This is a genomic window from Clostridium beijerinckii HUN142, assembly GCF_000621745.1.
GTDB lineage: Bacteria > Bacillota > Clostridia > Clostridiales > Clostridiaceae > Clostridium > Clostridium beijerinckii_A.
In genome coordinates, this window is sequence record NZ_JHXK01000028.1 from 1 (window position 1) to 57,671 (window position 57,671).

The window sequence follows — 57,671 nt, forward strand, 5'->3', positions numbered from 1 at the left end:
TTCTTAGGAAGTACACCTTTTCTCTTTATATATTCAGTTAAACTTGGCAAATCTCTTGTTTTGTATTTAGATAGTGAATTTAAGGCTATACTCATCAAATAGTGCTTTACATATGGATTTTGAAATCTTTCTATAATCGCATCTGCAAATTCTACTAATTCTTCATGAGGTAAATCTAAAGTTTCTATGATTTCATCATATATTACATCATGAACATATTTTCCTATAACTTCATGATCAACAGATTCTCCTACAGTTTCTAATCCATAAAGATATGCTACTGGAACCATTGCTGTATGAGGTCCATTTAAAATTCTAACTTTTCTTGTTCTATATGGTGTCATATCATCTACAACTTTTACATTAAGTCCTGCTTTTTCTATTGGTAATTCATCTTTTATAGATTGAGGACCTTCTATCACCCATAGATGGAATATCTCACCTACATCTACAAGGTTATCATCATATCCAAGTTCTGCTCTAACTTCATCAATTGTGTCTCTTGGATATCCTGGAACTATTCTATCAACTAAGCTACAGCAAAAAGTATTAGCATTGTTTATCCAATCCATAAAATCTTGTCCTAAATTCCATATTTCTGCATACTTTAATACTATTTCTTTAAGTTTTTCACCATTTCTATCAATAAGCTCACATGGGATTATTATAAAACCTTTACTATCGTCACCATTAAATGCATTAAATCTATGATATAAAAATGCAGTTAACTTACCTGGATAACTTTTTTGACATCCTCCATTTAAAGTATCGTTTTCATCAAATGCAATCCCTGCTTCTGTTGTATTTGACACTATAAATCTCAATTCTGGATTTTCTGCAACTTTTAAATATTCATTATAATCTCTATAAGGATTAATTCCTCTGCTTATGCTATTTATTACTTTATGTGTCTTTGATGCTTGCCCATTTTGCACACCTTGTAAATATAAAGTGTATAAACAATCTTGATCATTAAGCATATCCACAAGACCACTTTCTAGCGGCTGAACAACTACGACACTTCCGTTAAAATCTGCTTCATCATTCATCTTATCTATTTGCCAATCAACAAAAGCTCTTAAAAAGTTACCTTCTCCAAATTGCAATACTTTTTCCGGATATGTTTTAAACTCTTTATATAATTCCTTATTTAATTTCACGGCTATTCCTCCTAAATTTTAACTTCAGTTATATCATTGTATGAAAATAAGCAGTTTACTTATTTTCATACATGTAAAATTACATATTAAAGTATTTATCTGCGTTATTATAACTAATATCAGATACAATCTGTCCTAGGTGTTCCATGTCATTAGGTAATTCACCATTTTCTACCCATTCACCAATTACGTTGCAAAGTATTCTTCTAAAATATTCATGTCTTGTGTAGGACAAGAAGCTTCTAGAATCTGTTAGCATTCCAACAAACGTACTTAACATTCCTAAATTAGCTAAAGTTCTAATTTGATCTTGCATACCGATCTTGTGATCGTTAAACCACCAAGCTGATCCAAATTGTATTTTTCCTTTGATTCCATCTCCTTGGAAACATCCAAGTAGAGTACCTATTGTTGAGTTATCATTTGGATTTAAGCTATATATAATTGTCTTTGGCAATGCGTCTTCACTATTTAGTGAATCTAATAATCTTGATAATGGAATTGCAACTTCTGTATCATTTAATGAATCAAATCCAGTATCTGGTCCTAATTTTTCGAACATTTTTGAATTATTATCTCTAACGCAATTCATATGGAATTGCATAACCCATCCTAAATCATGATATAACTTTCCAAAAAACTTTAATAAATATACTCTTAATTTATTTTCATCTTCAAATGAAACTTGTCCATTCTTAAGTACATTAGCAAATATTTCTCTAACCTCTTCTATAGAAGCATTTCCTACCGGAACGAAATCTAATGCATTATCTGATACTCTGCATCCAACTTCATGAAAGAATTCAACTCTCTTTTTTAACGCTTCTAAATATTCATCAAAGTTTGCAATTTTTGAGCCTACAACTTCTTCCAGTTTCCCAAACCATTCTTTGAATGTTTCTTTATTAACTCCTAATGCTTTATCAGGCCTAAATGCTGGTAACACTTTAACATCAAAACTTTTATCTTCTTTTATTGCTAAATGATATTCTAAAGAATCTATAGGATCATCTGTTGTACATATCACTTTTACATTTGATTTCTTAATAAGATTTCTTACTGTGAACTCATCGCTATTTAACATCTTATTAACTTTTTCCCAAATAGCAGGTGCACTTTTTTCATTTAAAACTTCATCAATTCCAAAGAATCTCTTAAGCTCTAAGTGTGTCCAATGATAAAGCGGATTCCCGATAGCAAATGATATAGTCTTCGCCCAAGCCAAGAACTTTTCATAATCACTTCCATCTCCTGTAATATATTTTTCATCTATGCCCAAAGTTCTCATTTGTCTCCATTTATAATGATCACCATAAAGCCATACTTGAGTTATATTCTCAAACTTTTTATCATCCAATATTTCCTTTGGATTAATGTGGCAATGATAATCGATAATTGGCATTTTCCCTGAATAATCATGATATAATTTTTCAGACACTTCGTTGCTTAATAAAAAATTTTCATCCATAAACTTTTTCATATCAAATCCTCTTTCCTTTTTTGTTCACGTGAACAAAAATACGTGCAAATTACTGTTCACGTGAACATTTTGTTGTATCTACTTGATAACTTTATTATAATATCATATTTCAAATAACGCAACACTTTTTTGTGAACGTTAACAACTTTTTTTAATAATTAGTGAATTTCACCACTAATTATTAAAATTGATTATTAAAGTTCCTTTACTGATTTTCTTACTACAAGTTGAGATTGTATATAAACTTTTTCTTTATCTACTTCCTTGTTTTTTATAATATTTAATAAGTTTCTTCCACCATATTCGCTCATAGCTAAAGAATCCTTTCTTACGCTTGTCAATGGAGGAGTTACATAGTTACAAAAATTACTATCATCAAATCCTATAATTGAAATATCCTCTGGAACTTTTAACCCAGTTTCAACTATTGCTTTCATAGCGCCAACCCCTATATCATCATTAGCACAAAAGACTGCTGTTGGTCTATTTTCTAATTCAAGTAACTTTTTCATATTCTCATATCCGCTTTTCAAATCATATCTGCCACTTAAAATATATTCCTCATTGATAGGAATATTATTATCCTCTAACGCTCTTATATATCCTCTTTTTCTATATACTGTCGATTCAAATTCCTTATTTCCTTGTAATAATGCTATTTTTCGATGATTGTTCTCTATAAAATAAGTAACAGCATCATAAACTCCTTTTGTATCATCTGACATTATATTTACTATTCCTTCATTTTCAATATATCTATTTATAACTACAGTTGGTATATTTTTTTCTAGAATAGTTTGTATGAATTCATCGTCATTTTTGCTTTGGCTTACAACAATTATTCCATCAAAATTTCTATTATCAATTAAATGAGAGTACTGATAATCATCTATACCTCTTATAACCAAATTATATTCTTTATCTATGACATTGTTGACTCCTCTTATTATTTCGTGAAAGAATGTATCTGATGTACCTTCGCTAATTGATGAAAAAAACACTCCTATAACGTATGATTTTAACAAAACAAGACTCTTAGCACTATAATTGGGTACATAATTTAATTCTTTTGCTAAAGCTATAATTTTAACTTTGGTTTCTTCATTAATATATGGACTATTGTTAAGCGCTCTAGACACTGTTGTATGAGAAACATTAGCCAATTTTGCAATATCCTTTATAGTGACACTCATATTTTTACACTCCTTATTAAGTAAATCTTTTTCACCATATACGATAATCACAGTATATAAAAAATCTTAATTTACTTCTAGTAATATTTTAATAATTAAAATTTATTTTTGCAACCTATAACGATTCTAACTGTTTTTCCTCACTTTATCAATGTTATATCTAATCTTTATTATTTAGTTGTTTTCACAATAATCTTCAATAGTTTGAGCAACTATTTTTGCTTGTACTACTGCTTCTACTACAGTTTTAGCACCGGTAACAACATCACCCGATGCAAATGTACCTCTTTTAGTTGTATTTCCGTTATCGTCGGTTATTAACAATCCCCATTTATTAGTATTTAATTTTGTTGTATTTGAAACTATATTAGTTCTAGGAGTTTGACTTACAGCTATAATTATTGAATCACATTCGAAAAATTCTTCTTTTTCTTTAATAACTTTGTTTTGAACTTTTCCATCTGCCTCTACTACATTCTCAGTATTAACTAACTTTACTCCCTCTTCTGTTATTTCTAATGGTAATTTAAATAATTCAAAATTAATTTTATCTTCCTCAGCTTCTTTTATTTCTTGCTTTGTTGCAGACATTTGGTCAAAGCCTTTTCTATATATTATTGTCACATCTTCAACGCCATTTCTTTTTGCACTTCTTGCAGCATCCATAGCTACATTACCTGCTCCAATAACAGCCACTTTATTACCTAACTTATAGTTTTCTGGTGATTTTAGATAATCAATAGCAAAATGTACATTTCCTAAAGTTTCACCTTTAATATTTAATGTTTTTGGATTCCATACTCCTGTACCAATAAACACTGCTTTATAACCATCCTCAAATAGTCTATCTAATGTTATTACAGGACCAATCAGAGTATTAGGCCTAACTTTTACACCAAGTTCCATTAATCTTTCTTCAATAGAATCTATTAGTTTTTTAGGTAATCTATATTCTGGTATTCCATACCTTAGCACTCCACCTATTTTCTCATGCGCATCAAAAATAGTAATATTATATCCTTTCTTAGCTAGTATAAATGCAATAGTAATTCCTGCTGGGCCACCACCAATTATAGCAACTCTATCTTTCTTTTTAGAAACAGTTTTAAACCTAGTTTCTTCTATATATTTTTGGGATATTTCCTGCTCTATATCATGAAATCGTATTGGTTCTCCTTTAATCCCTCTTATACAATTTCCCTTGCATTGATCTTCATGAATGCATACTAATGAACATACTGCTGAAAGCGGATTATTTTCAAATAATATTTCTCCTGCTTCCTCAATTTTGCCTTCCTTATACATATTTATAATATCAGGTATAGGTGTTTCGACTGGACAATTAACCTTACAAGCTGGTTTTTTACACAACAAACATCTATTAGCTTCGCCAATCAAATTATCATTATTTTTCATATTTATATTCCTCCTTATCATCATTTGTATATAAAGTATACTAACTTAATTTAGTATTTATTTCAATGATATATATCAAAAAATATGCTATACTTTTTACCATAAAAGATAGCATATTTCATTTATTTTGTATCCATATTTCTTTACATTATATAAAGCCTTGCTTAAATATGAAGTTTATATTTATTATATTATCTTTTATACAAGTATAAAATTCCGTTTTTAGGACTGTATACTAGCTTGCCCGTAAAACCTCTTTTCTTCAATTCTTTTTGAATGCTATACATAAAAAAGCCATGTGTAACGATTAAAACATTTTCCGAGCCTTCTTTTTGGGCTTCATTTAATAATAAATCAACAAATTTCTCAGCTTTCTCTCTTGTAATAGTCTTATTTTCTTGTTGAGATTTATGATTGAAATACCAAGCTATTCTCCCACTAATCGCCCAAAACCAATATGGAAGCTTTAGGTTACTCGTAAATATTGGGTCAATAATAGTTTCTCTAATTAGATCATTTTGAATTATATCATCTTTATATACATGTTGAGCTGTGGTTATCGCTCTTATAAGCGTACTAGAATAACACTTATCCCAATTTATTCCCATAAGGTCAACATCTTTTATAATAACACCACTTATATTATAATTTTCTTCCCAATTTTTAAATTCTTTTGATGTCATAAAAAAACTTTTACGGTAATCAACTTTAAAATGTCTAATAAGACCAACCTTCATAAAAATCCCTCTTGTCTTTTATTATTCATTTAAGAATTATAATTATTTAGGCATTAATTTGCTTAATAATTTCAATTAACATATTCACTCTATTAAATGGAGTTATAAAATATAACCCATCAGCAATATTTTTAAGTTTCTTTCCGATCTCTACAGTAATGCTTACACCAATTCTTTGAGCCTCTTCTTTGCTCATATTTTCCGAAAACAATTTTACATATTTATCTGGTATAGTTACTCCAGGAAGCTCATTGTTTAAGAACATAGCGTTTCTATAACTTACAACCGGAAGTAATCCTGCTAAAATCTTTACATTAGTCCTTTCTTTAATCATTTTCAAGAACTCTATAGCATTGTCATCATAGATAGGTTGTGTTAAAAAAAATTTTGCGCCTTTTTCTATCTTCTTCATCATTCTATTATATTCTACTTCTTTATTTAAAACATTCAAATTCAAAGCACCGCCTACACAAATACTATCTTCTTTGAATATTTCTTCATTCATGCTTTCTATTAATTCTATTAACCTAAATGAATTTAAATTAAATACACTTTTTGTTTCAACTTTACTAGCATCAGATATAGGGTCACCAGTAATTGCAAGGATATTTCTTATATTTTCAATATGAGATCCTATTAGACTTGACCTTATTGCATTAGTATTTTTATCTCTACAACAAACATGAGGCATAGCTTCAATTCCTATTTCTCTCTTGATTTTAGATGATATAATAGTCGAATCTGCCCTAACCTTCGACATTGGTGAATCCGGAATTGTTACTAAATCAATATTGTTTTCTTTACATATCTTAGCTCCATCTATAATTCTTGATATATCGGTATCAATTGGTGCCGATAATTCTATAGCTACAACAAATTCACCATTTTCAAGCTTATCTTTAAAAGTATTCTTAGCCTTTTTCTCAAAACTTTTAACTTTTGGCTCAGCCTTAGTATTAGTATTGACTACTTTAGAATTCTCATTAACTATTTTGGTTAGTTGTTTAATATAGCTTGGATTTGTTCCACAACATCCCCCTATAATAGAAACTCCAAAAGACCTTATTTCATTAACCTTTCTTGCAAAATATAACGGATTGTTTGGATAAACTGTTCTTTCGTGAATTATCTCTGGATAACCCGCATTAGGCAGCACCGAAACAATTTCATTTTCTATATTAATTTTTTTAACCATTTCCAATATATGTGCTGGGCCAGAACCACAGTTGAACCCAAATGCATCTATATATTTTGTATTCCGTACTTCTTTAATCAATTTAGCTGCACTTAACCCATCTCTTGTAAATCCATCTGGCTTAACAGCAAACTGAGTAAGTATGAAACTATCAATGTTCTTATACTTAATATATTCACTTATTTTTTTCAGGTAATTATAGTTACTAAAAGTTTCGAATATAAAAATATCTATCCCATTTTCTAAAAAGCAATCAACTATGTATTTATATTCTTCTAAAACTTCATCGCTAAATTCATCTAAATTATCTGCTTTAATAGGTCCAATACTTGCGCCTATTAAAACAGAAGTATTTCTTGTTACTTCTTTAGCTAAGTTTATTCCTGATTTAATTATGTCCATTAATGTTTCTAACGATACTCCAAGATCATATGTATTAGCAGAAAAAGTATTTGTTCTAATTAGTTTAGCCCCTGCTTCAATATACTCTTTATGTATTCTTTTTATAGTTTCTTTATCATTTAAGTTACCAAATTCACAATATGATACATCATTACCTGTTACTTCTGAATAATATGTTCCCATTGCCCCATCACATATTAGTATATTACTTTTTAATAGCTCTTTTATCATTTTTAATCTCCCCAAATCCTTGTTAATAATACTTACTAGTAAGTATACTATATTTTTTTATTCTAGTCCTCCTTTTTAATACGATTTTCCTATTGCTAAATTTATATTTGTAGCTAACCCACAAATATAAAGTGTATGTTAAAATAAAAAGTAGATCTATCTTCCATGCCATGCATCTAGATAAATCTACTTTTAAATAACTTACTAATTTTTAACCGCCTTATTAACCGTATCTTCTTGAGTTTTCGGTACCTCTATGGTTTTATTCGGATCCTCTGGAATCTTTCCTGACGTAGGATTATTTACAATAGTTCCGTTATCTGGACCTATGTTAATAGTATTGTCATCCTTTGTAGGAGTTGTCACAGGTGTATTTCCCTTACTATCATTTTGCGCAGGAACCTCTGGCTGTAAGTTTAACACTCCATCATCCTTTTGATCTTTTTTAGTGTTATCTATAGCTTTCCCTGAGCCCATATTAGGTAATGAATCGTCAGCCGCTCCATTTATTGTAGGCTTATCTACAGTTGTTTTTTCAGGTTTTGAATCTGAATTTAAATTTGAATTTGAATTAGTAGCCGGAGTAACGACATCATTATTTTTTTCGTCTTTTGCATCCCACTGAGTTACATTTTCTTTATCTTTTATACTTGCAGTAATTTCTTTTACTGGTGCTACGTCTATTTTATTCTTTGTATTCTCATCTACCACTAGAGATGCTTCATATCTTCCTAAGCTTATTCCTTTTGTCTTGGCTTCATCAACATCATCCTTATCACCCTTAACATAAGTAACCTTTTCTGTATTAAAAGTAGATTGAATAACGTCCTTTATATCTTTCTCATAAGCACTGTTATCTTCATTTTTTACAAATGCAAATCCAACCAGTACTTCCCTATTAGTATCTAAATATTTTTTTTCTATAAGTTTTTCTTTTATTTTTTGTACTCCTTCATCAAGAGATATACCTTTAACATCAGTAAAATCTATATTCTTTCCATCATTGTTTACACCTTCAACACTAATAATCTTCAATTTACTATCAGCTTCTATTTGTATACTAGGATTAATATCTAGACTAACAACTGCATACGCTGCATCAGATTTCATGGTATGAAAGAAGGTGAATACTATTAAAAACAACGCTGCAATTGCTCCAATTGACTTAATAAAGTTATTATACCTATAAGTCCCACCATTACTAGCCTTAACGACATCATCTTCAAAATAAAATATTTTTTGCCCTATTTCCATGCCTTTCTTAGGCACAATCTTTTCCATTATGCCATTATCATTTAAAGCTATAGCATAACTTTTTTTAATTTCCATTATTATTCCCCTATTCATTCTTTTCACCTACTTTCTGATCCAATTTTTTAAAGCACTGAGATTCTTGTCAATTATTATTACAACAGAAATTATAAATTTTTTACTTCTTTTTATTACCTTTTCTGTAACCGAGAACTTTAGAACAATCTTTTTGATTGGTAATCTTTTCTTTAAATACATAAAAGATAAAAATTCTTCATCCTTTGATATTTCTTCTGATAAATTAATTGCATTCTTTCTCGTTGCTTGTTGTTTGGGAGCTTCATTCACCAAATCTTCCAAAGTAAAACCAAACGAACTTATTTCATTCTTTAAAGTAGTTATCTCTTCTAGCAACATACTATTATCTTCTTTAGGCTCAAAATATTCATCTCTAAAATCCAAACCTTTGTCCACTAATTCGTCCAAAGATGAATGATTATGCTTATTTTCACCTTTTAAGTAATTCTTTATTCTACTTCCAATTACCAATTTTGCAAAAGATAAAAAATGTCCCTTTTCGTTATCATATCTTTCAATTGCCTCATGAAAACCAAGTAATCCCACACTAAGTTCTTCATCATTTTCGCAAGATACATAGCGACCTGTCACATCTGAAATACTTTTTATTATAAAAGGCATATGATTTTCAATAAGTTCATTTATACTTGTGTTCTTATCAACATTTAAATCTATTAAAACACATTCGAGCATGACATACGCTCCCTTCTCCGGTCATTATTATATACAAAAAAAATTATAAGTTTTGGTACTTTTTATTAAACAAATGTAAAACTTTAATTTCTAGGCTTAATTTAACATTTCATAAAAATACTTTTGTAAAATCTAAACTGATACTTACTATTATATCATGTATTAAATTTATTTTTAACATTGTTAATTGAAAAATCTATTTATAGAACTTTTTTCTCTTAACAATACAATTCATAGTAGTTTTTTATTAATTCAGTAAAAGGTATTATATATATTAATGTTATTAAATCAAAAATTTAATTTCATACTTCTATTTAAACAAAAAAGGAGCTTAGAGACCGGCGAAGGACACTCTAAGCTCCACATTAGCACTTTACGTACCAACTGCTTATTTAGAATAACATAAATAATTAAAAACTTCAACCCAAATGATAAAATTTATTTATATATAAGTTCTATTTAATAAAATTCATAAATATTAGCATTACTGCAAGTGCCGTTACTATTAGATAGAAATTAAAGTTTGATGAATAATCTTTCTTAGGACTCATATATGTTAAATTCAAATTGAAATATATCTACTAACACATTCCCCCATTACCACCACTATTATTATCTCCACCACAAGCATTCATATTATTAGAGTTAGGTTTCACATTTTTATTTGTGTACTTTTTCATATACTCAATAACTCTTGATTGCAATTTGTTTAAACTGTCCAAATATTCATGGTTATCAGGATCTAATTCTACAGCTTTTTTCAAATAAGTAAGCCCACTATCGAACCACCCCTTTTGAACAGATATAAAACCTTGAAGATAATTCCATTCTGCTGAATTCGCATTATTTATTAGGTTCAATTTTGCTTCAGCCTCCGAAAAGTTTTTATCATCAACTAGATCACGAATTTCTTTATATAAATTGCCATTGATAATGAGTTCATATGCCGCACTAAGCGCTAAAACTTTTTGTTTGGTTGTTTCATTTTGATTTTGTGTATATTCTTCTAAAATATTCTTAAATTTATTTTTTATTTCTTCTTCAGAAGCTGTTTTTTCAACACCTAAAACCTCGTATGGATCCAATTTAACTACACCTCTTTATTCTATCTTCTATTCCACTATTAAATATATTTAATAAAAATAGGTAATATTCTTAGATGTGTTTAATTTGATTTAAAATAGCTTAATAGATTTTATTAATTCACTACAAATAATACTTCTTTAAAATTACAGCTCTTATGCTTTCATACTTTATATCCGAAGGTAATTCCTTTTTCAATACATTTATCTTATCGTATCCGCTCTTTTGACAAGCATCTCCAATTAACTTTTCATCTTCTTCATTGTAAAACTCCTCCAAGTTTATATAGAATATATTTTCTCCAAACTCCTTTATATAATCTGTTACATATCCTAGTATAGTTGAAATTGAGAGTTCTAATTTTTGAGATACTTCATGTATATTTACATTCTGCTTAAGCATATCTATAGAAATCTGATCATTTTCTCTGGTTTCTCCATCAATTATAACCTTTTTTCTTTTTCTTTCAATCCACTCCACTCTTATGCCATTTTCTAATAAATATTCATTTACTATATTTATTATCTTTTCACCATACGAACTTATTTTTTTAGGTCCTATTCCTGTTATATCTTTTAATTCATCTAGAGTACTTGGATATCTTCCGCTTATTTCTTTTAGAGTATTTATTGTCAGTGTTGCTTGTGGCAATGTTCTTTCCTTTTTAGCAAATTCTTTTCTTGCATTATCTAATCTCTTGTATAATTCTAAATCTGTTTTAACTTCTAGTTTAGATTCTTCATCTTTATTTACACTCTTTTGTGCCTCTAATGAAACTTCATCACGATCAGGTACCTTAATTTCATGTTCTTCTACAAAATTTCGTATTGCATCTTCAAATACTTTTCCGTATTTATTGTATTTAACTTCCCCAACTCCAGAAATTTTAAGCATTTCATATTTTGTTATTGGATAATTTACAGTCATTTCTTTTAATGTAACATCGCCGAATATTATATATGGCGGAACATTGTTTTCCTTTGCCAGTTCTTGTCTTAAATCTCTAAGAATTTCAAAAAGTTCATTATCTTCACTAGCTTTCTTTTCTACTCTAAACTCTTTTAATTGAACTTTTTCTTGAGATGTTAATACTTTTCTTGATCTGTCATTTAAACTCAATACTGGATATGTACCTTCAACCACATTAATATATCCATGGGAAATTAATGTATTAATAAGGTTTTTGAGATCTTCTGCTGAATATTCTTTCATTAATCCATAAGTGGAAAGCTCATTAAAATGAAATTGAATAACTTTTTTATTTTTAGATCCTCTAAGTACATCTACAAGCATCCCAATTCCAAATTTAACTTTCATTCTATATATGCACGAAAGAACTTTCTGTGCTTCTATCGTCTTATCAACAAATTCCCCTTCGCTCAAACAGTTACTGCAATTATCGCATTGACCATTGTATACTTCTCCAAAATACTCCAAAACATATTTTCTATAGCAATAATTACTATATACAAAATCCATCATTTGTTGAAGCTTTCTATATTGATTATTTTTCCTTTCTACATCTTCTATTGAGTTCTCTATTAAATACTTTTGGACCTGAACATCTTGAGGCGAAAATAATAATACGCATTCACTCTTTTCTCCATCTCTTCCTGCTCTTCCAATCTCTTGATAGTAACTTTCAATATTTCTTGGCATATTATAGTGTACAACATATCTTATATTAGGTTTATCTATACCCATTCCAAAAGCATTGGTTGCTATCATAATATCAGCTCTATCATATATAAAATTTTCTTGATTTTCTTTTCTAGTATTTTCAGATAATCCTGCATGGTAACAAGTCACGTTATATCCTTTAGCTTGTAAAGATTCATATAAGTTATTAACTTCTTTCCTAGTCGCAGCATATATAATGCCTGAAACTTCTTTATTATTTTCTATGTATTTATATAAATATTCTTTTTTGTTACCACTTTTAATCACGTTTATAAATAAATTTTCTCTATCAAAACCTGTTATAAAGACTCTTGGATTATTCAATTTAAGAAGATTTACTATATCTTCTCTTACTTCCTGTGATGCGGTTGCAGTAAATGCTGTTATTATAGGCCTCTTTTGAAGTAAGCTTATAAAATACGATATTTTCCTATAACTTCCTCTAAAATCATGTCCCCATTGAGAAATACAATGAGCTTCATCTACAGCTATTTGAGAAATATTACATTTAGAAATAACGCTCAAAAACTCAAAAGATTCTAATCTTTCAGGTGCTATATAAAGAATCTTTATTTCATTATTTTCAAGATTGTTTATTACTTCTTTTTCTTCTATAGCACTCAATGTACTATTTATTAAAGCACCTTTAATCCCCATATCTTTTAGCGTATCTACTTGATCTTTCATTAGGGATATTAGAGGAGAAATTACTATTGTTATTCCTTCTAGCATCAGTGCTGGTATCTGATAGCAAATTGACTTTCCTCCTCCAGTTGGCATTATAGCAAGTACATCTTCTCCATTTATTATTTTGCTTATTATGTCTTCTTGCCCTTTTCTAAATGACTTATATCCATAATATTTCTCTAAATAATTTAAAGCTACATTATTCATTTAATAATACTCCTTAGATTAATACTTCTATTTAAATAAGGTAGCCAAAATTGATTTAAAAACCACTTTTAACTACCTTCCATATTACTTAGCTAAAATTTCTATTCCAGTCTCAGTTATTAACACTGTATGTTCCCACTGAGCTGACAACTTATCATCAGCTGTATAAATAGTCCATTCATTTTCTTCATCAACAAAAACATCATAAGTTCCTTGATTAACCATTGGTTCCACAGTGAGAATCATTCCAGGAACAAGCAACATACCAGTTCCTTTCTCCCCTATATGAGGAACAAATGGATCTTCATGAAATTCATTACCTATTCCATGTCCACCTAATGCTCTTACTATTGTATATCCATTTTTATGAGCATGTTCCTGACATGCTGCTCCTATATCTCCTAAGAACCCCCAAGGTTTTATAGCTTCAATCCCTTTTACCATGCATTCTCTGGCTACTTCTACTAATCTTTTAGCTTCTTCACCAACATTGCCAATCATAAACATTCTAGATGCATCTGAATAATATCCATCCAAAATCGTAGAAACATCTACATTTATAATATCTCCATCTTTGACTATAATATTTTCATCTGGAATTCCATGACATACTTCATTATTTATTGATGTACATACACTCTTTGGGAAGCCTTCAAAGTTCAATGGGGCTGGGATTGCTCCATGTTCTATTGTATAATCATATACTAATTTATCTATGTCAGCCGTGCTCATTCCTGCTTTAATTTTACTTGCAACTAAATCTAACACCCCATCATTAATCTTCGCACTTCTTTTAATTCCTTCTATATCCTTTTGGTTTTTTATAATATTTCTTGGTGGGACTATATGACCTTTTCTTCTAAAACTTTCAATTTTCTCATCAAATTCTAAATGACATTTTTTATATTTTAAACCACTACCACACCAACATTTTTCATTTCTATCTAAAATCATTATTTTTATAACACCTCTTTATAATATATTATCTCTTATTAATATTTTAGTTTTTTGTCGCCAAATATTCAGCTATATATATAATACACCTAAACTAATTTAAATGATCATCTATATTCTATTCTTTATCAAAATTTCGATATTTTAAACTTAACTTTCTTCAAGTAATATGCTAATTATTGCTTTATAAGACAATAAGCTTGCCATTAATATACTTGCTATTTCCTATATTTAATAAGATCATATGTTCAATATCTATAATACCACTTAATATTATTTCTGTTAACATGCTTTAGAAATTTCTATATTATCTCTACATTTTATTTATATAAACTATCAAAATAAAAATAAAAAAATTTACATATGGCATTTTACGTGGTCGCTTTTAACTGCTTACCTAAATATTTAAAAATAATATTTTGTAATATTAATAACGACTTAAACTTTATACTATCCGATGAACAATATGATTATTTCAATTTCTCATTATCATCTTTGTAACTTTCTGAATATATTAATTATTTTAAAATTCATTATAATATAATCTTATATCAACATACTTACTTTTTTGCTTTTTCAGCTTTAATAATTTTACCTTTTATCGTTATATTTTTTAATTCCTCTATAACTCTTTTTCCTTTTCCATTTAATATATCAACATATGATACTGAATCTTGAACATCTATGATTCCAATGTCTTCAGATTCAATACCATCTATTTTACAAATAGCACCAACTATATCTCCGGCACGGATTTTCTTTTTTTTACCTCCATTTAAATAAATTTTTGTTATATTGTTATTTATAGCTTTTGATTTTTCTTCTTTTCTTTTAGGTTTACTTTTAAGTGTTTTGATTGCTTCATCTTTTTCCTTTTCAACTATTTTTCTCTCAGGCAAATTATAGACAGGAATTTTGAATCCAATAAACTCTTCAATTTCACTTAAAAGCTTATCTTTTTCATTAACACAGAAGCTTATTGCCTTCCCTTTTTCCCCTGCTCTTCCTGTTCTCCCTATTCTATGTACATATGCTTCCTTCTCTACAGGAAGATCATAATTTATTACATGAGTAATTCCTTTAACATCAATTCCTCTTGAAGCTAGATCTGTGGACACAAGTATTCTGAAATCGCCCGATCTAAACCCATCCATAATGCTTAATCTTTCTTTTTGAAGCATTCCTCCATGTATTCTATTTACCGAGTACCCCTTAGATTTTAACCATTGAAAAACTGTGTCTACATTCTCTTTAGTTTTTGCAAATATAACTACTGTTTCAGGTTTCTCAGTTATTAAAATATCATTTAGTTTTTCTATCTTCTCTTCATAATTAGTATAATATAAATTATGATCTATATTTTCGTTAATAAGTTTTTGATTATTAATGCTTATATCCACAGGCTTATTCAGGTATTTATCACATAATATCTTTATTTCCTCTGGTATTGTTGCTGAAAATAACATAGTAACTTTTTTCTTTGGAAGTCTTCTAATAATTCCTTCAACTTGCCCGATAAATCCCATATTAAGCATTTCATCAGCCTCATCTATAACAAAATATTTAATTTGAGATAAATTAAGACTTCCTCTATCTATATGATCTAGAATTCTCCCTGGAGTTCCAACCACTACGTGCGTCTTCTGTTTCAATTTTCTCTCCTGTTCTGAGATAGGTTCTTTACCAAAAATCGAAACAGATTTTATTCTTTTAAACCTTCCTATATTAGTTATATCTTCGCTTACTTGAACAGCGAGTTCTCTCGTCGGTGTTAATACTAAAATTTGTGGAATATTTTCATTCCAATCTACTTTCTCACATAAAGGAATCCCAAAAGCTGCCGTCTTTCCACTTCCTGTTTGTGATTTAACTATGATATCTTTATTCAAAAGTATCTCTGGTATAACTTTTTCTTGAACTTCTGATGGATTTTTATACCCGAGTCCCTCGATTGATTTTAGGATTTCATCACTTATTTTAAATTTAGTGAATTCATTATTCATATATTAAATTTTCACCTCAATTATTTTATTAAATTATATTAATTAGAAATTATATAAATCTTTCTTATTATACCATTCTTATCTATCTTTCAAACACTATTTGTTTGTTTATTTTTTCATTGTTTTAATGCAATTTATACTTTCAATCTAAATCTTGATTCAGAGAGTAGTTTTTTTGCACAAAATATATAATCCCTTCTATATGAGATAATATATCTGTGGGATTATGTAACTTTAACTAGAAAAATGCACATAATAAGGATATAATTAATTAGCAATATATCAAAAAAATTATTCAACTATAAAAGGAGAAATTAATGATTAACTCATTTAGTGATTTAAATTTAAATTCAAGTATAATAGAAGGACTACAAAAACAAGGCATTAATATACCAACTTCAATTCAATCCTCTTCTATTTTACCTGCTCTTGAGGGCAAAGATATAATTGGCGAAGCCTTTACAGGAAGTGGTAAAACATTAGCTTATCTATTGCCTCTTTTTCATAAAATAGATACATCAAAGAGAGAAATGCAAGGATTAATATTGGCACCAACACATGAACTTGCTAAACAAATAGAAGATCAAATTAAGCTTCTTGCTGAGAACTCATCATTTCCTATAACTTCACTATCTATTATTGGTGACGTTAATATAAATAATCAAATAAAAAAACTCAAAGAAATAAAACCTCATATAATTGTCGGTTCAACAGGTAGAATTCTAGATTTAATTCGAAAGAAAAAAATAACTGCCCATACTATAAAAACAATAGTAATTGACGAAGGAGATAATTTATTAGATCCGAAGAGAGCTAATGTCACTAAAGACATTGTTAAATCAACAATGAGGGATAGACAGCTTATGCTATTTTCAGCATCTATAAAACCCGAAACATTAGAAACTGCGAAATCTTTAATGAAGGAACCAATAATAATAAAAAGTGAAGATAAGCCTTTAATAAATCCTAATATTGAGCATATGTTTATCTTATGTGAAAGACGTGATAAATTTGAAACCTTAAGAAAAGTTCTTGTGGCTGCGAAACCAGAAAAAGCAATCATATTTGTTAACAACAATGAGGATATTGAATTAACAACAGCCAAACTTAATTATCATAACAAAGATTGTTTTGCTATGACCGGAAAGATTTCTAAGGAAGATAGAAAACTCGCAATTGAAAGCTTTAGAACAGGTAAAATAAAAATACTAGTCTCATCAGATGTTACAGCTCGTGGTCTTGATGTTGCGGATATAACTCACGTATTCCATTTGGATCTGCCATTAAAATTAAACGAATATCTCCATAGATCTGGAAGAACCGCTAGAGGAAACGCTCATGGTACTTCTATATGTATTTTAACTACTCAACAGCTTAATATAATAAAAAAATATGAGAGAGAATTTAGCATACAATTTGAAGAAAAGAAGGTTTTTGGCGGAGTTTTAGAAGATGCCACTTATAATTCTGATTCTAATCAATACCATCAAAAAAAATAATTTCTTAAATATATGTTGCAATACTAAAATTACATTTAAAATTTAGTAAGCTAATTGCTTAATCAAGATAAGGAATGTAGAAATCCATCTGAAACATATGTAATATTAAATTTAATAATTACAAATTTCATTGTGAACACCTAAGCAAATTTCAAATAAAACTTCAATAAATTATTACATGGATACTTATTTTTTCACATTAATAACTGAAATAAGTATCCTTTCATTTTGATAATATATTAAAATCTCTATAGATTCTTTCATCTCAAATCTAATGATCTTGTATATAAAAAGCAATGAATTATTAATTAGCCATCACTTCAATCTATATTTCTCTTTCTCTGATTTTCTTAATTATAATAATTAAGAATAAATTATTATTTTATGAAAGCTTTCTTAAGTAAACATTTACTTAAACTGATCAGTGTTATAATTGGCAATGATGTAAAGTTGTATATGTTCTAAAAAGTTCAATCTCTCAAAGTTTGTCTTAACTTATCAGGTAATATAACCAAATAATTTATAGATAATGAACTATGTTATTTAGAACTTATATACAAAAAAACTCACTAAAATATACAAATAATGTTGGAGGAAAATTTTTATGAAAAAGAAAATCATTAGTCTATTGTTAATTGCAGCAGTTAGTTCAACTGCATTAATATCTTGTGGAAAAACTAAAGATTCTGCAAATTTGAATAATGGAAATACAACGGAGCAGTCTTCCACAACATCTACAACTGAACAATCACCTCAAAGTAATTCTAAGATAGTTGGTGAAAATAACAAACCCACTGTAGAAGTTAAACAAATTGCTTCTTTGACTGATTTTAAAGATAAAGACAAGAGTGAAATTGAGAAACTTTTAGGAAGAGCTATTAGTGAAGAAGACGATAAAGCTACTTATGAAAAAGATGATTATAGTTTCGAAATAAAATATAAAGATTCAAAGTGTAATGAAATTAAGATAATTCCTAAGTCAGAAATGAAATTCCCAGCTGATGGAACTAACATCTTAAAATTGGTAGGAATAAATGCAGATGATTCGGATTCTACAATATCTCCTGCTGGACTTGAATGGAATAATAAATTTGATACATTTAAGATCAATGTAGTTTCTAATAATGAACCAAATGGTAAAATTTCTTATGTAACAATTATTTTATCAGATCCTTCTAAATAATGATTAAAGGTTGTAAATTTTGTATATAAAATACTACAGTATTAAAATTTAAACCAGCTTATATTAAACGTATATTCATACTTCTTCTATTTAATAAATTGTTTTTATTGATGATTTATATGAATATACGTTTAACTTTAATTTTCTATTTCTATGTTTTCTATTTTTATAGCTGGTATTTTATGTTCTATATTGTTTTCATCCTTTATTACTGAACTACCCACTTCACCTATAACCTTAATCTTATCATTTTCCTTTAGTAGGTTGGATTTATCATAATCTCCAACTATTCCAACAATTTTTGAATCAGCAGCACAACATGTCATTATAATCCTTCCTATGATTATTTGGTTCCTGTTTAAATAATTTTCCTTACATACAAATCCATGTATTTCTAGTTTTTTCCCTATATATTTTTCTGGATTAATTCGTATATCATCAATCATTGTAGGATTATGTTCATCAATTCTTATAGTTTCCTCATTATTTCTCGCGCTGCTCTTGTTAAAGTTACACTCAAATTCATGTTCATATAATGACTTTCTATCAATAACACTAGTTCTGTTCTCTAAAATTTCTGAATTCAGTTCCGAATGTTTGAATGTTTGTTGCTTATTAATAGATATGAAACTTATTATTAAAGCTAGTATAATTGGAAATAATTTTATTTTAATATTTATATTGCCTTTAGGTGTAAATATATTTTTTATTTGAAAGACAGTAATTATACTTATCATTATTATAGTAATATAAAAATATTTAATCATATTACTGCCTATATAAAAGCCTATATTTCCAGTAGAAATTAAATATATTACAGATAAGTCTAATAAAATAAGCACAATAAACCATAGAAATTCATCAAAATTAAATCTTCTCACTTATTTTTCAACTCCTTTTTATATTCAAATTACTATTATTAAAGTGCCTTTTTATATTCCGCACATCATGAATAAAAAGGAGATTACAAATACAACACTTATTGTACTTATACTTAACTTAAGTACAAAACTTTTTTTAAAAGCCCCAATAATCATAATAAGATTTTTTAAATCTAGCATTGGTCCTAAAATTAAAAATGCTGTAACCCCACTTAGTGAGTAGTTAGTTAAAAAACTTTTTCCTACAAATGCATCTACTTCTGAACAAAGAGATAAAAAGAATCCAAGCAACATCATTACAACTATTCCTAATATCTTATTATTAGAAATAAAGTTTATTTCTCCATGAGATACTGCCACTTGAAATACACTAGATATGAATGTCCCAAGTATTAAGTATCCCATTATATCTAAGAATTCTCTATTAGTATGTTCAATTATTGCTTTTAACTTATTTTGATTTTCCACATATGAATTACATCCACAATTACAATAGCTATCATTTTCTATAAAATCTATTACTAAGCCTTTCTTATCTTTTTCAAGTGAATTTACTATCATCCCAATTAAAATTGCGGCTATAAATCCGCCAACTATTCTAAGAAGTACCATAATCTTTTTATCGTAAAATGCATAGTAAGTAGACATTATTACAACAGGATTAATTATAGGCACAGCAAGCATAAATGTTACTCCAAACCCAACAGGTACCCCTTTCTTTATAAGCCTTCTTGTTATTGGTACAATTGCACACTCACAAACCGGAAAAATAAGTCCTATTAAAGCCGCTCCTAAATATCCTAAGATGTTTGCTTTAGGTATTATCCTTGCAATGACCCTCTCCGATATACACGTTTGGATTATAGCCGATATAAGTGACCCTATGATAATAAATGGCATTGCCTCAAGAATTATACTTGTAAATATACTTGCAAAATCTCCTATAACTTCAATATATATAAGTGTCGGATATTTATTGTAAATATATATTGATAGTATTACTACACTTATAATAAAGAAAGTTTTAACTTTCTTCTTATAACGATTCATGCACTTTCCTCATTTCCCCAATATTTTATGTTAATAACTTTTTTTATAGTTTATCATTTTAATTTTTATCTTTTTTAAGTACCCATTATCCAATACCCCTGCTTCTCTAAGTGTAGAATTTAAAATATATTTATTATTAACTCTTAAAATAAATGCTTTAGGGTTTATATTCTTAACTTTTTTAAAGCCTTCATTTAAGATCTCCTTCTGACAGTGATCAGTATTATTAATAACAATCATATTCGCATTTTGTATAAAAGGTATTATGAAACTTCCCATATTATCAATATATTGTTTTAACGTCTTGCCATCTGCAACAAAGAATACAGTGGTAATCTTGCTACATTCTCTATAAATTCTCTCATTAAGCATATTGAATAATTCTTTCAAATCAGAAGTTCCATTATATTCGATTATTATTCTGTTAGGTTGATATTGTTTTATTGAATATATCATTTTTTCTTTAAGATCTTTAACATCTGTAACATCTTGAATTCCTATAAAATTACTTACGTTATTAGAATATACGACATTTCTCTCTCCTTGTTCCAATTGAAAAACTAATACTTTTTCTCCATCAACTAAACTTTCTTTTAAAAGGGAATTTATAAATGATGTCTTCCCAGCTCCTAAAAAACCTGTCACAATCTCAATATGTATTTTCATAATTCCACCACCTCTCCACAGAGCTTTGCTAACAAATATTTTTTATATTTTTCTAATAAATAGTCGTTCTAATTCCTTTCTATTTAACTCACTGCCAATTATTGAGACCACTCTTTTGTTTGACCATCTGATTTTTCTGCTTTTAAATTCATTAGGGACATAATCAAATTGATAATATTCTCCATCATTAGCCTTAAAAACACCCTTAGCTCTTATTATTCTTCCAAACTTGTTATTATTTGAAATGAATTCGAATTTTTTCTGTATTTCAATCATACTTATATTTTCATCAAGATCTATAGGATAACTCTCAAAAATTTCTTTTGCACTATGATTTACTTCTTTTCTTATCTGCTTATTTACGTTAGAATTAACACCAGAATTTACAGCAAAAATTTTTCTTTTTTCATTTATTATATTTGTACTAAGAAAATCATTTGCTTTTAATAAATCCCATGGTTTATATATTATTTTAGCTTTCAAATTTAACTTTCTTATAGAATCTATAGTTGCATCAATCTTTTTATTATCTACAAGTTGACTTCTGCTTAAAACTATAGTTTTTCCTCTTTTTATTTGATTCTCATAAAATTCCTTGAAATTTTTCAAATACATATCATAATTTCTAATATCAATTAAAGTAAAAATATTTCTAATTTCGAGTTCATGCTGAAATTTCTTTTCCTGAAGAATATTTAATATTTCACTTAATTTTGCTACTCCTGAAGGTTCAATTATTATATTGCTAGGATTATATTTACTTATAACTTCTAAAACAGCTTCCCCAAAATTTCCAGATACCTGACAACAAATGCATCCAGAATTTATTTCCTTAATTTCAATATTACTTTCTTTTAATATGTCTCCATCTATTCCAACTTCTCCGAACTCATTTTCTATAATAACCGTATTATTATCATAAACCTTTTCTGACAATAACTTTTTGATTAACATTGTCTTTCCAGCACCTAAAAAACCTGAAAATATATCAACTTGAACTTTCATCAAACTTTTCTCCTTCCATTGCAACCATACATTATATTCATATTTTTATTTATACTATAATTGCTCAATATATATGAATAAAATTTATTTACAATTTTTCATAACAAAAGGATCTTTATAATTAATAAAAAGTTATTAATTATAAAGATCCTCGTCATAGCCTAAGCTAAGTGAAATAATTAAATATGTTATATTCCTATTTTATTTAGATATATACTTTAACTTATAGCTATAAATTTATCTAGCATTTATAAAGCTCTAAGAAAAATTCACATATATTTTCTATTCATATTAACAACAGAATCAATATGGATAGTAGAAGAAATGAGTAGCTCTATCTGTTGTCGCAGTATCTTGAAGAATAAGCCTTTTATGTAATACCGAATTTCCAAAGCTTGTCCTTTGATTATCTACAATATAAGCATATCCATCTTTGTCCCAACCCATAAAGATATAAACATGAGTATAATTATTTGTAAATACAATATCTCCTGGTTTAATTTGAGAAAAATCATAACTATAGACAAATCCCATATTCTTTAGTATGTTCTCCAACTGATATGTATTTGCTGTTGAAGTTGGTATATTAACACCTATTCTTCTTAATGCTTCAGATGTAAAATATACGCAGTTATTACTAGTAATTCCGTCATGTAATGCAACAGCAGTACTATCTACGCTTAATTGATTACTCACATTAGTCATATATTTAAATAGTTGATAATTTGTACTTGAATGCGAATAATTAGAGTAAGTATTCACTGTCTCACCATTAGGATTTACATATGTATAATTATCTAACCAAACATTTTTAGTTAATAAACCATCGCTGGAAAATCCATATTTCTTGCCATTTATAACCTTTTCTCCTGATGCCATTATGCCTGAAGTACTATCTAAATAGTAAGTCTTATCATTTAAAGTCAACCACCCATACTGCATTGCTCCTGAGCCTGAGAAGTAGTAATAGTTATTATCTATCTTTATCCATCCGGTCGCCATCGCACCATTATCATTAAAGAAATATTTAGCACCCTTTATTGTTTGCAATCCTTTTTCCATTTTTCCATCTTTATCAAAGTAATACCAAATTCCAGATATCTGCTTCCAATCATTCTTTATTGCACCATTTATTCTGTCATAATAGTACCAATTCTTATCCTTATCGCTTTCCCAACCTTCTTTTACACTTCCATCATCATTAAATTGATACTTCTTTCCATCTATCGTCTGCGTACCACTAACTCTCTTTCCGTGACCATCTAAGTAGCACCATTTTCCTTTTAAGAAATACCATCCTTCATTTAAACTGAACTTATTACCTTCAATATCACAATAACTATACTTTCCATTAATAATTTTTTGCATAATATTGTCTGGCAATTCTTCAATTTTATTATCTCCTAAATCTAAATATGTTAACTTAGACAACTCTCCTAAATACTCGGGAACTTGTCCTATTTTACAATAGTTTAAATTTAAAGATTCTAAATTTTTTAATAACTTAATTTCTTCCGGTATATTACTATCAATATTTTCATATCTTAAATCAATTTTCTTAATATTCAAGAAGTCCTGTTCTGTAAGATCTCCAACTTTTTTGCCTAGTTGCTTAGCGACCTCTTCTGTAAGCCAATTATTACTAATTACGACATTACTTTGTTCGATAATTTCTCCATTTATCCTTGAATCTTTTGCATAAGTTACTACTGGTATGCTGCTAATGCATAAAAATATTGCTATTACTGCTAGCTTTTTTACTTTATCTCGTCGCATCTAATCGTCTCCCTTGATTTTTTTCATATAAATTATACCATTTTAGACGTATAATCTCAAATAATTTTAAAAAAATCAATTTTAGGAAATTTAATAGTATCTGCTTTTTCTCGTTTATTCTCTATAATTTTAAATTATATAATCTTCTAGAATACTATTTAAATCTATGTCTCTAATTGAGTTAACAATCATATCTGCTTTAGATAAATCTTGATTTCCCGAGTTAATGTTTTTAAACCCTATACATCTCATTTCAGCATCTTTCGCAGCAAATACTCCGTTCCTAGAATCTTCAATAACGACACACTCTTTTGGTGATATTCTCAATTTTTTTGATGTTTCAATATAAATATCAGGTGATGGTTTACCTCTTTCAACTTCTTCTCCACTTATAATATATTTAAAGTATTCTTGTAATTTAAACTTAGATACAACAATATCAATCAAATCTTTAGGTGATGATGATGCTATTGCAGCAGGAATATTTCTATTCTTTAATTCTATTAACAATTCTTTGATTCCATCTATTGGCTCTAAATCAGATTCAATAATCTTCATTTTAGTCACTTCTACTTTATAATCTATTATTTCTTGCAATGATTTTCTTATATTATAATTTTTCTTTATATCCGTATACATATATTCATTTGTTGACCCTACATACTTTTCCAATTCTTTTTCTGAAATATCACAACCTAATTCTCTTATAGTTTGCATATCTACCTCAAAATGAATTGGTTCACTATCAATAATTACTCCATCCATGTCAAATATAACTGCTTTCATATATACCTCCAAATTAATTAAATATATAAACCTTGCATTATTTTTAAAATTATTGTAATTGTTCTCTTTATGCAATTAGATGCATTAGTATATCACCTGTCAATTCTCAATTAATATTGCTTTAATCTATTGAATGATATATAGAGTAAAGATAATATTAGATAACTATATACCTTATATTTTAGCCACTTATCTTTTATAATTTTATTTCAGCGCTATTTATAGTTATATACTTATAATGATTTAAACAATTCCTCAAATGTATCGAACTCAACTTTACCATCGTCATTAATTTTATCTTTTTCGTATACTGTATAAATATACTTAAATGAATTAATTTCGCTTAATACATTATTAAATTCTTTTATTTTCCTTTTTAAAAATTCAACTGTATTTTTTAGTTTCTTTAAATCGTTACAAGTAGTAATAACATCTTTTCCATTTTCTTCGTTTATATTAAGCACATCGTTATTAGATAATTGGGAATTCCAAAAAATCATCCCTCTATACTTATTTGAAGGCCTTAATTTAATATAAAACTCCTTATGATCACCGACTCTAAGAATATATTTAGCTTCATACTTACAGTCTTCTGCTAATTTTAATAATCTTGCTTCTAAACCTTCATATCTTGCAATTATCTCGGTTCCTTGCCTAATTTCAAAGCCATTTTTGATAAAATAATTGCAAAACTCTTTTTTAATATTTGCTATATATATAAGGCACATATTACTGCATTCTTCCCATACCTCTTTATCAAGGTTTATTAACTGTTTTAATAAGACAATTGTTATTCTCTTTACATTTTCAATATATACTTTCTCATTTTTATCTTTTACATATTCCCTTTTTAAATTCTCTATATCCATAATCCATCCCCTCCTTCTGCATAATAAAATTATGCAAAAGTTACTAAAATCGCTCCTAAAATGTATCTACATCACTTACTTTTTATCTAAAAAACTACTTTAATATATACCATGCATTCAATTTCGCAATCCTATTAATAGGTTATGATTATTTTTTTAATTAGTTAAGTATAAATATAATAATTTAACAGTGTTTTCAAAAGCACTATAATGAGTCCTTTCCATTCCATGAGATGCGTGGACACCAGGGCCTATCAATGCTCCACGTATATCATTTCCACCTCTTAAAGCTGCCCCTACATCAGAACCATACATTGGATAAATATCTACGGCGTATTTCAAATTATTATCCTTGGCAAGGTTAACTAATTTTGTCACCATATTATAATCATAAGGTCCTCCTGAATCTTTGGCGCATATTGAAACATCATACTCACTACAAGTTAAATCATCTCCAATACATCCCATATCTACTGCTATCATCTCATCTATATCACTTGGTATATATGACGCTCCATGTCCAACTTCTTCATAGGTTGAAATCAATATTTTAGTAGTATACTTAGGAATGATTTTTTCTCTGTTAAATAATTCTAACAATCCCATTAAGCATGAAACACTACCTTTATCATCAATAAATCTTGACTTTATAAATCCACTCTCAGTAACTGTCGTCTTAGGGTCAATAAATATAAAATCTCCTGCACAAATACCAAGCTTTTGAACATCACTTTTTGAATAAACCTCTTCATCAATTCTTATTTCCATATTTTTCGGATCTCTTGTTTTACTTGAGCTATCCTCAAAAACGTGAGCTGCAGGGCTTACACTTAAGAATGTTCCTGTATATTTCTTTCCTTCTCTTGTTCGTATTACACAATATTCACTATCTAAAGTTGGAACAATTGGTCCTCCAAGTAAGGTGAATTTTATTTTCCCATCTGAAGTTATTGATCTAACCATAGCTCCTAATGTATCTACATGAGCAGATAGTCCTAATATTTTTTCATCTGATTTACCTTTTACAGTTATTATTCCACAGCCTTTATTGGTAGTTTCAAAACCATATCCTAATTCTCTAACTATATCTCTTATTTTATCAATTATCTCAAAACAAAAACCAGTTGGACTATCAAATTCTAATATTTCCTTTGCAACATCTAAAACGTATTCTTTATTAATACATAATTTCATAAAATTATACCTTCCTCCAAAAACTAAAATTTCTCTTCTAATTCGAAAATGATAAATCATAAATTCAAAGTAAAAATTCCATCATATTAATATCCTCAATCTCTATTCTATATGCTTAATAATATTATTCAATAAATAAATTATATACATTTTACTGAATCGGATTTTAAAAAATAATCCCACTTAATAAATTGTATCTAAATTTACTATACTTTTTATTGTAATTCTTTCTAATTATTATTCAAAATTAATCTTAATTTTTCAATTAAAATATCCATTTCTTCATCAGTTCCTATTGTTATTCTTAGAAAATTATCTATTCTTTCTTTATCAAAATATCTCACTAGTATTCCTTGATCTTTCAAATTTTCATAAAGAAACTTCCCTGAAGCCTTATTATGGCTAACAAAAAGAAAGTTTGATTCTGATTTCAAAACTCTAAAATTTAATTTTTCTAATTCCTTAACTACTTTTTCTCTTGTTTTTATTATTTTCTTAGTTATCTTCTCAAAATATTTAGTATCTTGAATAGCTGCTTTAGCCCCAGCTAAAGCGACTCTATCTATTGTATAAGAATTTATGCTATTTTTAATCCTGTTTAATCCCTCTATTAAATCTTTATGCGCCAATGCAAATCCCACTCTTAGCCCAGCTAGTGAACGTGATTTTGATAATGTTTGAATTACTAACAGATTATCATATTCATCTATAAATTCAACCATTGACTGGCCGCCAAAATCTATATAAGCTTCATCAATAATTACTACACTATCTCTATTAGCTTCAATTAAATTTTTTAAGCTTTCTGTATTTATATATTTTCCTGTTGGTGCATTAGGATTTGGTATTATTACTCCTCCATTTGTTTTTTTTAATTCTTCTAATGGTATATCAAAATTATCATCTAATTTTATTAATTCATAATTTAAATCAAAAAGTTCAGCATAAACTTTATAGAAAGTATAGCTTATATCCGGAAATAATATTTTTTTGTCTTTTGAAAAAAAAGTCATAAATGAAAATGCCAAAATTTCATCCGAACCATTTCCTATAAATATCTCATCATCATCAAGCTTATAGTAATTAGCTATTTCACTTATTAACTCACTACATGTTGGATCTGGATAAAGCTTCAAGTCACCATTAAGTTCATTCTTCATAGCTTCTAAAACTTTATCTGATGGTGGATATGGATTCTCGTTTGTATTTAATTTTATGTACTTTCTATCCTTAGGCTGCTCCCCAGGCACATAAGGCTCTATTTCTCTAACTTTATCATTCCAATATTTACTCATACAACTGCCCCCTAGTAAAAGTTATGTTTTTACTATGATTATACCTTAATTTTAGGATATCTTCTATTACTTTATTGTCAGTGATTTAATACTACCCTCAATCTTATTATAATACATTAATTAACATTTTAATTTAAACTATACTCATACTATTATATAATTTAGAAGTTTTTCATAATTCATTAACATAAAGCCTATTTTTAGAAATATATTTTATTTCCATTATTTTATTAATACTAAAAATTAATTATTAATAATTCTTAAAATAAACGAAAGATTTCCATAAATTTAACATATTCTTATAATTTATTGGTAAAATAGTTTATAGTAGGGTGGAAATATGCTATTATAAACTTTTTTTCGGCGTCTTTAAAGTTACTATAAAAGGAGTGATAAATTTAATGAATAGACTATTCAAGGGGATTGCTATTGTATTTTGGATATCAATTTTATTTGTTTTTTTTAAATACCAATTGTATAATAACGGAGTTAATAAAATAATATTTTTTTTAAATACATACGGAAAATTTAGTACAATTTTATTTTTCATAATTGCATCGTTAAGAATTTTTACGCTCATTCCCTGTACAATTTTTATAATTGTTGGCGGAATACTATTTAATCCATACGAAGCATTCATTTTAACTGCAACCGCGAATTTATTAAGTGAAATTCTATTATTTTTCTTTGCAAGACTTACATTTGGAATGAGTTATCAAAATAAAATAATAAATAAATATCCTAAAGTATACAATATGATCAAAAAAAATAATGTGCAAATTTTAGCTTTAGGGGTATCTTCTCCTGTTATTCCCACAGATATTATTTGTTTCTTTTCTGTATTAGCTGAAATTAGCTTTATTAAATATACTTTAACAATATTTTTTGCAGATACACCAATAATTCTTCTTTATACATTTTTAGGAATTAGTATAAAGTATTCGTTATACGTATTTGCTATTATGCTTTTTATTGTTATACTAGTTAATTATTTTAATTTCAAAAAATGGAGTAACCAGACTAATTAAAATAAAAATAGCTAACTATTATGTTATTACTTTACATAATAGTTAGCTATTTTTAATAATATACTTTTTGCAATAATAAATTTACATTTAAAATTCTAGTAATCCATGTGCTTAATTAAAACTAAAATGTTGGAGCTTAATTGCAATATATAATTAATTTTTATTGATGGTAGAGACGATTTAATGCACTTATCATTGACTTAATTGAAGCCCTTGTAATGTTGCTATCAACACCAACACCAAATGTTTTCTTCATTGTATCATTTCTCTCCATATATACATAAGCCGCTGCTTGTGCCTCAGAACCTGTGCTCAAAGCATGTTCTGTGTAATCTATGATTTTAACATTAATTAAGCTACTTCTAGATAATGCTGACTTAAATGCATCTATAGGCCCATTTCCTATACCTTCAATTTCTCTTTCTTGTCCATCATGTATTATAGATACATTAACCTTAGTATCTTCTTCACATCCATTATCTGAAATATCTGATACTCTACATTTAACTAATTTGAATGGTATTTCTAGATTTAAATATTCTTTATCAAAAGCCGCTTTAACCTCTGTTGGCGAGACCTCACCTTTTCCTTCTGAAATCTTTTGAATAACATCTGCAAATTCCTTCCGCATAGTCTTTGGAATCTTAAATCCATAACAATGATCCATAACAAAAGCAATTCCACCTTTACCTGATTGACTATTTATTCTGACTAAAGCTTCATATTCCCTTCCTAAATCGCTTGGATCTATTGGTAAGTATGGTACTTGCCATATGTTATTATGACGTTCCTTATATTTTTTAATGCCTTTGTTTATAGCATCTTGATGCGATCCCGAAAATGCTGTAAATACTAGATTTCCCGCATATGGGTGTCTTACATGCACTGGTATTTTAACGCATCTTTCATAAACTTCAATTATTTCATTTACATTCTCAATATTTAATTCTGGATTTATCCCATGCGAGAACATATTGTATGCTATTGTTAGTATATCAACATTTCCTGTTCTTTCCCCATTTCCAAATAAAGTCCCTTCAACTCTATCTGCTCCTGCAAGCATTGCAAGTTCTGCATCACTAACGCCAGTTCCTCTGTCATTATGAGGATGAACACTTACAATTACCCTTTCTCTATCTTTGAAATTCCTGCACATCCATTCAACTTGGTCTGCATAAACATTGGGAGTATCCATTTGTACCGTTGAAGGAAGATTTATTATAACTTTATTTTCCTTATTAGCTTCCCAAATATCCAAAACTGCATCGCAAATTTCTATTGCATATTCAAGCTCTGTCCCCGTAAAACTCTCAGGTGAATACTCAAGTAATATTTCTCCCTCAAAACTTCCTGCGTATTCTTTTACTAATTTAGTTCCTTCAACTGCAATTTTTTTAATCTCTTCTTTACTCATATTAAAAACAACATCTCTCTGAAGTACCGAAGTCGAATTATATATATGAACAATTGCCTTTTTTATATCTTTTAATGCTTCAAATGTCTTCTTTATTAAATGTGGCCTAGCTTGTGTTAATACTTGCACTGTTACATCATCTGGAATATGATTTTCATCAACTAACCTTCTTAAAAAGTCATACTCAATTTGTGATGCTGATGGAAATCCAACTTCTATTTCCTTAAAACCAAGTTTAATAAGTAATTTAAAAAATTCAATCTTCTCATCTACTGTCATTGGATTAATAAGAGCTTGATTTCCATCTCTTAAATCGACACTACACCATATAGGCGCTTTGTTTATTTCTTTATCAGGCCATATCCTATCATTCAATTTTATTGTTTCAAATCTTTTATATTTCGTATAATTTAACATTCACATGCCCCCCAGAATAATTTATTATGAAATTCATTTATGATCCTATATAGCCCCTCAAACGTAGTCGAATTTTCATAACAAATATATTTTTCTTATATATTTTATTACTACGCCACCTAGTATCAACTTTTCAAATTTATAAAATATTAAGTGTATTTTATCACACGACTTTCAATATGTAAATATTTCATGCTTTTTTCGATCAAATGTTTAAAAATCAAACAAATATTTTATAAATTTATCATATTGCAATCTTTTTTCGAATCAAATGAATATATTATATTAAAATAATTTTTAGGAGTTCCATATGATTTTTGTATCACCTCTTTTATTAGCTATTTCAACAAATATAGCAACTTTATCAGTTTTTTTATCTTATGGAATTGAAAAAATACATTTATCTAAATCAAATGCCATTTTGCTTGCGATAGTAACTTCTGTTAGTACATTTGTCTCCATGTATATTGGTAAATTGATTCTGCCCTTAATAGATCCTAGGATCAGTAATATGTTTGGTGCTATTCTTTTAAGTTATATTGGAATTTCTTTTATAGTTGAATATATTCGATTAGAAAAAAAACGTCTTGGTTACGATACTTCTTTTTATTATGAAAGTTCTTTAAAGTATAAAAGCATTTTGGAGAATCCTTATATTATAAATTTAGATAAATCTCATAATATAAATCTTAAAGAATGTTTAGTCCTTTCCATTGCATTATCTCTAAACAATATTGGTACAAATTTTGCTGCCAGTATAACAGGCGTTAATCTTAGTATAAGTGTATTTTTTTCTTTTATTATTTCTGTTGTGTTTGTATATATAAGTTATTTCAATCGCAATATTAATCTTTCAAAACTTTTTATTAAATATTCAAATTTTATCTCTGGAAGCATATTAATCGCTTTTGGAATTTATGAAATATTTGTGTAATAGTAATATAGTAATGCCATGGAGCAATAATACAGAATAACTCCATGGCATAAAAAAACTTTTTTTTAATATTAACTTATTTTAAAATCTCTTCTATTCATATCTAAGTGCTTCTATCGGATCTAATTCCGCTGCTTTCTTTGCTGGATAATATCCAAAGAATACTCCAATAAACATTGAAAATGAAAAACTTATTAAAATAACTAATGGCGATACTGTAGTTGCATATCCCATAGCTTTTGAACCAATTGCTCCTGCACCCAAACCAAGTAATATTCCTAAAATACCACCAATTGAGCATATTATAATTGATTCAACTATGAATTGCATCTTTATATGGCTGCTTTTAGCTCCAAGTGCCTTTCTAGTTCCTATTTCCCTTGTTCTTTCTGTAACAGATACTAGCATTATATTCATAACTCCAATTCCACCAACTACAAGTGAAATTCCTGCAATAGCAGATATAGCCACTGCAACTGTAGTCATCATTGATGTCATTGATTCAAGCATACTTTCCATATTGCTTGCTTGAGCCTCAAACTTTGCATTTTTTGCATAAAGCTTACATAAATAGTCTGATAATTCATTAGTAAATGATTGAACATTTACTTCATCTTTTGCCTTTATCTGAAATGTCTGGTAGTTTTTATTAGTTGCTGTTTTCTTTGTTACAGTAACTGGAATATATAAATCTGTAGTCAAATTTTCGTCAGATGTAGTTCTATTTCCTCCTGAAGCTTTATATTTATAAACTCCAACTATTGTGTACGTGTAAATTGCATTTGATGTATACACCTTTATATCTTGGTTTATAGGATCCACACCTGTTCCAAATATCTTTGACACTAACTTATCTGAAACTACTGCAACATCTTTTGAACCATCAATATCATTTTGAGAAAGATACCTACCTTCGGCCATTTCCAAATTTTTAACATCTTTATATCCAACATTTGTACCTACTGTGCTTACATTAGAATACGTTGAATCATTCTTAACTTTACCTGAGCTACCACTTTCAGATACACTTAAAGAACTTATTTCATCACTAAAACTTTCCTGTAAATCATTTATCTGTTCCATTGTCATAAGATCAATATCTTTTGCAGTACTACTTGATTTCCCTTGTCTTCCTGAACCTCCTGGAGGCATTCCTCCTCCGCTTGCTGCTCTCATGGCACCTGCACCTGGTACTCCACCTCCGCCTTGTGGTGCGCCACCTCCTGACTGTGCGCCTCCACTATTATTTTGTGAATTACCATTTGAGCTTTTCGAGTTTGAACTGTTAGAATTTTTCGAACTCGAATTTTTCGAATTTGAATTATTTTTGTCTTTTAAATTCGAACTATTGGAATTCGACGAATTTAATGTACTTATCGTACTTCTTTCTTGTACATTAACTGTAATATTAGTTGCACCCATTGAGGACATTGAACTTGTTAAAGAAGATGTCATTGCATTTCCTACTGAAACAACACCAATTACTGATGCTATCCCTATTATTATTCCGAGCATTGTAAGTAATGCTCTCATTTTATTAGATTTAAGTCCTGCAACCGCAAGCATTATATTTTCTTTTATAAACATACTTTTTCCTCTTCTGGAAATCTTCTGTAGTACATATCATTCTTTTTTTCAGATACTATATTTCCATCCTTCAAAGTTATAATTCTTTCTGTTTCCTCTGCAAGTTCGCTGTTATGGGTTATAAATACAATAGTTTTACCTTCTTGCTCATGGACTTTATGGAATAAATCCATAACTAACCTTCCAGTTGTTGAATCAAGAGCACCCGTTGGCTCGTCCGCAAGTATTATACTCGGATCATTAGCTAGTGCTCTCGCAATAGCCACTCTCTGTTTTTGTCCTCCTGACAGTTCATTTGGTTGATGAGACATTCTATCTTTCATTCCGACAAGATCTAAAAGTTCTTCTGCACGTATTCTTCTATCTTTTTTACTCATTCCATAATATAGCATTGGTAATTCCACATTTTTCAAGGCTGAACTTCTTGGAATTAGATTATATGTTTGAAATACAAAACCTATTTGTTTATTTCTTACTTCAGATAAACCATTATCAGATATCTCATTAATATTTGTACCATCTAAAATATAGTTCCCAGAAGTTGCTCTATCAAGTGCTCCTATAATATTCATTAATGTACTTTTTCCAGAACCAGATGAACCAACTATTGCTACAAATTCTCCTTCTTTTACACTAATATCAATTCCTTTTAAAATATTTAATTGATTTGGAGTTCCAATATAGAAGCTTTTTGTAATGTCTTTCATTTCTATTATATTTTTACTCAAAGACACTCACCCCCTACTTTGTTTTTCGAGAACTTATTTGTACTGTATCACCAACTTTATAATTTGTTGGTTCGTTAAGTATAATCATTCCGTCTGAAAGATCCGGACCATCAATTTCAACATTTGCATTTGATTCTATACCTTTAGTTACAGGAATTTCCTTGACAATATATTTTCCACCCTGTTCAACTGCTGCATAAACCTCGTTTTGTCCATTATTATTAATTACTGCTCCATATGGTACTGAATAGATATCTTTTTTTTCATCTGTAATAATATTTACTACTGAATTCATACCTACTTTCACCTTATCATTTTTACCTGTTAACTGTACCTTAACTGTGAAAGATACATCACTGCTTGTAGTGTTACCGGTAGAGCTAGTACTAGTGCTAGCTTTACCATTGCTAGTGCTAGTTGTACTTGTACTTGCACTTGCAGTACTAGAAACTGGTTCAACACTTACAACTTGTGCATCAATAATATCAGAACCTGATGCATCCGTTGTTATTTGAGCTTTTTGTCCAACTTTTACTTTTGCAACATCTGTTTCATCAACACTTGCATTAACAATTAAATTTCCTAAATCTTGAATTACAAATAATGCTCCAGACGCTTGTATACCTACTACAGCATTTACATTAGTTACCGTTCCATCTACAGTAGCTACAACCTGAGCATCTTGCAATTTCTTCTTCTTATCTTCATATGCAAGCCTACTGCTCTTATCATTAGCAGCTGCTTGAGCCGATTCATAGGCTGTTTTTGCTTCAGATAGTGCTTGATCAGAATTAACTTTTGCCGCTTCTAATGCAACCGTTGATTTATCGTAAACTCCTTTAGAATTTTCATAATTTGTTTTTGCTGTATTTAAATCTTGTTGAGATATTTCGCCATTTTGAAACATGGCCTTATCATATTCATAAACTTTACTCTTATCTTCCATATCAAGTTTTGTACTATCAACAGATTTTTCTGCATTTATTATATCAGTCTGTAAATTATTATCATGTAAATACTGTAAGTTATCGTATTTTTGTTTTGCACTTGTTAATGATAACTGATTTTTTTCCTCATTTGCAGTTAGAGTTTGTTCTGCTTCTGCAAGTTGTTCTTGAAGAGTTGATGTATCTATTGTTGCAAGCACGTCGCCTTTTTTTACTACATCTCCAACTGAAACGTTAATTGATGCAACATTATATTCTAAATTTGAATATATATTTGTGGAATCCCCACTCTTTATAGCACCTGATGAACTAATTGTTGTAGCAATATTTGTTTTCTTAAGGGTGGTATACTTGACACTGCTTTGCATTGTTTTTGTTTTAGCAAATTTCACCTTATAAATACCGCCTCCTATTGCTATAACAACTAATACAGCTACTAAACTTATAACTTTCCTTTTAGTGAAAAATTTTTTCTTGCTTGCTTCAGTTGTTTCTATAATTTCTTTATTAGCTAAAGTTTTTTTATTAAATAAAAGCTTCAATTTTAGTAACCCTCTTTCATTTCAATGTACTTTAAATAAGATAAATAGCATTTATTTCTTTTATTTATAAAATCCGCGTTATCATTATCTAAAGTCAATTTCGCAGCATCGACATCATTTTTTGAAACAAATCCATAATCATATTTCTTTTGCTCAATTTCATATTCTTTTTGTTTCTGGTTTATCACATCATAGCTGCTTTTTATTGAATTGTAAGAAGTCATTAAATCATTATATTGTTTCTTGAAATCTGTTTCTGAATTATTAATAAGTTGTGTTAATTGAGTGTTTTCATTCTCAAGTTTATAATCATAAATATCATCTTGATCTTTATCATCGTAATCATCTTCTTGATCTTTTAAGTCATCAATAGTATCATTTTGCAATTTTATTTCAAAGTTATTATCAAGCATCTGTTTCAAGTCATCTTCATAATTTATCTTAGCTATAACCTGAAAGTCTTTAGTTATATCTGTATTGAATATTACTTTTTCCTCAGGATTAATACCTAAAGTATTACATAATTTAACTCTATCAAGTTCCGCTGCATCTTTTGTAGATTTTGAATCATTAGCTGATGTATTAGCTTGTAATAACTCGGTGTATTTATTTTTTGATATGAATCCACTATCATATTGAATTTTGTATATTTGTTCCTTTTTTTCATTTTGCTCTTGTGTATCTTCTGTTATTGTATTCTTCGATAAATCGTACAAATAAGCTATGTATGCTTGTTGAGCTGCATAAACCTTATCTTCAACACCTTTATCATAATTATCTCTAGCTGTTTTTAAGTCATCTTTTGATTTTTCATAATCGGACTTAGCCAATTTGTAGGCATCCAGAGCTTTATTATAAGCTAAAGCATCATAATTTCCATTATCGTCTTTATAGTCTTCTTGCTTAGGCTCGGTTTTTGAAGTATAGGCAGACTTATCATCATCATATGTCTCTTGAGCTATTTTAAGCTTATTATCCAAAATCTTAATATCTAAATTATTTTCAGTCATGATATCCCTTATGTTTTCTAATGATACTTTAATCGTACCACTATCAGACACTTCATTAATTGTACTATTATCAGTAGTATCAGCATATGCACTTGATATATTAATCATTGATGTACTACTAGAAAGCATTAAAGTTCCAATTAAAAAACTTATAAATGTTTTTCTCAATCTTGTCTCCTCCTTGATTTGTCATTTAGTAATATTATTCTATTTTAAATTTATTTTCTAATTATAATAAAGGATTGTAACATCTCTATTACACATATATAAACAGAATATAAACAAATGTTAAATTCATGTTAAATTTCATATTATAAATAAAAATATGTCAGGTGACTGTGGGGCTGTATATTTTTATACATATTTCTTTTCGAACTTATGTGGAAAAATACGGAAGACAAGTATGATTTATTTTTTATTCTTTTAAAATATTAAACCAAGTTAATTAGTCTGTTTCAAGAGTTATCCACTGATTTTACTGCGTTATAAATTCCTAAAAAATAAAAAAATCTAGAGGTGCAATTTACTTTTGTATTTCTTTACAAAAATAATTGCACCTCTAGCCAGCATTTCATAATTCTCTGTTACTCTCTTTATATTATCTTTAAAATTTATTATATAAACTCAAATAATTATTGAGATAAACACTAATTTATAAGTTAAATCTATATCCAGCTCCCCACACAGTTTCAATATATTCAGGATTACTGCTATCTAACTCAATTTTCTCCCTTATTCTATTAATATGTACAGTTATAGTAGAACTATCTCCTAAAGATTCTTCTCCCCAAATCCTATCCAATAATGTATCTTTTGAAAATACGATATTAGGGTTTGAAGCTAAAAACATTAAAAGTTCAAATTCTTTATTTGCAAATTTAACTTCATTTTCTCCTATATAAACTCTTCTTGCTTTAAGTAAAATTTTAATACGCCCAATAATTATTGAACTTTTTTCATTATCATTATTTTTTTCCATAGTTGTGAGACGTTCATATCTAGAAATGTGGGCATTTACTCTTGCTACAAGCTCGCTTGGACTAAATGGCTTTACAATATAGTCATCTGCACCAATTCCAAGTCCTTGTATTTTATAGATATCTTCTTTTTTAGCAGTTACCATCAAAATAGGTATTTCTTTAACAGCTCTTATCTCCTGACAGACTTTAAATCCGTCCTTTCCTGGCAGCATAACATCTAAAAGAATCAAATCAAATTCTTCATTTAGCGCAAGATCTAGTCCTTTATATCCATTTTGAGCAATTTCTGTTTTAAATCCAGTTATCTCTAAATAATCTCTTTCTAATTCAGCTATACTTTCATCATCTTCTATTATTAATATTTTTTTCATTGACTATCCTCCCCACTCTCTAGTAAATTTGCGTTTTATAATTATCTTTTCGGTAATGTTATTCTTATTGTAAGTCCATCCTTATTATAGGCTTTAATCTCTCCATCATGCGCTTCTATTATATGTTTTGCTATAGCTAATCCAAGTCCACTTCCTTCATTAGGATTTGTACGTGAGACATCTCCTCTATAAAAACTTATAAATAACTTAGATAGATCTTCATTAGGAACTCCTAAACCATTATCACTAATTTCTAATATTACAAATTCTTCATTTTCATACAATTTAATTTTTATTTCAACTACATTATCATGCTTATATTTAATACTATTATCCAATATATTCAAAAGGACTCTATTCATTTCGTTATAATCAAGTTTCACTAATGTTGAATTTTTACATTTACTTTCAAATGAAATTCCAACTTTTTTTCCATAGAACTCTTTCTTAGCACATCTGTAAAATCTCTCTATATATTCATTAATGCTTACTATATCAAATTTAAATGGGAATCGGCCTGTATCTAATTTAGAAAAGAGGAACAGACTATCAACTAATACATCCATATCACAAGCTTTAGTGTAAATTGTATCTAGATACTTTTTTTGTTTTTCAGGAGTATTTGCTACTCCATCACGTAATCCTTCCACGTAGCCTTTAATTGCAGTTAATGGTGTTCTTAGATCATGAGATATTCCTACCACTAGTTGCTTTCTATCTTCTTCATATTTTAGCTGCATATCGATTGAATGTTTTAATCTCAATCTCATTTCATCAAAATCACCACAAACCTGTCCAAATTCATCATCACTTTCATAATTCATTTCAAAATCCAGATTTCCGTTTTTTATCTGTTCAGCTCCATAACTTAAAAGTTCTAAAGGCCGAATCAATTTCTTATAAATCTTACTGGATAGCATAACATTGGTTATCGTAACAACAATTAATGAAATAATAATAACTATTATTATATAACTTATTACCAAAGTTGACATTTCATTTTTTATATCAAGTTTTACAGGCCTATATGATGGATTTATTGCAATTATATTTACTACCTTGTTATCCTTAACAAAGCTATTTTTAACTAAAGATATCGAATTCATTTCTAAAACTAATGAATTCGATTTAAAAAGGACATCATCTCCTATCATTGAAATAGCTTCTTTATCCTTATCTTCAATATTAGATGAAACAATTTCCCCATCATATGTTATTATTAAGTGATACCCCTTAGGATTAAGAAATTTTTGTAATTCCTCTGGAAATTTATCTAAATCATTTTTATTTTCTATATTTCTCATATCTGGTTTTAAACTTTGTTGAATAAAATAGGCATATTGGTCATGCTCCCTATAACCTTCAAATTTATTTTCATAGGCCTTTGAAAATGGGATATTCATTATACCTGCAATAATTACCATTATAACTACAGGTATAATTAGCATGAGTACATTGGAAATAGTTAAGCGCTTCTTTATTTTCATAACAATTCCTCAACCAACTTCTTAACAACATGTAAATCCGATAGATCAATTTTATCTGGATTCACCAATAGAGAATAATCTTTAATCCATAAGTTACCTTGAACTATTTTACATTCTTTTATTTCTTCCGTTGGATTTTCATCATAAACTTCCTCCAATTCCTTTGTTTTAGTAAGCACAACAATTCTTCTGCATGCTTCTTCATGTTCATCATAAATATTAAAGAAACTGTTATATGAATCGTAGCTTCTAACTGATGTTACTACCTTTAAAAATAAATTATATCTTTCTGCTGCTTCAATCGCTTTTATTAATTCTTTTTTCATACTGTCTCTCCATGTGTATTAAAATATTTTTTCAAAACCATATTAGTTTAAATAATAAAAAGTTACATATTTCTTTATTATTAAATTTACTTATTATTTTAACTGTAACCTTAATATATTTAATTTAATTATCTCATAGGGATATATTCATTTCAATAAAGTTTATTTACATGCTTATCAATCTTAATCAAAAATTAATATTGACTAAAATATACTTTACCTACGCAACTCATTTTTAAGGCTTTTTATTTCTTCTTCCTCCAAGTATCTCCATTTTCCTATCTCCAGATCACTAAGTCTTATGTTCATTATCCTAACTCTTTCCAGTTTAGTAACCTTATATCCTAAAGCTCCGCTCATTTTCCGAATTTGTTTATTCATTCCCTGAGTTAGTATAATTTTAAATGTATTATCATCTATCCTTTCTACTTGACATGGTCTTGTTTTAACAAATTTATTTTTTTCACGTCTGATATTTTTCAATTCCTTTAGTTCTACTATGCATGGATCACCTAGATTTTCTTCACCTAATAGAGTTTCTTTATTTTCTATTGTCTTGCATAAACCTAATTTATCACTTATTCTTCTAACACCAGAACTTTCATCCCCTATAATCTCTACTCCATCAGACATCCTCTTTAAAAATTCATCATTAAAGTTTCTATCCACCTGAACTAAATATTCTTTTTCATGCATATTATCACTTTCTAAAATCCTATTAGCAAGTTCACCATCATTAGTCATTAAAATAAGCCCTTGCGACTCTTTATCCAATCTTCCAACTGGAAATATGTAGTCTTGATATTTCATATAAGAAATTATATTATTACTAACTTTATTCTCTGCAGTACAAGTAATTCCAACAGGTTTATTCAAAACAATATATACCTTTTTCGCTTTAGAAATTGGTTTACCATCAAATATTATTTCATCTGAATCATTTACCCATTGTCCCTCTACACAATATCTTCCATTTATAATAATTCTCTTTTCTTCAATCAATCTATTTGTTTCCTTTCGAGAACAAATTCCATAATTGCTAAATAATTTATTTATCCTCATTGTTTAAGCTATCCTTTCAAGTTAATAAAATTCAATTGTATATTAATATTAATCAAATATTATACTTTTAACAATAGCAAAAGCTTCTCTCGTATATGTTATAGGAATTAAATACCATATGGTATGACTAGAATAATTACTATAATTTACATATCCATTTCTTTTTGCCAAAATACTGCTTCTAAGAGCATGGAAATCGCTTGTTACTATTTTAACATTAAGTTTATCTAGAGATTTTCCACTATTCTCTTCTATTTTTACTTTTGAGAATTTGAAATTCTCATCTGTATTCCTAGACTTATCTTCAATTATTATTTTTTTCTCATCAACTCCTCTATTTAATAAATATTTTTTCATTGCATGTGATTCTGGCAGCCTCTCATCAGATCCTTGTCCCCCTGATAAAACAATAAATCTATTACCATCCTCTTTTATATACTCTAAAACTGCATCCAATCTTCCTTGAAGGATTAAATTAGGGGTAGAGTTAGTATCAAGACCTGCCCCTAAAACAATAATATAATCTGCATTTCCTTTATTATATTTAGGATAATTAATTATAGAAATTTCTATTCCTAAAAAAAATATAAAACCTATGCAAATTAGCACTTTTAAAATTTTAAAATACCTGTATATAACCTTATTACTTTCTATTCTCTTCTTAATAAAATGATATATTATTAAAGTAGCTCCTAAAATAAAAATAGGAATACTAAATGAGATTTTAGAGCTGCTTATAATATTTGTCAATGAAATATATACTATAATAATCATACCAATAATAATATCTAAAATTTTTTTCACAACATACACCCTTTCCTTAAAAGAACAAATCGAAGGCGAATATATCCTCTTTTTTATTCTGTTATAATATTTATGCTCAAAAAAAGAGAATAATCTGATTTTTCATAATCTTCCAAATTATTCTCTGTATCTTTTTATTATTTTTATTCTATAATTTTAATACGTTTATCTACTGTTGTTTAATAATTCTCCTATTTCATCATTAGTAAATTCATATTTAGTATTACAAAAGTTACATACTATTTCCTCATTCTTTTTGTCATCATATATCTCTTGAAGAGTTTCCTTTCCAATAGATATTAATGCTTTTTCAACTCTCTCTCTAGAACAATCACATTTATATTCTGGAGTTAAGGAATCTAATACTTTTAAATCCATTCCATCAAAGATGTACTCTAAAATTTCTTCTATTGTTTTGCCTTCACTTATTAATGTAGTTATTGGTGGAATTTCTTCTAATCTATATGTTATAACATCTGCAAGAAGTTCATCTGCACCAGGCATCATTTGCACTATAAATCCACCTGCCGCCTTTATAGATAAATCTCTATCAACCAATACGCCAAGTGATACCGCTGATGGTGTTTGCTCAGATGCTGTGAAATAATATGCGAAATCTTCTGCTATTTCTCCAGTTTGTATAGGCACTTGTCCAACATATGGATCTCTAAGACCTAAATCCTTTATTACATATAAAATACCATCTGTTCCAATAGCTCCTCCGACATCTAATTTTCCTTTTTCATTAAGAGGCCTATCAACATATGGATTTCCAATAAACCCTTTAACAGATGCATCACTATGTGCTGTTACTGTTATTCCATTTATTTCCCCATTACCATTTATTTTTAAAGTTACAACTTCTTTTTCACTTTTTAGCGTAGTTCCTATAAGTGTACCCGCAGTTAACATTCTTCCTAAAGCTGCTGAAGCTACAGGCGTACATTCATGTATTTTACTGCCCTCATTTACTAAATTAGTAGTAATCCCTGCTATTATTCTAACCATTCCATCCTTAGCTGTTGCTCTAACTATTTTATCTTGCATTTGTATCTCATCTCCTATTTCACGTCTTATTTACTTACTATGTAAAGTATTCTTTCACTATTTTCATTTACTTCCTCATCAGAATATCCTGAAAATTTATTTATTATTCTAAAGTTACATTTTTTTAATATATTCTCTATATAACTTTCTTCATAAGCTCTTTCAAAATGTTCTTCTTCGAATTTTTTATATAGTTCATTTTCAGTTTTCACGAAGAATGTTAAAAACATATTTAATACATCATCTTCAAATGAATTTTCCCATGTATAAAAAATTTCTTCAGAACTATAAGTATATATATTATTTCCAAGAACAGTAGAAAGTTTATAATAAGAATTTATATCAAAAATGAATATGCCGTTTTCTTTTAAGTGTTCATATACACTTGAGAAGTAATCATACAAATCATCATCCTCTGTTATATAATTTGTCGAATCAAGCACAGAAGTTATAAGATCAAATCTTTTATTTAAACTTAACTCACACATATCTTGACAGATTACTTTTGCCTTAATTTTATTCTTTTTAAATTTATCAAAAGCTACATTTAACATATCATCTGATAAATCTACTGCATAAACAGTTTTAAAATATTTTGCTACATTAATTGAAACATTTCCAGTTCCACATGCTAAATCCAAATAATCTTCAAACTTCAAATTATTTTCTCTACATATATTTATAATCTTATCTGCAACTTTATCATAATTAATATCTTCATATATTAATTCATCATATATATTGGCAAACTCTTTATAAGCCATCTGCTTTATCACGCCCTTAACGTAAATTTACTAATTCATCTAGTATATTATATCGTAATTATTTACTTAGTCAAATTAGTAAAAATATGAAAGCTCGTCATTTACTTTGGCACTTTTTTTCTTTTAGCCATTATTCCGCCTATCCTTCCGGTTTCTCCAGAAGATAGTCCGCCCCATCCTTCTTTATTAACTTTATCGATTAAGCCAAGTTCTTCTGCAATTTCATACTTAACTTTTTCTCTCATTTTTTCAGCTTCAGTAAGCTCCTTATTTGCTTTAAGTTTTGCTTTTATTGTCTTTTTTACAGATTTATTACCCATTTTTTATCCCTACCAATCTTAATAGTTAGTTTTTTATTAATATTTCTTCATTGTATAAAAAGAAATAAAAAAATAAATTCTAAGCTAATTAAATTAAGCTATAAAAATAAATTCTAAAGTTTATCTTTTCACCCAATATTATTTCCTTCTATCTCATTACTATTCTCTAAAAATATTTTTTTATAAAAATTATTATTTGAACTATATATTTTATAGAATTTATATGAATCAATGATTGCCTAATAATTGTTTCAATTTGTGGTATATATATGCATAAATATACACATTCTTTTATATCTCCCCTAATTAATGGAATAAACAATTCTCTATGAATAGTTTTTTTCAACTTATTTTGCTCATTGACTTGATATTTATTCAATATTTAACTATAGTAATTGTATATATAAAAATATTAATAAATAAATTTAGGAGGGGATTATTGTGTATAATATTGCAATAGTTGGGGCTACTGGAAATGTAGGTAGAAAATTTTTAGAAATCTTAGAAGAAAGAAACTTTCCAGTAAATAATTTATATCTTTTTGCATCAAAGAGATCTGAAGGAAGTACTCTATCATTTAGAGGAAAGGATTATGTAGTTGAAGAAACTTGTGAAAAGAATATAAAAGATAAAAAAATAGATTATGCATTATTTTCAGCTGGCGGAGATGTTAGTAAAGAATTTGCACCTATTTTTGCGCAATATGGGGCAGTAGTAATTGATAATAGCAGTGCATGGAGAATGGATCCTGAGGTGCCACTTGTAGTACCAGAAGTTAATCCAGAAGATATCAAACTTCATAAAGGAATAATTGCAAATCCAAATTGTTCAACAATCCAAGCAATGCCTATAATGAAAGCTTTACATGACAAATATGGAATTAAGAGAATAGTTTATTCAACATACCAAGCAGTATCTGGAGCTGGTGTCCAAGGTATAAGAGATTTAGAAGATGGTGTTAGAGGTGTTGCACCTAAGAAGTTCCCTTATCCTATTGCTGGTAATGTTTTACCTCATATAGATGTATTTTTAGAAGATGGTTACACTAAAGAAGAAGAAAAGATGATTAAAGAAACTAGAAAAATTCTTCATGAACCAGATTTAAGAGTAACTGCTACTACAGCTAGAGTTCCAGTACTTAATGGACATAGTGAAAGCATCAATGTTGAACTTAATTCTGAATTTGATATAAATGATATTTTCGAATTATTTGGAAACACTCAAGGTGTAACTGTATATGATAAAGTAGACGAATTAAAATATCCAACTGCTCTTGAAGTTTCAGGAAAAGACGATGTTTATGTCGGAAGAATCAGAAGAGATTTTAGCGTGGACAATGGTTTAAATCTATGGGTTGTTGGTGATAACATAAGAAAAGGTGCAGCACTTAATGCTATTCAAATTGCTGAAATAATGATAAAAGATAATAAATAGTTCTTAGTAATTAAGTTGGAGGAATCTGAATGTCAATATTTCAAGGCTCAGCTGTAGCTATAGTTACGCCATTTAATGAAAATGGAATTAACTTCGAATCACTTAGAAATTTATTAGAATGGCATATTAAAGAAGGTACTGATGCCATTGTAATTTGTGGTACTACAGGTGAAGCTACTACAATGACAGAAAAAGAGAAAAAAGATACGATTAAATTTACAGTTGATGTAATAAACAAAAGAATTCCTGTAATTGCAGGAACCGGATCAAACAATACTGCTGCTGCTATTTCAATGAGTAAATATGCAGAAAGCGTTGGAGTAGATGGGCTTCTTGTTATTACACCATATTACAATAAAACTACTCAAAATGGTTTGATAAAACATTTTAAAGCTATAAATGATGAAGTTAATACTCCTATTGTACTTTATAATGTACCGAGTAGAACAGGTGTTAATATTGCACCTAAAACTTTAGTTAAGATTACTGAATTAAGCAATGTTGTTGCTATAAAAGAAGCTAGCGGAAATATCAGCCAAATACTTCAAATGAAGGCACTTTGCAGAGATTCTATAGATATTTATTCTGGTAATGATGATCAAATTGTATCTATAATGTCCATTGGAGGTATAGGCGTAATTTCAGTTTTAGCTAATATAATTCCAAGTAAAGTTCATGAAATAGCTAAAAAATGTTTAACTAATAATTTTAAAGAAGCTTTAGATATTCAGTTAGACACTTTATCTTTAGCCAATACTTTATTTTTAGAAACAAATCCAATACCAGTTAAAACAGCCATGAATCTTATGGGCCTCGATGTTGGTCCTTTAAGGCTTCCACTTTGTGAAATGGATAATAACAATGAGGAAATACTAAAAGCTGCTTTGCTAGATTATAAATTGATATAAGGTGATAATATGATAAAAATAGTATTAAATGGTTGCTCAGGTAAGATGGGTAAGATGATTACAGAATGCGCTGATAAATTTAAGAACTTAGAGATTGTTGCTGGAATTGATAAATTTCCAAGTAATACTCCATATCCTATCTTTGGAAGCACTGAGGATTTAAATATCCAATATGATGTTTTATTAGATTTTTCAAGAGCTGATGCTCTTCATAGTCTATTAGAAATAACAGAAAAAACTAACAAACCATTAGTAATATGTTCAACTGGCTTTACACCAGAAGATTTAGCTTTAATAGACGAAAAGAGTACTACTCTTAAGCTATTTAGATCAGGCAACATGTCTTTTGGTATTAATTTAATTAATTCTCTTTTAAAGAAAGTAACTCCTCTACTCTATGGAAACTATGATATTGAAATAGTTGAAAAGCATCATAATCAAAAGGTGGATGCTCCAAGTGGAACTGCAATTATGCTTGCTGATTCCATAAAAGACTCTATAGAAGATACAACAAAGTACATCTATGGAAGAGAAGGAAATTCCAAAAGAGAAGAAAACGAAATTGGAATCCACGCAATTAGAGGTGGCGGAATTATTGGTGACCACGATGTTATTTTTGCTGGAACTGGTGAGGTAATAGAATTAACTCATAAAGCAATTTCAAGAGAAGTTTTCGCAGTTGGAGCTCTAAAAGCATGTGAATATATGGCTTCTGTAACTCAACCCGGATTATATAATATGGACGATGTTATAGGACTAAAATAGCATTAATATAAAAATGGATACGTGATTCACGTATCCATTTTTATTCGCAATAAACAAACGAATAAAAATTCAAGATTACTTTATAAATTAATGAAGTTATATTATAAAGATGTAACTTTTAGCAACAAAATAAAATTTCAACTTCTAGAAACCCAAGCTTTTAAAACTACTTTATTGTAACTGAGTAATTACAAAATAAAAATATCCAGTATATCAAACTATACTGGATATTTTTCAAATAACTCTAAACTATTTTTTTACATATGAGCAGCAATAATCCGCCACTTCTTTTACAATTAAATTGAATATTGAATTTGCTGGAACTTTAAAAATTTCCCCTTCCTTATATGTAACAAACTTATCACTTCCAGGTAATTTTACATCCATTGATCCGCCTAAGATCTCCATTACCTCTTTGTCTCCAGTTCCAAACTCATAATCACCTGGTAACATTATCCCCAAAGTTTTTCTTTCACCATCTTCAAATACGATGGTTCTGCTAGTTACCCTTCCATCAAAATATACATTTGCTTTTTTTACTGCTGTGACATTCTTAAATTCGCTCATTGTTATGCCCCCTATATATTTTTATTTATATTAAAGAGTTCTTTAAATAATAGGTTATGTTATTCTATTATTTTTAAAACTTCTAATTAGAAATTCGGGAAATTTGATCTTAAAAATCTTTCAAGCCTGTCAAGCGCCTCTTTTAAAATTTCATCGCTATAGCAATATGAGATTCTCATGTATCCTTCTCCTAAATCACCAAAAGCTGTACCTGGAACACAAGCAAGCTTTCCTTCATTTAATAACTTTTCACAGAATTTTTCTGAAGGCATATTAAACTTTTTAATTGAAGGGAATATATAAAAGGCTCCCTTAGGTTCTGCAACTTCTAAATTAAGATTTCTTAATCTATTCAAACAGTAGTCTTTTCTTCTTTCAAAAGTCTTTCTCATATTTTCTACATCATTTAAAGATTTTTTTAGCCCTTCTAGAACTCCATATTGTGCAATTGAAGGTGCACATGACACACCATATTGATGTACTTTTATTATTTCCTTCATGTACTGTTCACAACACGCAACATAACCGATTCTAAGCCCTGTCATAGAAAATATTTTAGAAAATCCACTTACATATATAACTTTATCTTTTATTTCTTTTGCTTGAGCTATTGAATAGTAATCATCAAAAATTATAGATGAGTACATTTCATCTGTTATTACTATAATATTTTTATTTTTTATTAATTCAACAAGTTCATTTCTTTGCTCCTTAGATAAAATTGCACCTGTAGGATTTGATGGAAATGATAACATTAATACTTTGATATTCTCCTTCTCTAATTTTTCCTTAATTTTATCTATATCTAATGTGAAATCTTCATTTAAAGGATAAGTTACTATGTCTGCCCCTATCATTATAGAAATATTTTCATAGGCTGGGTAAGCAGGCCCAGGTATTAATATTTTATCGCCTGAATTCATTACAGCAAATAATACTGAATATAACCCTTCACTTCCACCAACTGTTATGCATATTTCATCCTTACTGTATTCAATATCAAATGTTTTTAAGTACTTACAGATCTCTTCTCTAAGCTCATCAATCCCCGCATTTGATGTATAAACCGTCTTATTATCTTTAATGGCTTTAATCATTGCTTCTGATATATGTGTTGGTACAGGAAAATCTGGTTGACCTAGAGTTAATGAAATTGCACCCTCTACATTTTTAACTTTCTCAGAAAACCTTCTTATTCCTGAAATTTGTATTTTCTCAACTTGTTTATTCATAATTTATGCGCCCCCGTTTTGCAATATAAACTTATTTTACCTCATTACTAAAATTGATTCAAACTATTTGTGTTTTTTTACTTATTCCCCTTTTAATTGTGTTCAATCTTTATTATAATAAGGATGATTGCGAAATTAATGGAAAGGGTGATATAATGTCATATAATTTAACAGATCCTTATGAAATTGCTAGATTTATTAAGGAATCAAAAAAATCAACTCCAGTAAAAGTTTATGTTAATGGAGATTTAAGCAATGCTGAAATGAATGATGTAGAATGGTATGGTTCTAACGGATTTTATATACTAATGGGAGAGTCTGATTCTATAACTAAAATAGTATTAGATAACAAACACCTTATTAAGCACTTTAGAATAGAAAATGATAGAAGAAATTCTGCTATTCCAATGCTAGATTTACTTGAAGTAGATGCTAGAATTGAGCCGGGTGCTGTCATTAGAGATAAGGTTACTATTGGTAAAAATGCAGTAATAATGATGGGTGCAGTAATAAACATTGGAGCTGAAATCGGAGATGGAACTATGGTTGATATGAATGCCGTAGTTGGAGCTCGTGGACAATTAGGTAAGAATGTTCATTTAGGTGCTGGAGCTGTTGTAGCAGGAGTATTAGAACCACCAAGCAAAGAACCTTGTATGATTGGAGATAATGCCCTAATTGGTGCTAATTCTGTAATCCTTGAAGGCGTTAAGATAGGTGCAGGTAGCGTTGTAGCTGCTGGTTCTGTTGTTACACAAGATGTTCCAGACAACGTTGTTGTGGCTGGTTCACCTGCTAAGATAATCAAAGCAGTAGATGATAAGACAAAAGACAAAACTCAAATATTAGATGATTTAAGAAAGTAATTATTTCCTATTAAAAATTCAAAATTACATAAATATATTATTGAAAGTAGCTAGTAAATGCATAAAATTAATATACTAGCTATTTCTCATAATTAAATAAAAGGTTTCAATAAATCTATGTTAATTGAAACCTTTTTATTTACCAGAAAAAATACTATATTTATATTACATAATTCTTATAGTTTTTTCGAATTTAGAACATTTATTTAAATTAAATAAACAGTTCTATACTGCGCCCTCTTCTCCAGTACTCTCTTCTTTACTAGCTCTCTCCATTTTTGAGATTGATACCTCATATGCAATCTTTCTCACAACTTCACTGTCCGATACCTTCTTTTGATATTCTCTACTTTGAAGTCTTCCCCATACTTTAATATTATCTCCAACACTTAAAGTTTGACAGAATCTTGAGTTCCTTCCCCAGGCAATAGTTGGAATATAATCTGATTTATTATATGCTCTATTTACAGCAAGTAATACATCTGCAATCTCACGTCCAAATGGTGTGGTTCTATAAATAGGTTCCTTACAAATGTACCCATCTAAAAATATTTCATTTGGATTTTTACTTCTTTCTAGACATGGTTCAATGTTTCTTGCAAAAACAGTAAGTATTAGCTTGTTCGACCCATCAATAAACTTGTTATAAGATCTAAGTTGGCCTTCTACAATTATTTCTACACCCTCATCAAGCTTTATGTCACTTAGTAATCTTTCTGAAACAGTAATATTTAACTTATCTACTGAATCACTTAATCTCATTACATCTAAATCAAAAGTGTAGAAACCCTCCCCATACATTTCATGACTAAACTCTAATCCAGATGTTACCTTGCCTTCAAGGTAAATTTTGTTATTTAACATCAAATTATCCATTGTAATCCCTCTCTCCATCGGAAATTATTTTATTTTGTGTAATATATGCTCCCACTAGCATATATTACCATTATAATACAAAAACTAGTTTATTTTCAATAAATATTAATTATTTTTATCCAATAACTAACTGCCACTAATAAATCACAATTTTAAAGATAATAATAAGTGGCACTAAGCACCTGGACATTGTACTCTTAAGGTTATAAGGTCAGCTAAGATTCAGCCCCAGCTGAATCAAGTTTCACTTTATGTTGAATTCCTTGATTGTCTACGCTATAGTTATCTGAATATATCATTTCACCTACTGGTTTAAATTCATATCCTTTTTCTTTTAGTTCTTTAATAATCCTATCTAAATTGTTTGGAGTATACTTTGCATTATTATGAAAAAGAAGTATGGATCCTGGTTTAGCATTTTTCATAACTCTGTTATATTCCGTTTCTTGAGACAATTCCTTCCAATCAACCGAATCAACATTCCATTGAATTGGCACATATCCTAAGTTCCTCACTTTTGAGAAAGCCTCTTTATTATAATCTCCACTTGGGAATCTAAACAACTTAGGTCTCTCACCTGTATATTTTTCAATTGTATCATTAGTTTTTTCTATTTCCTCTTTCATTCTATCTGCTCCTATTTTTGTGAACATAGGATGTTTGTAACTATGATTCCCTATTTCATGCCCCCTCTCTTTTATTGCCTTAAGCTTGTTCACATTGTCCTCACTGTAATTTACCCATCCTCCCATTATGAAGAATGTTCCTTTTACATTATATTTGTCCAATATGTCTAATATTACATTCAAATTATCTTTTTCTGCCCAATTTATATCAAATGTTAAACTAATAACTTTTTCATTAGTATCAACACAATATATAGGATCTTCCTCCTGGACATTACCCATTGCTTGTATGGCTTTGCTAATCCCTATCGATATAAATACTAAAAAGATAATCAAAAATATGTCAATACCGATTCTCTTTTTCTTCCACGTCACTTTCTATGCTCCTTTTAACTTTATATTTTATATTTAAACTATATGCATTACATATTTTTTTATGCTATTAAGTAAACTTAAACTTATAAATTATGATATACTCCTATTCACTAAAAAAAAATTTGTGTTATAATAAAAGGAGATTTTCATCAATTATGGAGGTAATTATGTACGAAAGTTCATCAGAATTAGCAGAAAATAAATTATTAATGTTATATGTTTTAAAATCAATAAAAAATCCTATATCCAATACTCAGCTTACTGAAATAATTCTTGAAAATAACTTTATTAATTATTTTACATTCCAACAATACTTATCAGAGCTTGAGGAATCTAAATTCGTTGAATATCATGATGTAAATGATAAAAAATTATTGATATTAACAGAAAAAGGAGATAATGTTCTCTCTTTATTTCAAGATAGAATATCCCCTTCAAAAATGTCTACTATTAATGACTATATAAAAGAAAAAATAGAGTCTATAAAAAAGGAATTAACCATACATTCTGATTACACCTTAGGTGCAAACGATAGTTTTATTGTTAATCTTAAAGCTGTAGAAGATGACTCCTTATTAATGGAATTAAAGTTATCAGTTCCATCTAAAAATCAGGCTACTTCAATTTGTGCTAAATGGAAAAACAATCCTTCTGAAATTTATACTAATATAATAAGTTTATTAATTAATTAAAGTTACTTTTATCGATTTATATTAAAGTCATACCATTGGGTTCATTTCCTATTGGTATGGTTTTTATTCTTCTATCTTTTGTATTTATTATCTTTAGTACTCCATTCAAAAAATCTCCAACAAATATGTTCTCTTTAGATTTTACTATTCCTCTAGGCATTCCGCCGATATTAATTTTAGCTTCTTCTTTAAGTTCATTTAAATTTACAATACTTATTGAACCATCACATAAATTGGAAACATATAGGACGTTTTCTTCTTCAAATAGATCTACCGGTGAATGTCCAACTTTGATTTTATTTATTAATTCAAGAGTCGTTAAATCTATGATTCCGATGCTCCCATTTTTATCATGCCCAAGATAACTCATACATACGTATAAATATTTTTTATTTTCTGATACACTTATCTTTACAGGAGTACTTTCCACTTTAATTCGCTTTATCTCCTTATTATTTATATAGTCAATTATAGATATACTGTCATCTCCCATATTACTTATAAAAACTGCATTTCTGTCTTCTAGCAATGTGATATTATGAGGGAATCTTCCCGTTGGTATTTCAAAATTAATTCTCTCATTTATCAGATCATATATTATTAAAGAGTTGGATTCCCCACACGAAACATAAGCAATATCATTATAAGCCACTATATCATTTGGGTGCGCTCCTACATATATATTGCCTTCTTCTTTAAAACTATTAAAATCTATCAATGATATGCTATTATTATAGTTATTCGCAGCTAAAATCTTATTTTTATACAATGATAATCCATGAGGGCCAAATGGACCGTCACCAATAGATAAAACTATATTTTGAGTATTTAGATTCTCAGTGTTTATTTTATTTAAACTATCTGAACCAGTATTACATAAAACAATATAACTCACTCCATTCCCCCCTTTTAAGATAATCATTCTACTATCTATAATATATTCCGAATATATATTATTGGTACAACTTATTAACTTCATTATCTTTATTTATTGACAAATTTCTTGTATAATGAAGGAAGCTTGGCTAATTACATTCTCAAAGTAAGTAAATTATACGTTTTTTTATAACTACTTACTTTTAATGTATAGAGTTATATTTTATTTTAAGGAGTGTGTGGAATGTTTTCATATAAAACAACCGGAGTTTGTTCGACTACAATAAATCTTGAAATTGAGAATAATATTCTTGAAAATGTAGAATTTGTTGGAGGATGTGCTGGAAACTTATTAGGCATTGGTCAATTAGTTAAAGGTATGCCTGTGGACGATATAATAAAAAGATTAAGCGGAATAGATTGCAGAAATAAAGGAACATCTTGTCCTGACCAACTATCAAAAGCACTATTAGCTTGGAAAACAGAAAATTCTATAAAATAAAAACCACATTACAAGGTTTTAGCAATAATTAATTTAATTTTGCAAACATAAAAACCATGCATAAATAAAGAAATATTTTCTTTTTTATGCATGGTTTTTATGTTTTATTAAACTTCTATCTACACTATTTTATTGCAAATAATCGTCTTTCTGTCCAGATAGTAATGATAAAGTGCTTGTTATTTCTTCGATTACATCTTTATAACTCAAATATATTTGAATTTTTATAACACTATAATCTTCGCTTATCTCTTCTATTTTTCCATAAAGATATTTGCCTTTATCTATTAAATTCTTTAATATTAAATTATTATCTTTTGGAACATATCCCATTACAAATCCTTCAATTGTTATGACTTCAATTGCATTTTTGTCATATTCATTATCAAAATCTCTTTTTAAATAGACCATATCATCTTCTAATAATTTATTGTATATTTCACTCATATCAAAGTAATTTGTTCCAGCAATATTTACACTCGTTAAATATACATCTTTAACATGGGCATCAATATGCATGTTCTCATCGACTTCAACATATTTTTTATTCTTTTTACTACTTGATTTAATTAAAAGCGAATTTAACGCTCTTCGTACATCACTAACAATCTCTGTGCTAATAGCATCATTAATGGCTTCTTTATCTAATGAATCAAATTCTTCTTTAAATCTTTGAAGATTTTCGGCTGCTTGAATTCTAGTCTCAATTAACGGTGATTTTAACGCCCGAAGATTAATTTCCTTATATTCATCTTTAAAATCTTCATATTGTGAATATTTTATAATTATAAAGAAACAAATTTGCGCTATATCCTCATAAAGTAAATTTTCTATTTTTAATTCATCCTGTCCGCTTAATATTTCAGTCATTGGCAGTTTCTTTAAACCTAACTTAAAAGCACACTTTTTTATGGACTTATTTCCAATTGAAAATGCATATTTATATAAAAGTGCATTTGTATAATCTCTTTTTATAATTAATTCAAACTCACTTTTCCTAAACTTATACTTTGTTTTATCTGCACAACTTATCAATACACTACTCTCAACTTCTATATTGGATACTTCATTGGCAATCACATTGTGCCACAAGTCTTTCTTGCAAGCTTTTTTACACTTATCTACTATTTCTTTATAATCATTATTTAACTTACACGAACTTGAACCGCCTTTATTCTTGTATTCATCAATAATAATAGCTTCTATTGAATATAAAATTGAAACTACAGCATATAAAGAATATATTCCACCACCTATATCATCAATAATTTCCAATAAATTATTACAAACTTTTGTTGAATTTTTAATATCATCTAAACTATAGTCTGAAAGCAATGTGCTGAAAGACCTTGCAAAAATTTCAATCTCATCTTCAGAAAACTTTGTATTCTCCAAATAACTCAAAAGATCTAATGAAAGCATAGTGTAAGATAATAATTCCGTAATACCAACACTATTATTACTACCTTCTTCTATCATCCATTTTTTTATTTCATAAGTTGTAGGAGTTAGATTCATTATACAAAATATCTTTCCATATCCTTTGGATTTCTTTGAAATCTCAAAAATTGTATTATTGCAATTCCCAATATATTCGTAGACATTGATTGTATAGAAAATATACTCATTATGAATAGAAAACACATTTAATATGTCTTTCAGGTTTTTTATACTGAATATAGGCGAAAGTAGTATTCCCAATTTTACATCTTCTGAATACGAACTTTCTTTAAGTAAATAATTTACTCTCTTATTCATTACTTGAAATATTTCTTTATTATTTTCCATTGAGTCTTTGAAGATTTTAATCAAGTTTTCATAATAACTAATAATTGGATTCAATGTAATATAGTCATGAACACTTGATAGTTTTTCTTCATCCAAAGCGTAATTATACAAATGTTCTACTAACTCGCTAGCTAACCTATTCTTTTCATAATCCTGAAGTTTACGAATCTTATTCGTAATAATCTTAAATTCTCTTCTTCCAGCTACTTCAAAGTCTTGATAGCTATACAGTGTATCTGGATTTCTATCATGAAATTCTTTTAAATCATAATAGATTGAGTTCTTATTATTAGTGTCGTTTTCTATTTCTCTCTTAACCATATAACTTTCACTACTCCTTTTAAGCAAAATTCCGAAGCTCGCCTCGGAATTTTTTGATTTATATTTTTTAGACTACTTTGGAAAATATTTATGCGCCTCAACTCTATTTATAAGGAAATTTCTTTCTTATAATTTTTCTCATATCCCCAATCATGTATAACGATCCGCTAACTACAATTAAATCTTCTTCCTTAGCTTCTTTTAATGCTAAAGAAAAAGCATCCTCATAACTTTCTAATGCAATAGTATTTGAATTGTAGTTTAAGATTTCTTCTTTTAAATTTTCACTAAGTTCAGCTCTTTCACTATGTGGTGTAAGTGCATAAACTTTTTCAGCTAATGGAGTTATTTCTTGTACCATTTCTTTTACTTGCTTATCTGCTAAAATGCCAAGTAATAAGTATACTTTATTATATTTAAAATATTTCTCTATATTCTTTCTAAGAGCTTTAATTCCATCTATATTATGAGCCCCATCAATTACTATGGTAGGTTTCTTTTTTAAGACCTCGAGTCTTCCCATCCATACAACTTCTTGTAATGCTTTCTCGATTAAGCTTGTATTTAATTCTATTTTTTCATTCTCGCATAATACCTCTATTGCACTTAAAGCAACTCCCAGATTTAATATTTGATGTTCTCCAAGCAGAGGAAATTTAACTTTATATATATTTCTGATACTTTTAACAACTACATTTTGATAAAAGTCATCATAATTAATATCAATTAATTTTCCATTTTCCTTATTTACAAAATATACTTTTGAGTTTTTTTCTTCCGCAATCTTTAATATTACTTCTTCTGCCTCTTCTTTTTGAGGATAGAGTACAACTGGTATATTTTCTTTGATGATTCCGGCTTTTTCTTTTGCTATGTCTTTTAAATTATCACCTAATATATTTATATGATCTAAACTTACTGAAGTTATTACACTAACCTTCGGCGTTAATACATTAGTGGAATCTAACCTTCCACCAAGACCAACTTCAATTACTCCATAATCTATTTTCTCTCTATAGAAATATAGAAACATTAAAGCAGTTATAATTTCAAACTCAGTGGGATGTTCATATCCTTCTTCAATCACTTTATTAACTACTAGTTTAATTTCTCCCACTAAATCTACTAATGATTTTTTGCTAATATTAGTCCCATTTATTTGAATTCTTTCTTCAAACTCTTCTAAATATGGGGATGTATACATTCCTACTTTATATCCCATTCCAATTAACATTTTTGATATCATAGCTGTAGTTGATCCCTTGCCATTAGTTCCTGCAATATGAATAAGCTTGAGTTTTTCATGAGGATTTCCAAGTAACTCTAAAATTCTAAAAGTTCTTTCAAGTCCATAATTAGATCCAAACTTCCCCACACTTGTAATATAATCCATTGCGTCTTTATAAGTCATGCTCATTTTT

At 28.4% G+C, this 57,671-nt stretch carries 51 protein-coding genes; 10 read left to right on the forward strand and 41 right to left on the reverse strand.

Annotated features, from left to right (window positions below):
* The 12 genes from T483_RS0113050 to T483_RS0113105 form a co-directional block, all read right to left on the reverse strand.
* The coding region (locus T483_RS0113050; RefSeq protein ID WP_026887254.1) for a tagaturonate reductase at window positions 1-1,160 on the reverse strand (1,160 nt) is incomplete at its 3' end.
* A 79-nt stretch (window positions 1,161-1,239) separates the two neighbouring features.
* Entirely contained in the window at window positions 1,240-2,640 is a 1,401-nt protein-coding gene (gene uxaC / locus T483_RS0113055; RefSeq protein ID WP_026887255.1) for a glucuronate isomerase, read from the reverse strand.
* Between the two features lie 194 nt (window positions 2,641-2,834).
* Entirely contained in the window at window positions 2,835-3,833 is a 999-nt protein-coding gene (locus T483_RS0113060; protein WP_026887256.1) for a LacI family DNA-binding transcriptional regulator, read from the reverse strand.
* Between the two features lie 174 nt (window positions 3,834-4,007).
* Window positions 4,008-5,249 carry an NAD(P)-dependent oxidoreductase gene (locus T483_RS0113065; protein WP_026887257.1) on the reverse strand — a complete coding sequence of 414 codons (1,242 nt, stop codon included), beginning with the start codon at window positions 5,247-5,249 and terminating at the stop codon, window positions 4,008-4,010.
* A 191-nt stretch (window positions 5,250-5,440) separates the two neighbouring features.
* A complete protein-coding gene (locus tag T483_RS0113070) occupies window positions 5,441-5,986 on the reverse strand; it encodes a histidine phosphatase family protein (protein ID WP_026887258.1) in 546 nt (181 codons plus the stop codon).
* A gap of 46 nt (window positions 5,987-6,032) precedes the next feature.
* A complete protein-coding gene (locus T483_RS0113075) occupies window positions 6,033-7,814 on the reverse strand; it encodes a bifunctional homocysteine S-methyltransferase/methylenetetrahydrofolate reductase (RefSeq protein WP_026887259.1) in 1,782 nt (593 codons plus the stop codon).
* A gap of 204 nt (window positions 7,815-8,018) precedes the next feature.
* Window positions 8,019-9,161, reverse strand: a complete 1,143-nt coding sequence (locus T483_RS0113080) for an anti-sigma-I factor RsgI family protein (protein ID WP_026887260.1) — start codon at window positions 9,159-9,161, stop codon at window positions 8,019-8,021.
* A 9-nt stretch (window positions 9,162-9,170) separates the two neighbouring features.
* Window positions 9,171-9,836, reverse strand: coding sequence for an RNA polymerase sigma factor SigI (sigI, locus tag T483_RS0113085; protein WP_026887261.1), 666 nt, complete (start codon window positions 9,834-9,836; stop codon window positions 9,171-9,173).
* Between the two features lie 581 nt (window positions 9,837-10,417).
* Window positions 10,418-10,921, reverse strand: coding sequence for a J domain-containing protein (locus tag T483_RS0113090; protein ID WP_026887262.1), 504 nt, complete (start codon window positions 10,919-10,921; stop codon window positions 10,418-10,420).
* A gap of 121 nt (window positions 10,922-11,042) precedes the next feature.
* Window positions 11,043-13,493, reverse strand: coding sequence for a DNA helicase RecQ (gene recQ / locus T483_RS0113095; RefSeq protein ID WP_026887263.1), 2,451 nt, complete (start codon window positions 13,491-13,493; stop codon window positions 11,043-11,045).
* 84 nt (window positions 13,494-13,577) lie between these two features.
* Complete coding sequence (locus T483_RS0113100) at window positions 13,578-14,447, reverse strand: methionyl aminopeptidase (RefSeq protein WP_026887264.1); 870 nt, start codon at window positions 14,445-14,447, stop codon at window positions 13,578-13,580.
* Between the two features lie 560 nt (window positions 14,448-15,007).
* Window positions 15,008-16,450 carry a DEAD/DEAH box helicase gene (locus tag T483_RS0113105; RefSeq protein WP_026887265.1) on the reverse strand — a complete coding sequence of 481 codons (1,443 nt, stop codon included), beginning with the start codon at window positions 16,448-16,450 and terminating at the stop codon, window positions 15,008-15,010.
* Between the two features lie 317 nt (window positions 16,451-16,767).
* Here T483_RS0113105 and T483_RS0113110 point away from each other — a divergent pair, with 317 nt between their 5' ends.
* Together T483_RS0113110 and T483_RS0113115 are read left to right on the forward strand one after the other, a co-directional pair.
* On the forward strand, window positions 16,768-17,949 hold the full coding sequence (locus T483_RS0113110; protein ID WP_026887266.1) for a DEAD/DEAH box helicase: 1,182 nt from the start codon (window positions 16,768-16,770) through the stop codon (window positions 17,947-17,949).
* Window positions 17,950-18,553: 604 nt separating this feature from the next.
* The gene (locus T483_RS0113115; RefSeq protein WP_026887267.1) at window positions 18,554-19,132 is read left to right on the forward strand and encodes a hypothetical protein; all 579 of its coding nucleotides are present in this window, start codon (window positions 18,554-18,556) and stop codon (window positions 19,130-19,132) included.
* A 137-nt stretch (window positions 19,133-19,269) separates the two neighbouring features.
* Here T483_RS0113115 and T483_RS0113120 read toward each other — a convergent pair whose 3' ends face one another.
* The 9 genes from T483_RS0113120 to hisC all read right to left on the reverse strand — a co-directional run bounded on the left by T483_RS0113120 (window position 19,270) and on the right by hisC (window position 28,654).
* A complete protein-coding gene (locus T483_RS0113120; RefSeq protein ID WP_026887268.1) occupies window positions 19,270-20,013 on the reverse strand; it encodes a TIGR03943 family putative permease subunit in 744 nt (247 codons plus the stop codon).
* Between the two features lie 51 nt (window positions 20,014-20,064).
* Complete coding sequence (locus T483_RS0113125) at window positions 20,065-21,063, reverse strand: permease (RefSeq protein ID WP_026887269.1); 999 nt, start codon at window positions 21,061-21,063, stop codon at window positions 20,065-20,067.
* 30 nt (window positions 21,064-21,093) lie between these two features.
* A complete protein-coding gene (locus T483_RS0113130; RefSeq protein WP_026887270.1) occupies window positions 21,094-21,729 on the reverse strand; it encodes a GTP-binding protein in 636 nt (211 codons plus the stop codon).
* Window positions 21,730-21,771: 42 nt separating this feature from the next.
* Window positions 21,772-22,734: a GTP-binding protein gene (locus T483_RS0113135; protein WP_026887271.1), complete on the reverse strand. Its 963-nt coding sequence runs from the start codon at window positions 22,732-22,734 to the stop codon at window positions 21,772-21,774.
* A 303-nt stretch (window positions 22,735-23,037) separates the two neighbouring features.
* Window positions 23,038-24,510 (reverse strand): leucine-rich repeat domain-containing protein, encoded by a 1,473-nt coding sequence (locus T483_RS0113140; protein WP_026887272.1) that lies wholly within the window; start codon window positions 24,508-24,510, stop codon window positions 23,038-23,040.
* Between the two features lie 129 nt (window positions 24,511-24,639).
* Window positions 24,640-25,296 (reverse strand): HAD family hydrolase, encoded by a 657-nt coding sequence (locus T483_RS0113145; RefSeq protein WP_026887273.1) that lies wholly within the window; start codon window positions 25,294-25,296, stop codon window positions 24,640-24,642.
* A gap of 233 nt (window positions 25,297-25,529) precedes the next feature.
* A complete protein-coding gene (locus T483_RS0113150) occupies window positions 25,530-26,165 on the reverse strand; it encodes a hypothetical protein (RefSeq protein ID WP_026887274.1) in 636 nt (211 codons plus the stop codon).
* A gap of 156 nt (window positions 26,166-26,321) precedes the next feature.
* On the reverse strand, window positions 26,322-27,359 hold the full coding sequence (locus T483_RS0113155) for a M42 family metallopeptidase (protein WP_026887275.1): 1,038 nt from the start codon (window positions 27,357-27,359) through the stop codon (window positions 26,322-26,324).
* 230 nt (window positions 27,360-27,589) lie between these two features.
* Window positions 27,590-28,654 carry a histidinol-phosphate transaminase gene (gene hisC, locus T483_RS0113160; RefSeq protein WP_026887276.1) on the reverse strand — a complete coding sequence of 355 codons (1,065 nt, stop codon included), beginning with the start codon at window positions 28,652-28,654 and terminating at the stop codon, window positions 27,590-27,592.
* A 401-nt stretch (window positions 28,655-29,055) separates the two neighbouring features.
* Between hisC and T483_RS0113165 the strand changes: the two genes are divergently transcribed.
* Complete coding sequence (locus T483_RS0113165; RefSeq protein WP_026887277.1) at window positions 29,056-29,682, forward strand: TVP38/TMEM64 family protein; 627 nt, start codon at window positions 29,056-29,058, stop codon at window positions 29,680-29,682.
* Between the two features lie 160 nt (window positions 29,683-29,842).
* Here the strand turns inward: T483_RS0113165 and leuA are convergent, their stop codons facing one another.
* Window positions 29,843-31,513, reverse strand: coding sequence for a 2-isopropylmalate synthase (leuA, locus tag T483_RS0113170; RefSeq protein WP_026887278.1), 1,671 nt, complete (start codon window positions 31,511-31,513; stop codon window positions 29,843-29,845).
* A gap of 310 nt (window positions 31,514-31,823) precedes the next feature.
* Between leuA and T483_RS0113175 the strand changes: the two genes are divergently transcribed.
* Window positions 31,824-32,447: a manganese efflux pump gene (locus tag T483_RS0113175; protein ID WP_026887279.1), complete on the forward strand. Its 624-nt coding sequence runs from the start codon at window positions 31,824-31,826 to the stop codon at window positions 32,445-32,447.
* 93 nt (window positions 32,448-32,540) lie between these two features.
* Here T483_RS0113175 and T483_RS0113180 read toward each other — a convergent pair whose 3' ends face one another.
* The 12 genes from T483_RS0113180 to T483_RS0113235 all read right to left on the reverse strand — a co-directional run bounded on the left by T483_RS0113180 (window position 32,541) and on the right by T483_RS0113235 (window position 44,422).
* Window positions 32,541-34,034 (reverse strand): ABC transporter permease, encoded by a 1,494-nt coding sequence (locus T483_RS0113180; RefSeq protein ID WP_026887280.1) that lies wholly within the window; start codon window positions 34,032-34,034, stop codon window positions 32,541-32,543.
* Window positions 34,025-34,762, reverse strand: a complete 738-nt coding sequence (locus T483_RS0113185) for an ABC transporter ATP-binding protein (protein WP_026887281.1) — start codon at window positions 34,760-34,762, stop codon at window positions 34,025-34,027. Before T483_RS0113185 ends, T483_RS0113180 begins: the two co-directional genes overlap by 10 nt.
* Window positions 34,763-34,775: 13 nt before the next feature.
* A complete protein-coding gene (locus T483_RS0113190) occupies window positions 34,776-36,251 on the reverse strand; it encodes an efflux RND transporter periplasmic adaptor subunit (RefSeq protein WP_026887282.1) in 1,476 nt (491 codons plus the stop codon).
* 2 nt (window positions 36,252-36,253) lie between these two features.
* Window positions 36,254-37,429 (reverse strand): TolC family protein, encoded by a 1,176-nt coding sequence (locus T483_RS0113195; protein WP_026887283.1) that lies wholly within the window; start codon window positions 37,427-37,429, stop codon window positions 36,254-36,256.
* Between the two features lie 484 nt (window positions 37,430-37,913).
* Window positions 37,914-38,612, reverse strand: a complete 699-nt coding sequence (locus tag T483_RS0113200; RefSeq protein WP_026887284.1) for a response regulator transcription factor — start codon at window positions 38,610-38,612, stop codon at window positions 37,914-37,916.
* Window positions 38,613-38,653: 41 nt separating this feature from the next.
* Window positions 38,654-40,099 carry a sensor histidine kinase gene (locus T483_RS0113205; protein ID WP_026887285.1) on the reverse strand — a complete coding sequence of 482 codons (1,446 nt, stop codon included), beginning with the start codon at window positions 40,097-40,099 and terminating at the stop codon, window positions 38,654-38,656.
* Window positions 40,096-40,425 carry a hypothetical protein gene (locus tag T483_RS0113210; RefSeq protein WP_026887286.1) on the reverse strand — a complete coding sequence of 110 codons (330 nt, stop codon included), beginning with the start codon at window positions 40,423-40,425 and terminating at the stop codon, window positions 40,096-40,098. The genes T483_RS0113205 and T483_RS0113210 overlap by 4 nt, the downstream gene beginning before the upstream one ends.
* A 216-nt stretch (window positions 40,426-40,641) precedes the next feature.
* Window positions 40,642-41,487, reverse strand: coding sequence for an RNA pseudouridine synthase (locus T483_RS0113215; RefSeq protein WP_026887287.1), 846 nt, complete (start codon window positions 41,485-41,487; stop codon window positions 40,642-40,644).
* 48 nt (window positions 41,488-41,535) lie between these two features.
* Window positions 41,536-42,291 carry a YdcF family protein gene (locus tag T483_RS0113220; RefSeq protein ID WP_026887288.1) on the reverse strand — a complete coding sequence of 252 codons (756 nt, stop codon included), beginning with the start codon at window positions 42,289-42,291 and terminating at the stop codon, window positions 41,536-41,538.
* Window positions 42,292-42,456: 165 nt separating this feature from the next.
* Complete coding sequence (gene hslO, locus T483_RS0113225; protein ID WP_026887289.1) at window positions 42,457-43,338, reverse strand: Hsp33 family molecular chaperone HslO; 882 nt, start codon at window positions 43,336-43,338, stop codon at window positions 42,457-42,459.
* Between the two features lie 26 nt (window positions 43,339-43,364).
* Entirely contained in the window at window positions 43,365-44,102 is a 738-nt protein-coding gene (locus T483_RS0113230) for a class I SAM-dependent DNA methyltransferase (protein ID WP_026887290.1), read from the reverse strand.
* 101 nt (window positions 44,103-44,203) lie between these two features.
* Window positions 44,204-44,422 (reverse strand): small, acid-soluble spore protein, alpha/beta type, encoded by a 219-nt coding sequence (locus tag T483_RS0113235; RefSeq protein ID WP_011969121.1) that lies wholly within the window; start codon window positions 44,420-44,422, stop codon window positions 44,204-44,206.
* A 441-nt stretch (window positions 44,423-44,863) separates the two neighbouring features.
* Between T483_RS0113235 and T483_RS0113240 the strand changes: the two genes are divergently transcribed.
* Genes T483_RS0113240 through dapB form a run of 3 tightly spaced genes read left to right on the forward strand, consistent with a single transcriptional unit; the run spans window position 44,864 to window position 47,529 of the window.
* Window positions 44,864-45,856 carry an aspartate-semialdehyde dehydrogenase gene (locus T483_RS0113240; RefSeq protein WP_026887291.1) on the forward strand — a complete coding sequence of 331 codons (993 nt, stop codon included), beginning with the start codon at window positions 44,864-44,866 and terminating at the stop codon, window positions 45,854-45,856.
* 29 nt (window positions 45,857-45,885) lie between these two features.
* Window positions 45,886-46,764 (forward strand): 4-hydroxy-tetrahydrodipicolinate synthase, encoded by an 879-nt coding sequence (gene dapA, locus T483_RS0113245; protein ID WP_026887292.1) that lies wholly within the window; start codon window positions 45,886-45,888, stop codon window positions 46,762-46,764.
* A 9-nt stretch (window positions 46,765-46,773) separates the two neighbouring features.
* The gene (dapB, locus tag T483_RS0113250) at window positions 46,774-47,529 is read left to right on the forward strand and encodes a 4-hydroxy-tetrahydrodipicolinate reductase (protein ID WP_026887293.1); all 756 of its coding nucleotides are present in this window, start codon (window positions 46,774-46,776) and stop codon (window positions 47,527-47,529) included.
* 249 nt (window positions 47,530-47,778) lie between these two features.
* Here dapB and T483_RS0113255 read toward each other — a convergent pair whose 3' ends face one another.
* A complete protein-coding gene (locus T483_RS0113255; RefSeq protein WP_026887294.1) occupies window positions 47,779-48,096 on the reverse strand; it encodes a pyrimidine/purine nucleoside phosphorylase in 318 nt (105 codons plus the stop codon).
* 86 nt (window positions 48,097-48,182) lie between these two features.
* The gene (locus tag T483_RS0113260) at window positions 48,183-49,328 is read right to left on the reverse strand and encodes a pyridoxal phosphate-dependent aminotransferase (protein ID WP_026887295.1); all 1,146 of its coding nucleotides are present in this window, start codon (window positions 49,326-49,328) and stop codon (window positions 48,183-48,185) included.
* A 155-nt stretch (window positions 49,329-49,483) separates the two neighbouring features.
* On the opposite strand from T483_RS0113260, the gene dapD reads away from it, so the two are divergent.
* On the forward strand, window positions 49,484-50,194 hold the full coding sequence (gene dapD, locus T483_RS0113265; protein ID WP_026887296.1) for a 2,3,4,5-tetrahydropyridine-2,6-dicarboxylate N-acetyltransferase: 711 nt from the start codon (window positions 49,484-49,486) through the stop codon (window positions 50,192-50,194).
* A gap of 225 nt (window positions 50,195-50,419) precedes the next feature.
* Here dapD and T483_RS0113270 read toward each other — a convergent pair whose 3' ends face one another.
* Together T483_RS0113270 and T483_RS0113275 are read right to left on the reverse strand one after the other, a co-directional pair.
* Entirely contained in the window at window positions 50,420-51,070 is a 651-nt protein-coding gene (locus tag T483_RS0113270; protein ID WP_026887297.1) for a single-stranded DNA-binding protein, read from the reverse strand.
* 215 nt (window positions 51,071-51,285) lie between these two features.
* The gene (locus tag T483_RS0113275; protein WP_026887298.1) at window positions 51,286-52,071 is read right to left on the reverse strand and encodes a polysaccharide deacetylase family protein; all 786 of its coding nucleotides are present in this window, start codon (window positions 52,069-52,071) and stop codon (window positions 51,286-51,288) included.
* A gap of 167 nt (window positions 52,072-52,238) precedes the next feature.
* Here T483_RS0113275 and T483_RS0113280 point away from each other — a divergent pair, with 167 nt between their 5' ends.
* Window positions 52,239-52,763: a DUF4364 family protein gene (locus T483_RS0113280; protein ID WP_026887299.1), complete on the forward strand. Its 525-nt coding sequence runs from the start codon at window positions 52,239-52,241 to the stop codon at window positions 52,761-52,763.
* Window positions 52,764-52,779: 16 nt separating this feature from the next.
* On the opposite strand, the gene T483_RS0113285 is transcribed toward T483_RS0113280, so the two are convergent.
* A complete protein-coding gene (locus T483_RS0113285; protein ID WP_026887300.1) occupies window positions 52,780-53,658 on the reverse strand; it encodes a YncE family protein in 879 nt (292 codons plus the stop codon).
* A gap of 225 nt (window positions 53,659-53,883) precedes the next feature.
* On the opposite strand from T483_RS0113285, the gene T483_RS0113290 reads away from it, so the two are divergent.
* Window positions 53,884-54,141: a TIGR03905 family TSCPD domain-containing protein gene (locus T483_RS0113290; protein ID WP_026887301.1), complete on the forward strand. Its 258-nt coding sequence runs from the start codon at window positions 53,884-53,886 to the stop codon at window positions 54,139-54,141.
* Between the two features lie 129 nt (window positions 54,142-54,270).
* Here the strand turns inward: T483_RS0113290 and T483_RS0113295 are convergent, their stop codons facing one another.
* Both T483_RS0113295 and T483_RS0113300 read right to left on the reverse strand, forming a co-directional pair.
* Complete coding sequence (locus tag T483_RS0113295) at window positions 54,271-56,250, reverse strand: HIRAN domain-containing protein (protein ID WP_026887302.1); 1,980 nt, start codon at window positions 56,248-56,250, stop codon at window positions 54,271-54,273.
* A gap of 103 nt (window positions 56,251-56,353) precedes the next feature.
* Window positions 56,354-57,667, reverse strand: a complete 1,314-nt coding sequence (locus T483_RS0113300; protein ID WP_026887303.1) for a bifunctional folylpolyglutamate synthase/dihydrofolate synthase — start codon at window positions 57,665-57,667, stop codon at window positions 56,354-56,356.
* Window positions 57,668-57,671 lie beyond the last annotated feature (4 nt).

What these genes read in the sequence shown, in the direction of transcription:
- uxaC (WP_026887255.1), bottom strand. Translation starts at nt 2,640, where the DNA reads ATGAAAAAGTTTATGGATGAAAATTTTTTATTAAGCAACGAAGTGTCT.
- T483_RS0113060 (WP_026887256.1), bottom strand. Translation starts at nt 3,833, where the DNA reads ATGAGTGTCACTATAAAGGATATTGCAAAATTGGCTAATGTTTCTCAT.
- T483_RS0113065 (WP_026887257.1), bottom strand. Translation starts at nt 5,249, where the DNA reads ATGAAAAATAATGATAATTTGATTGGCGAAGCTAATAGATGTTTGTTG.
- T483_RS0113070 (WP_026887258.1), bottom strand. Translation starts at nt 5,986, where the DNA reads ATGAAGGTTGGTCTTATTAGACATTTTAAAGTTGATTACCGTAAAAGT.
- T483_RS0113075 (WP_026887259.1), bottom strand. Translation starts at nt 7,814, where the DNA reads ATGATAAAAGAGCTATTAAAAAGTAATATACTAATATGTGATGGGGCA.
- T483_RS0113080 (WP_026887260.1), bottom strand. Translation starts at nt 9,161, where the DNA reads ATGAATAGGGGAATAATAATGGAAATTAAAAAAAGTTATGCTATAGCT.
- sigI (WP_026887261.1), bottom strand. Translation starts at nt 9,836, where the DNA reads ATGCTCGAATGTGTTTTAATAGATTTAAATGTTGATAAGAACACAAGT.
- recQ (WP_026887263.1), bottom strand. Translation starts at nt 13,493, where the DNA reads ATGAATAATGTAGCTTTAAATTATTTAGAGAAATATTATGGATATAAG.
- T483_RS0113100 (WP_026887264.1), bottom strand. Translation starts at nt 14,447, where the DNA reads ATGATTTTAGATAGAAATGAAAAATGTTGGTGTGGTAGTGGTTTAAAA.
- T483_RS0113105 (WP_026887265.1), bottom strand. Translation starts at nt 16,450, where the DNA reads ATGAATAATGAATTCACTAAATTTAAAATAAGTGATGAAATCCTAAAA.
- T483_RS0113110 (WP_026887266.1), top strand. Translation starts at nt 16,768, where the DNA reads ATGATTAACTCATTTAGTGATTTAAATTTAAATTCAAGTATAATAGAA.
- T483_RS0113115 (WP_026887267.1), top strand. Translation starts at nt 18,554, where the DNA reads ATGAAAAAGAAAATCATTAGTCTATTGTTAATTGCAGCAGTTAGTTCA.
- T483_RS0113125 (WP_026887269.1), bottom strand. Translation starts at nt 21,063, where the DNA reads ATGAATCGTTATAAGAAGAAAGTTAAAACTTTCTTTATTATAAGTGTA.
- T483_RS0113130 (WP_026887270.1), bottom strand. Translation starts at nt 21,729, where the DNA reads ATGAAAATACATATTGAGATTGTGACAGGTTTTTTAGGAGCTGGGAAG.
- T483_RS0113135 (WP_026887271.1), bottom strand. Translation starts at nt 22,734, where the DNA reads ATGAAAGTTCAAGTTGATATATTTTCAGGTTTTTTAGGTGCTGGAAAG.
- T483_RS0113140 (WP_026887272.1), bottom strand. Translation starts at nt 24,510, where the DNA reads ATGCGACGAGATAAAGTAAAAAAGCTAGCAGTAATAGCAATATTTTTA.
- T483_RS0113145 (WP_026887273.1), bottom strand. Translation starts at nt 25,296, where the DNA reads ATGAAAGCAGTTATATTTGACATGGATGGAGTAATTATTGATAGTGAA.
- T483_RS0113150 (WP_026887274.1), bottom strand. Translation starts at nt 26,165, where the DNA reads ATGGATATAGAGAATTTAAAAAGGGAATATGTAAAAGATAAAAATGAG.
- T483_RS0113155 (WP_026887275.1), bottom strand. Translation starts at nt 27,359, where the DNA reads ATGAAATTATGTATTAATAAAGAATACGTTTTAGATGTTGCAAAGGAA.
- hisC (WP_026887276.1), bottom strand. Translation starts at nt 28,654, where the DNA reads ATGAGTAAATATTGGAATGATAAAGTTAGAGAAATAGAGCCTTATGTG.
- T483_RS0113165 (WP_026887277.1), top strand. Translation starts at nt 29,056, where the DNA reads ATGAATAGACTATTCAAGGGGATTGCTATTGTATTTTGGATATCAATT.
- leuA (WP_026887278.1), bottom strand. Translation starts at nt 31,513, where the DNA reads ATGTTAAATTATACGAAATATAAAAGATTTGAAACAATAAAATTGAAT.
- T483_RS0113175 (WP_026887279.1), top strand. Translation starts at nt 31,824, where the DNA reads ATGATTTTTGTATCACCTCTTTTATTAGCTATTTCAACAAATATAGCA.
- T483_RS0113180 (WP_026887280.1), bottom strand. Translation starts at nt 34,034, where the DNA reads ATGTTTATAAAAGAAAATATAATGCTTGCGGTTGCAGGACTTAAATCT.
- T483_RS0113200 (WP_026887284.1), bottom strand. Translation starts at nt 38,612, where the DNA reads ATGAAAAAAATATTAATAATAGAAGATGATGAAAGTATAGCTGAATTA.
- T483_RS0113205 (WP_026887285.1), bottom strand. Translation starts at nt 40,099, where the DNA reads ATGAAAATAAAGAAGCGCTTAACTATTTCCAATGTACTCATGCTAATT.
- T483_RS0113210 (WP_026887286.1), bottom strand. Translation starts at nt 40,425, where the DNA reads ATGAAAAAAGAATTAATAAAAGCGATTGAAGCAGCAGAAAGATATAAT.
- T483_RS0113215 (WP_026887287.1), bottom strand. Translation starts at nt 41,487, where the DNA reads ATGAGGATAAATAAATTATTTAGCAATTATGGAATTTGTTCTCGAAAG.
- hslO (WP_026887289.1), bottom strand. Translation starts at nt 43,338, where the DNA reads ATGCAAGATAAAATAGTTAGAGCAACAGCTAAGGATGGAATGGTTAGA.
- T483_RS0113230 (WP_026887290.1), bottom strand. Translation starts at nt 44,102, where the DNA reads ATGGCTTATAAAGAGTTTGCCAATATATATGATGAATTAATATATGAA.
- T483_RS0113235 (WP_011969121.1), bottom strand. Translation starts at nt 44,422, where the DNA reads ATGGGTAATAAATCTGTAAAAAAGACAATAAAAGCAAAACTTAAAGCA.
- dapA (WP_026887292.1), top strand. Translation starts at nt 45,886, where the DNA reads ATGTCAATATTTCAAGGCTCAGCTGTAGCTATAGTTACGCCATTTAAT.
- dapB (WP_026887293.1), top strand. Translation starts at nt 46,774, where the DNA reads ATGATAAAAATAGTATTAAATGGTTGCTCAGGTAAGATGGGTAAGATG.
- T483_RS0113255 (WP_026887294.1), bottom strand. Translation starts at nt 48,096, where the DNA reads ATGAGCGAATTTAAGAATGTCACAGCAGTAAAAAAAGCAAATGTATAT.
- T483_RS0113260 (WP_026887295.1), bottom strand. Translation starts at nt 49,328, where the DNA reads ATGAATAAACAAGTTGAGAAAATACAAATTTCAGGAATAAGAAGGTTT.
- dapD (WP_026887296.1), top strand. Translation starts at nt 49,484, where the DNA reads ATGTCATATAATTTAACAGATCCTTATGAAATTGCTAGATTTATTAAG.
- T483_RS0113270 (WP_026887297.1), bottom strand. Translation starts at nt 51,070, where the DNA reads ATGGATAATTTGATGTTAAATAACAAAATTTACCTTGAAGGCAAGGTA.
- T483_RS0113280 (WP_026887299.1), top strand. Translation starts at nt 52,239, where the DNA reads ATGTACGAAAGTTCATCAGAATTAGCAGAAAATAAATTATTAATGTTA.
- T483_RS0113290 (WP_026887301.1), top strand. Translation starts at nt 53,884, where the DNA reads ATGTTTTCATATAAAACAACCGGAGTTTGTTCGACTACAATAAATCTT.
- T483_RS0113295 (WP_026887302.1), bottom strand. Translation starts at nt 56,250, where the DNA reads ATGGTTAAGAGAGAAATAGAAAACGACACTAATAATAAGAACTCAATC.
- T483_RS0113300 (WP_026887303.1), bottom strand. Translation starts at nt 57,667, where the DNA reads ATGAGCATGACTTATAAAGACGCAATGGATTATATTACAAGTGTGGGG.